The organism is Thermomonas sp., from assembly GCF_029945965.1.
GTDB lineage: Bacteria > Pseudomonadota > Gammaproteobacteria > Xanthomonadales > Xanthomonadaceae > Thermomonas.
In genome coordinates this window covers 867,623-925,293 of sequence record NZ_JAQSDO010000015.1, presented here as the reverse complement: position 1 = coordinate 925,293, position 57,671 = coordinate 867,623, and the positions used below count along the sequence as shown (strand labels likewise).

Genomic DNA, 57,671 nt, shown 5'->3' with positions numbered 1-57,671 from the left:
GAGGTGGCGTCCCGCGAGTGGGACGAGGACGCGCTGTTCGAGTTGGTGAAACGCGCTTGGCCGTATGCCGCGCTCAGCCGCAAGGACTACGACGACGTGCTGCGGATGCTGGCCGAAGGCTTCACCACCCGCCGAGGTCCGCGTTCGGCGTACCTGCATCGTGATGCCGTGCATCGCAAGCTGCGCGGACGCAAGGGTGCACGGCTGACCGCCACACTTTCCGGCGGCACGATTCCCGACACCGCTGATTACCAGGTCGTGCTGGAACCGCAGGCCATCACCATTGGCACGATCAACGAAGACTTCGCGATCGAGTCGATTGCCGGCGACATCTTCCAGCTCGGCAATGCCAGCTATCGGATCCTGCGCGTGGAAGCAGGGCGGGTGCGGGTCGAGGACGCGCAGGGCATGCCGCCGAGTATCCCGTTCTGGCTGGGCGAGGCACCCGGCCGCAGCATCGAGCTGTCGGCCAGCGTGTCGCGGTTGCGCGAAATCCTGCAGGCACAGCTGGAGCAGGGCGGCGAGACCGGCGCGAAACATTGGTTGCTCGCCGAGCTTGCACTGGGCGAATCTGCCGCCGCGCAGATCGCCGAATACGTGGCCGCGCAGTTCGCCGGTTTCGGCATGCTACCCAGCCAGTCCAAGATCGCGCTGGAACGCTTCTTCGACGAATCCGGCGGCACCCAGCTGGTGATCCATTCACCGTATGGCAGCCGCATCAACAAGGCGTGGGGGCTGGCGCTGCGCAAGCGCTTCTGCCGCAAGTTCAATTTCGAACTGCAGGCTGCGGCGACCGAGGACGCGATCATCCTGTCGCTGTCGACCAGCCATTCGTTCCCGTTGATCGAGGTGATGAGCTATCTGCATTCGAACAGTGCCGAACAGGTGTTGGTGCAGGCGTTGCTGGATGCGCCTCTGTTCCCGGCGCGCTTCCGCTGGAACGCGACCACCGCGCTGGCGTTGCCGCGCTTCATTGGCGGCAAGAAAGTCGCGCCGCAACTACAGCGGATGAAGTCCGAAGACCTGATGGCCACCGTGTTCCCCGACCAGGTCGCGTGTCTTGAAAATATCGTCGGTGAGCGCGAGGTACCTGACCATCCGCTGGTCGCGCAGACCATGCACGACTGCCTGCGCGAGGCGATGGACGTCGATGGTTGGCTGGCGTTGTTGCATGGGTTGGAAAACGGAGATGTCGAAGTCGTCGCGCGCGACCTCACCGGGCCGTCGCCGTTTACCGCGGAAATCCTGAGCGCGCGGCCGTATTCGTTCCTTGACGATGCGCCGCTGGAAGAACGTCGCACCCGTGCAGTGCAGGCTCGTGGCTTTGGCGGAGTGGAGCAGGCCGAGGATCTCGGCAGGCTGGATCCAGGTGCGATCGAGGCCGCGCGCGAGGACGCCTGGCCGCAAGCCGGCAATGTCGACGAGATGCATGAAGCGCTAATGGGTGTGGGTGTTTTCACCCAGGGCGAGGCTGAGGCTTCGGGCTGGAGTGACCTCTTGCAGATGCTGGCGAAAGACCAGCGCACGACCATGCTTCGGGTTGATGGAAATGATTTGTGGGTTACCGCCGAGCGCCTGCCGCAGTTGCAGGCTGTGCATCCCGATGCGTCGATGCAGCCGGTGATCGATGTGCCTGCGACCTACGCACAATCCTGGACGCGCGAGGACGCGTTGCGCGAACTGGTACGTGCACGGCTCGGTGCGATGGGGCCGGTAGTTGCGGTAGCCATCGCTGGCGCACTGGCCACGCCAGTGGCCGATGTCGAATTCGCCCTGCTTGCGCTCGAGCAGGAAGGCTATGTGATGCGTGGGCGTTTCAGTCCGGGCGCGCCGCAGGACGAGTGGTGCGAGCGCCACCTGCTGGCGCGCATCCATCGCAATACCCTTGGCAAGCTGCGTCGCGAGATCGAGCCGGTCGAAGTGCGCGATTACGTGCGCTTCCTCTGCGATTGGCAGCGAGTTTCGCCAAGCACGCGAGGCAGCGGACCGGATGCATTCGCGAGCGTGCTGACGCAACTGGAAGGCTTCGAGGCCGCTGCCGGCAGTTGGGAATCCGAAGTGCTGCCGGCGCGGATCAAGGACTATTCGATCGCCTGGTTGGATGACCTGTGCACGGCCGGCCGCATCGCCTGGACCCGCTTGCGCGCGGGTAGTGCATCGGGTGGCGGCAATAGCGGTGGCACATTGGTGCGCGCGGCACCGATCGTGCTGCTGCCGCGTCGTGAACTCGCGCGATGGACGCGGCTGGCGACAGGCAGTCGCGAGGACGACGCCACGGTGTCGTCGCGTGCGCAAATAGTTATCAGCTGCCTGCTTGAACACGGCGCGCTGTTCTTCGATGAGCTGACCGATGCAACCGGTTTGTTGCATAGCGAACTGGAAGATGCACTTGCCGAACTGGTCGCGCGTGGCCGCGTGAGTTGCGACAGCTATTCCGGCTTGCGTGCATTGCTGGTGCCGGCATCGAAACGCGCGTCGAGCTTCGGTCGACGCGGGCGCCGTGCATCACTGATGGGGATTGCCGATGCCGGGCGCTGGAGTACGGCCAGACGCATCGAAAGTGATGGCAAGACCGATCCGGAGATGCTGGAACATGTCGCATGTGTGCTGCTGCGCCGCTACGGCGTGGTCTGTTGGCGGTTGCTGGAACGCGAGGCGCCGTGGTTGCCGCCGTGGCGTGAGTTGCTGCACGTATACCAACGACTGGAAGCGCGTGGCGAATTGCGCGGCGGACGTTTCATCGCCGGCGTGGTCGGCGCGCAGTTCGCACTGCCGGAAGCGGTGGCGACGCTGCGTGCGGTGCGCAAGCGCGCACATGACGGCGTGATGATCGCGATATCTTCCAGCGATCCCTTGAACCTGCTCGGCGGAATCATCGCCGGCGAAAAAGTACCGCGACAGCCAGGCGCACGCCTGTTGTTGCGCGATGGTGTGCCGATTGCCTCGTTCGTGGCGGGCGAGATGCGCCCGCTGGTGGAACTATCGCCTGCGGACGAACAGGCGGCGCGCGGCGTGCTGGTGCGCGAGATATTGTCGCGTGATCCGACTTCACGAATTTCTTCTGGCGTAACGTCCGACCCGCTTGGCTTGCACACCTGTAGCCGCACATGAAAACGCCGCCTGTTGGCGGCGTTTTCATGTGAACCAAGTGAATGTTTACTTGGTCGTCAGTCCACGTTTTTCCAGGAGTGGTCCGATCTTGGCTTCATAGCCGGAGAAGTTCGGGAACAGCTTGCCCGGCTCGATCTCGCCGCCAGGCGCCAATACGAACTCGCGCATCCGGTCGCCGTTCTCGCGCTTCAGGCCACCGTGCTTGCTGATCCATTCGGAGGTGTTGGCAGCCAGCACTTCCGACCAGATGTAGGCGTAGTAGCCCGCCGCATAACCGCCCATGATGTGGCTGAAGTACGGCGTACGGTAGCGGGGCGGCACGGCTGCATAGTCGAAGCCGTCGGCCAGCAGTGCGTCGTGTTCGAACTTCATCACGCCGGAAGCTGCCGGGATCTTGTCGGCAGGTGCCTGGTGCAGGCGCTGGTCCAGCATCGCGGCTTCAAGGTACTCGGTGGTGGCGAAGCCCTGGTTGAACTTGGAAGCGGCGATCACCTTGTCCAGCAGGGCTTTCGGCATGGCTTCACCGGTCTGGTAGTGCTTGGCGTAATGCGCCAGCACTTCAGGCCAGTCAGCCCACATCTCGTTGACCTGCGACGGGTATTCGACGAAGTCGCGTGGCACATTCATCGAGTAGTACGGATAGCGCACGTCCTGGAAGAAGCCATGCAGTGCGTGGCCGAATTCGTGGAACGCCGTGGTGACTTCATCCCAGGTCATCAGCGTGGGCTTGCCGGCGGCGGGCTTGGGGATGTTGAGGTGGTTGGCGACCACCGGCTGGTCACCGGTCAGCGCGGATTCCGACACATAGGTATTCATCCATGCACCACCGCGCTTGGACGAACGCGCGTAGGGATCGAAGATGAAGATCGCCAGCGGCTTGCCGTCCTTGTCGATGACGTCGTAGATCCATGTGTCCGGGTGGTACTTCGGCAGGTCGGTGCGTTCCTTGAAGGTGACGCCATACAGCTTGTTGGCGGCATAGAACACGCCGTTTTCCAGCACGTTCTTCATCTCGAAGTAGGGCTTGAGCTGCGATTCATCGAAGCTGTACTTCTCCTGCCGGACTTTCTCGGAATAGAAGGACCAGTCCCACGGGGCCAGTGCGAACGTGGGTTGTCCCTTAGCCTTCTGGCTGGCATTGATCATCGACTGCAGGTCCGCGCCCTCGCGGCGCGCATTTTTAACCGCGGCCGGTGCCAGCTGCCGCAGCATCTTGTTGACGTTGTCCTGGTTGGCGGCGGTCTCGTCGGCGAGCACATAGTTGGCGTAGGTGTCATAGCCAAGCAGCTTGGCCCGCTCGGCGCGCAGCTTCAGGACTTGCGAGACGATGCCGGTGTTGTCCCACTTGCCGCCGCGGCTGCCACGCACCACTGAGGCATCGTGCAGGCGTTGGCGCAGCGCGCGGTCTTCCAGCTGGGTTTCCGCAGGCTGCCCTGTCGTGTTGAGCAGGGTGATGACGTACTTGCCTGCAAGCCCGCGTGTCTTGGCGGCCTCGGCGGCGGCGCCGATCTGTTCGTCGCTCATGCCCTTGAGTTGTTCGCGGCTGTCGACCACGACTGCCGAATCATTGACCTCGGCCAACACGTTCTGGTCGAACTGCGTACCCAGGGTGGACAGCTGCGTATTGATCTCGCGGATGCGGGTCTTCTGCGCATCATCCAGGGCGGCGCCGGCGCGCACGAAGTCCTGGTAACGCTTTTCCAGCAAGCGCTGGTCAATCGGATCCAGTCCCAGCGTCGTGCGGGCGTCGTACAGCGCCTTGATGCGCGCGAACAGCACGGGATTCAGGCTGATCGCATCGCGGTGTGCGGAGAACTTCGGCGAGTACTCGCGCTCGATCGCGTCGCGCATATCGTTCTTGTAGGTGCCTTGCAGGTTGAAGAACACGTTGCTCGCGCGGTCGAGCACCAAGCCGGTTTTCTCCATCGCAACAATCGTGTTCTGGAAAGTCGCCGGCGCGGGATTGTTGGCGATCGCATCCATCTCGTGGAGCTGTTCTGCCATGCCTGCGTCGAAGGCCGGAGTGAAGTCCGCGTCCTTGATCTTGTCGAACTGAGGGTAGTGCATCGGCAGCGGGCTGGGCGCTGCAAACGGGTTGGATGCAAAACTGTCCGCGGGCATTGGAGCCTCCATCTTGGATGAGTTGCTGGCGGGCGCAGTTGCGCAGCCGGCCATGGCGGTGGAGATGGCGAGCGCGAGCGCGCAGGTGATCGGATACTTCATCTGGATCCTCGTCAAGTCAGGATGGTCAACTTACAAGCGTAGCGCAGACAGACGGCATGGGCGCGTGACGAACGGCAGGGCGGCGATGCGCTGCCCGGCATCGAAACGGTGTCGGCGGCTGGCGATCCGCGCGACAATGATCGATACCTCGCACTGCAAGGATGCCCAATGGCCACGACTGCCTACGATTTCGATGCCGCCGCGCTGGATGGCACCCCGCAGCCGCTGTCCGACTATCGCGGCGATGTGATGCTGATCGTCAATGTGGCCAGCAAATGCGGGTTCACCCCGCAATACACCGGCCTTGAGGCGCTGTGGCGCGAATACGGCCAGAAGGGCTTGGTGGTACTCGGTTTCCCCTGCGATCAGTTCGGCCACCAGGAACCTGGCAATGCCGACGAGATCCGCAATTTCTGCTCGCTGACCTACGACGTGAGCTTCCCGATGTTCGCCAAGGTCGAGGTCAATGGCGGCAACGCGCACCCGTTGTGGAAGTGGCTGAAGGACGAGAAGGGTGGCCTGCTCGGCTTCGATGGAATCAAGTGGAACTTCACCAAATTCCTTGTTGGCCGCGATGGCAAGGTCATCAAGCGCTATGCGCCAACCGACAAGCCGGCGTCGCTGGCTGCCGACATCGAGGCCGCACTGGCGGCATGAACGCGCCTGCGTCGTTCCGGATCGACTACCAGCGCCACGGCAGCCTGCTGCGCGCGCATGTGACCGGCATCAATGGCACCCTGGAAACCACGCTGGCGTACTGGATGGCAATGGCCGAGGAAGTCCGCCGCGATCTGCCGCGCAACCTGCTGGTGGTGGACGACATGGAAGGCGATCCGCCGCCACCAGAGCAACTGGCTGAGTTTGTGCAGGCCATGGTCGGGCTGGGATTTGAAGGCGTGCGCGTGGCTTATGTCGAGGCGCATGCCCTGCAGATTCCTGAAGTCGAACATGGCGAGATCCTCGCCCGCGAACAGGGCTTCGATGCGCGGGTATTGGGCAATGAAACCGATGCGGCGCTGTGGCTGCGTCATGGCATGAGCTGAGCATTTCAGCAAACCCACCAGGATTGCCAACCGCATTGCGCGTTCAATGAGGGAAAATGTACGGATGTCGCCACCGAAACCTGCATCGCCCAACGCCTGGGAACGCTACCAGCCATATCGCCGCGTCACCGAGATCGGCTACTGGGTGATCGGCTGCCTGATCGGTGCGATGAGCAATGCAGCCACCGTATTGATGGATATCCGCCGTTCGGGCCTGCACTTCGATGCATGGGAACCCATGGTCTGGGAGTGGAGCAGCGCTCTTGTGACCTTGGCATTGGTGCCGGTGGTGGTTTGGTACAGCCGCAGGGTGCCGCTGCATCTGGACAACTGGCGTCGCGCGCTGCCGCTGCACCTGTTGGGCAGCGTGGGCTGGTCGATCCTGCATGTGGCCGGGATGGTGGCGTTGCGCAAGCTGGCCTATGCGATGCAGGGCACGCATTACGATTTCGGCAACTGGCCGCGCGAGTTCGGTTACGAATACCTCAAGGATATCCGCAGCTACGCGGCCATGGTTGCCACTATCGAGGTCTATCGTTGGTTCCTGCGCAGGTTGCAAGGCGAGGCCAGCGTGTTGTCAGCGGCCGACGACCTGCCTGCTGCGGAGCGCCCACAACGCCCGGAGCGATTCCTGGTGCGCAAACTGGGCAAGGAATTCCTGGTCAATGCCAATGAAGTCGAGTGGCTGCAGGCCTCCGGCAATTACATGAACCTGCATGTGCGCGGGCGTGCCTATCCGTTGCGCTCAACCATGGCCGTGATCGAAACCCAGCTTGATCCGGCGAAATTCGTGCGCGTGCATCGCAGCCATATCGTCAACCTGGACTGCGTGGCCGAGATCCAGCCGCTGGATACCGGCGATGCCCGCATCGTCATGCGCGATGGCAGCCAGATCCCCTGCAGCCGCCGCCACCGCGATGCACTACGTCCCGCGGCTGCCTGACCGCCACTCGACCTACTTTTCGACGAAGGCACGCTCGAACACGTATTCGCCGGCTGTTCCAATGCGCGGTGCCGGGCTGAATCCGCGCGCGTCAAGGATGGCGCGGAAATCGGCCAGCATCTGCGGACTGCCGCAAATCATCGCGCGGTCGCGGGTGGCATCCAGTGGTTCCAGCCCGAGCACTTCGTTGATATGGCCGCTGTCCAGCTGCTGGGTGATGCGGCCGCGGTGGTTGCGCCCGGCATGCCGGAAGTCTTCGCGCGAGACCGTCGGGTAGTACATCAGCTTGTCGCGGATCACCTCGCCCAGCAGGCCGTGGTGGGGTAGCTCGCGTTCGATGTAATCGCGATAGGCCAGGTCGCCCACGCCACGCACGCCGTGGCAGAGGATCACCTTGTCGAAGCGCTCGTAGGTTTCCGGATCCTTGATTACCGCCAGCCACGGCGCCAGCCCGGTTCCGGTACCCAGCAGGTACAGGTTGCGGCCCGGATGCAGGTCGGAGATCAGCAGGGTCCCGGTCGGCTTGCGGCCAATCAGGATCGTGTCGCCCGGCTGGATATGCTGCAGGCGCGAGGTCAGTGGGCCATTCGCGACCTTGATACTGAAGAATTCGAGCTGCTCTTCCCAGTTTGCACTGGCGATCGAATACGCGCGCATGAGCGGCTTGCGCGAACCGTCTTCCTGCTCGACCTCCAGCCCGATCATCACGAACTGGCCGTTGTCGAAGCGGAAACCGTCATCGCGGGTGGTGGTGAAACTGAAGTACGAGTCCGTCCAGTGACGGACGTCGAGCACCGTTTCGGTGCCGAAGGGGGAGGCCATGCGCTGTGGGGGCGTCTAAGGTGGGCGGGTCAGCCGCTTATTTTACGACACCCGGCGCTTCAAGCCGAAGCAGCTGGCCATTTTCGGCATCGGTCAGCACATAAACGCTGCCATGCGCGCCAACCCGGACATCGCGAATCCGCTCGCCCAAGTCAGTCAGCAGGCGCTCTTCGCTCACGATGCGGTCGCCATCCAGTTGCAAGCGGATCAGGTTTCGGTCGGCCAATGCGCCAATGAACAGACTGTTGTTCCAGGAGTTGCCTGGATGGTCGACCAGGAACGCCATGCCGCTGATCCCCGGCGATTTTTGCCAGAAGTGATACGGCGATTCCATGCCGGGTTTGGACATACCAATGGTCTGTGCATATGGCCGGTTGGTCGCGTAGTCCATGCCATTGCTGATGATCGGCCATCCGTAATTCTTGCCGGCCGCTGGAAGGTTGACCTCGTCGCCACCGCGCGGTCCGTGTTCGCCTTCCCACAATGTGCCGGTGCGTGGATCAATGGCCAGCGACTGCATGTTGCGATGCCCGTAGCTCCAGATCGCCTTGCGCACACCGGGGCTGGCGGCAAACGGATTGTCGCTTGGCTGAGTGCCATCGACGTTCAAGCGGATCAGTTTTCCCTGCAGCACTTCGAGATCCTGCGCGAGGTCTTTCTGGTTGCGCTCGCCCTGGCTGATGAACACGTGGCCATTGTGATCAAACGCAATGCGTGAGCCGAAGTGGTTGGGACTCTCGAGCTTGGGCAACTGCCGGTAGATGACGTGCACATCCGTCAGGCTATCGGTGCCGAGCGTTGCCATAGCCACTGCGGTGCCAGCAGTGCCGCCCTCCCCGGGTTCGGCGAAGCTGAGCCAGATGCGCTGGTTGTGGGCGAAATCGGGATCCAGCACGACATCCAGCAATCCGCCCTGGCCTTGCGCGAAGACCTCGGGCACGCCGCTGATCGGCGCCGAGAGTTTGCCTTCGGCGCTTACCCGGCGCAGTCGGCCTGGCCGCTCGGTGACCAGGAAGCTGCCGTCTGCAAGCAGCGCAACCGACCACGGATGCTCCAGACCGCTGGCAATGACCTGCACCTGGCTATCTGTGGATGTCGTGGGCACTGCGGCAACTGCTGGCGTGTCCGTTGCCGGTGAAGCGGATTGCGCACACGCATTCAATGCAAACGTGCTGCCGATACAGAGAATCCAAGCAAGCATGACTCGCATTTCTCGTACTCCTTCAGTCGTTTCTTTCAGCGATAACCAGAGGCCTGCAATTCGAACAGTTCCGCGTAGCGGCCGCCTTGCGCCAGCAGTTGTTCGTGGGTACCGCTGGACTCTACCTTGCCATCGGCGAGCACCAGGATGCGGTCGGCCATGCGCACGCTGGAAAAGCGATGGCTGATCAGCACCGCAGTGCGGTTGTCGGATAGTTCCTTGAAGCGTTCGAACACTTCGAATTCGCTGCGCGCATCCAGCGCCGCAGTCGGTTCGTCCAGGATCATCACCTGCGCATCGCGCATGTAGGCCCGCGCAATCGCGATTTTCTGCCACTGCCCGCCGGACAGGTCCACGCCATCCTTGAAGCGGCGGCCGATGATCTGGTCATAGTCCTTCGGCAACTCGGCGATCACTTCATCGGCCATGCCCCGGCGCGCGGCCTGTTCGATGCGCTCGCGGTCGTACATCGCATCGATCTGGCCGACACCGATGTTCTCCGCTGCGGTCAGGTGGTAACGCACGAAGTCCTGGAAGATCACCCCTATGTTGGCACGCAGGTCCTCCATGTCGTAGTCGCGCAGATCACGGCCATCCAGCAGGATGCGGCCTTCGTCGGGGTCGTACAGGCGCGCCAGCAGCTTGACCAGGGTGGTCTTGCCGGCGCCGTTCTCACCGACCAATGCGAGCACTTCGCCGGCATGCAATTCGAAATCCACGCCACGCAGCGCCCAGCGTTCGGCGCCTTCGTATTTGAAACCGACGTTGTCGAACACGAAGCCGCTGCGGATCGGCTTCGGCACCGGAATTGCATCCGGCTTGCTGCGGATGTCCGGCTTGATCTGGAAAAACGAATACAGGTCATCGAGATACAACGCTTGGCTCGCGACTTGCGAAAACCCGCTCAACAGGCTTTCCAGCAACTGGCGCAGGCGACGGAAACTGCCGGCCAGGAAGGTCAGGTCGCCGATGCTGAAATCGCCGCGCACCGTGCGCCAGGCGATATAGGCATAGGCGATGTAATAGCCCAGCGTGCCCAGCGCCGCCAGCAACGTGCCCCATAACGCGCGTTTTCCGGCGAGTACCTTGTTGCCCGCGTAGAACTTGTCGGACAGGAAGCGAAAACGCTCGATGAAGAAGCGATTGAGGTTGAAGATCTTGACTTCTTTCGCGGTGTCCACGCTGGCGCCCATTTGACGCAAGTACTCGAGCTGTCGGCGCTCTGGCGTCCATTGAAAGTTGAGCGCGTAATTCAGCGCATTGAAGTGCGACTCGCCGATGAAGGCCGGGATCAGTGCCACTGCCAGCAGCAGCATCAGCCACGGCGCATACGCCAGCAGCCCGACGGCAAAACTGATGACCGTGATGACGTCCTGGGCCTGCCCGAACAATTGGCTGAGCAGGTTCATCCGCCCCATGGTCTGCCTGCGCGCGCGATCCAGCTTGTCCTGCAGCTCCGCATCCTCGAAATCCTCGAGGTCAAGCGTGGCTGCGTGCTCCATCAGGCGGATGCTGGTTGCATTGGTGAAGCGCTCGGACAGCAACGTGTCGACGTAACCGACTAGCCTGCCAAGCAGGTCGGCAAGGATCGCCAGGCCGAATTCCAGGCCCAGCAGCGTAAGCAGGTGATCAAGTTGCCCGGCCTGCCACGCGGCGCTCAGTTCATGTTCGACGCCAAGCCCGAGCAGGCGCACGGCTTCGTCGATGATGAGCTTGCCGATGTACAGCGTGGCGATCGGCAGAAATGCGCGGATCAGCCGGATGCCGATCGAGGCCAGCGTCATCGGCTTGCTGGTGCCCCAGATCTCGCGCAGGAACGGCGGGATGTTGCGCATCGCGCTGAAGCGCTGGCGCATGTTCATCTGGTAAGCGGGCAGGGGTGGCGACATCTGCCAATTGTGCGCGAATATCGGGAGTGATTATCGTGCGCCACTGACGTGAACAGTCATCGTGACTAACAACAGGTTGTCGCTGTGACGCAATGTAGAGGCCGCATTACGCAACCGGCGGCAGGTCGTGGCCGATTGCGTGGACGACGCGGGCGCTCAGCGCTTGAGCGTGTATTCCGCCAGCTTGGCATCCAGGGTTTCGACAGGAATGCCCAGGTCCTGGCCAATCTGTTTCATCAAGTCGTATTCGGCCGGGTTCAGGCGCCCATCGGATACCACGAGGCGCACCAGCACATTGTGCAAGCGCTCGGCTTCGGACGAGCCAGCTTTATGCACGTCAGTGAAACGCAGTAGTTCGGCATTGATGTGGATGTCCTTGCGCATGCCGCGATCAAAGGACTCCATCGCGATGCGCCGGGCAGCCAGCGAGAGGTCGATTTCGTCCATCAGGGTGTTGGCAAGATTGGATTCATGGCTGCTCACCAGCCTGTCTGCCTTGGCCAGATAGCCCATCATGCCGAAGAACACTTCGATCACCATCTGTTTTTCGGGATCTGGCTTGCCCAGGCCCAACAGGTCGGTCAGCAGCAGGCGGATATCGAGTAGTGCGCCACCAAAGCCATCAAATCGCGTGGATGCATCGTTGCCACTCATGAGCGACTTCCCCTGTTTTAGTCGATCTAATTGGTTGAACTGATTGGTTGAGTGCCCATCCTGCGCTACCGGAGGCCTGCTGAAAAGACCATGGCGCTATTATTGGCCTCCCCCGAGCCCAGTCAGTCCAATCCGTGACAGCCATCAAGCAGGAAGATCTGATCCAATCGGTCGCAGACGCCCTCCAGTACATCAGCTATTACCACCCGGTCGATTACATCCGCAGCCTGTCCGCCGCCTACGAGCGCGAACAGTCGCCCGCGGCCAAGGACGCGATCGCGCAAATCCTGATCAATTCGCGGATGTGCGCCGAAGGCCACCGCCCGATCTGTCAGGACACCGGCATCGTCACCGTGTTCCTTGAAATCGGCATGAGCGTGCGCTGGGACGATGCCACGATGGGCGTGGAAGACATGGTCCACGAAGGCGTGCGCCGCGCCTACAACCACCCGGACAACAAGCTGCGTGCAAGCATTCTGACCGATCCGGCCGGCAAGCGCATCAACACCGGGGACAACACGCCAGGCGTGGTCAATATGAAGGTCGCGCCCGGCAATACGGTCGAGGTGATCGTGGCGGCGAAGGGCGGCGGCAGCGAGGCCAAGTCCAAGTTCGCGATGCTCAATCCGTCCGATTCCATCGTCGACTGGGTGTTGAAGACGGTGCCGACCATGGGCGCCGGCTGGTGTCCGCCGGGCATGCTCGGCATCGGCATCGGCGGCACCGCAGAGAAGGCGATGCTACTGGCCAAGGAATCGCTGATGGAGCCCATCGACATCACCGACCTGCAAGCGCGTGGTGCATCGAACCGCGCGGAGGAACTGCGGCTGGAATTGTTCGACAAGGTCAATGCGCTGGGCATCGGCGCGCAGGGCCTGGGCGGGCTGACCACGGTGCTCGACATCAAGGTCAAGGACTATCCGACCCATGCCGCCAACCTGCCGGTGGCGATGATCCCGAATTGCGCGGCGACTCGCCATGCTCATTTCACCCTCGATGGCAGCGGCCCGGTGATGCTGGAGCCGCCGTCGCTCGAGGACTGGCCAAAGCTCACTTACGATGCATCGAAAGGGCGCCGCGTCGACCTGGACACGCTGACCAAAGAAGATCTTTCCAGTTGGAAACCGGGCGAGACTTTGCTGCTCAACGGCAAGCTACTGACCGGGCGTGACGCCGCGCACAAACGCATTGTCGGCATGCTCGGCAAGGGTGAGGCGTTGCCGGTCGACCTGCGCGGACGTTTCATCTACTACGTTGGACCGGTCGATCCGGTGCGCGACGAAGTCGTTGGCCCGGCCGGCCCGACCACCGCGACGCGCATGGACAAGTTCACCGAGCAGTTGCTTGAACAGACCGGCCTGCTGGGCATGGTCGGCAAGGCCGAGCGAGGCCCGGTCGCGATTGATGCGATCCGCAGGCACGGCTCCGCCTATCTGATGGCAGTCGGCGGCGCGGCTTACCTGGTGTCCAAGGCGATCAAGGCAGCGAAAGTTGTCGGCTTTGCCGATCTCGGCATGGAGGCCATCTACGAATTCACCGTGCAGGACATGCCGGTGACCGTTGCAGTCGATTCGCTGGGCACGTCGGTGCATGAAACCGGCCCACGCGAGTGGAAGGCCAGGATCGCGAATACGACGGGCAGTATTCCGTTGGTGCTGGCATGAGCAATACATGGGTCGTGCCGGGCCCGGGATTCCGCATCTGTTACGACCAGCACCCGGATTACCTGCGTGCGTATGTGTTCGACGGCACCGATTCGCTGGAGGTGTCGCTGGCGATGTGGCAGATCCTGGCCGCTGAGTGCGAAGCCACCAAAAGCAAGCGCTTGATGGTGCTGGAGGATTTGCGTTCAACCGTCGATCAGGCCGGAATCGAGGTGGTGATCGATGCTATTTCCGAGATGAACTTGGCCGATATGCGGGTTGCCTTCGTCGAGCTGCGCGAGGACATTCAAGGCGCCGAATTCGGTGAAATCCTGTGCCTGGAACGCGGCATCAAGGCACGTGTGTTCAGCCATGAAGTCGAAGCCCGACATTGGCTGATTTTTGGTGATTGACTGGCGCGGTTGATCGGGGCAATAGAACCGCGGCAATTGATTCAGGGCGGTGGTTCGTTGCCGGTCGTGGCATGCTTGAGCAGGTCGCTGCTGCTTTCTTCGCTTCGGGCCTGCCCCAGTTGCGCATCCAGCGCGTGGTCGACCGAGGTGTCGCGTTCGGTTTCGGTTTCATGCACATGCCGCGTGGCATTCTCGTCGCTGTGTTCCAGCCGCACATGTTGTACCTGTACCGCCGGTGCCATGCCGGCGGCCTGCAATGACTTGAATACGCGGCGCAATGCCTCGCTACGGGTCCTGGCCAGGTCATTGTGGGACTGGTCTATCCAGCCGACGAACTGCAGTCGAGCGCCACCGCTGGGAATTTCCAGGATCAGTGCGGCGGGGGCAGGCTCGGCAAGCACGCCTTCCATCGAGGCAAGCGCAGAAATTCCGGTATCCATCGCGCCATGCAGCGAAGCGCCGGCATTGAGATCCAGTTCGAATTCGAAGCGCCGCTTGGGATTGCGGCTGAAGTTGAGCAGCACGGATTTGAACACCAGCGCGTTCGGCAACATCAGGTGGTTGCCCTCGATCGTCATCAGTACGGTGGCGCGCGAGGTAAGCGCAACGACCTTGCCCTCGTGCCCTTCGACCCGCACGGTATCGCCGGGTGAAAAAGGTTTGCGCAGGCTCAGCAGGATACCGGCGACATAGTTTTCGGCGATGTCCTTGAACGCAAAGCCGAGCACCAGCCCGATCACACCTGCCGATCCTAGTACGGCGCCGACCAGCGAGGTTGCACCCAGCAGGTCCAGTGCCACCAGCACGCCGGCAAGCACGATCAATGTCTTGACGATGCCGCGCAGTAGACCGTCCAGATAGGGATTGCGCTGGCTCAGCCGGTTCAGGATGAGCAGGTGGCGGCTGATCAGGCCACCCAGCCATAGCGAGGCCAGCACGATGGCGAGGGCGACCAGCAACAACGGCGCGCTCGCCGCCAACGCAACCAGTTTGGTCTGCACCTGGTAGAGGGCGGTGGCGAAGCGGTCGGACAAGTCGCCGCTCGGCAAGGCTGGGAGTGCGACCGGTTTCAGGGAGGTCATGAAAAGGAGGAGTGCAGGCATTCAGAGTTGCGACCTGATCGGCAGCACGAATTTCTCGACCAGCTTCTCGGTCAATGGCCGTTTTTTCCACATCGTGTAGCTGAATTCCACGGTCGGCTTTAGGTCGCTTTCGAACACGTCGGTCATCCGCTCGGCGAACTCATGGCCATAGATGTTCAGGCTTGCTTCGTCGTTGAGCCGGAACGAGCGCACGTCGAAGTTGGTCGAGCCCACCGATGTCATGGCGCCGTCGACGATCAATAATTTGTTATGCATCATCGTCGGCTGATATTCGTAAATCTTTACCCCAGCGAGCAGCAACTCGCCCCAATTGGCCTTCGACGCGAACCGCACTGTCTCGGAATCGATGTGTTCGCCCGGGACGATCACGCGCACGCGCACGCCGCGATGGCGCGCAGCCACGAGTGCCTTGATTACAAGTTCATCGGGCACGAAATAAGCGGCTTCCAGGTCGATCGTGCGCTGCGCGGCGGCGATCGACATCAGGTACATCAGGTGCATGCTTTCGCTACCGCCGGCGGGCGAGGCCACGAACATGTGTGCATCCATGTCGCCAACCGGATGCAAAGGCGGGAAATATTCTTCGCCATTGAGAACCACACCGGTGGTTTTGATCCAATTGTCGTTGAAGGCGGCCTGGATCTGCGCGACGACAGGTCCTTCGATACGGAAATGCATGTCGCGCCAATGCTCGGGATCCTGCGCATTGCCTTCCCACTGGTCGGCGATGCCGACCCCGCCGGTGAAGCCGATCTGCCCATCCACCACCAGTAGCTTGCGATGGGTGCGATTGTTGAGGCGACCAATGTTGTACCAGCGCAGTGGACGGTATTGCTGCACATCAACGCCCGCATCGCGCATCCGCGCAAGCATGGAATCCTTCATCTTGATGCTGCCAGCCCAGTCCACCATCAGCTTGACCTTGACACCGGCGCGCGCGCGCTCGCACAGCGCATCGGCGAATCGTTGGCCGATGTCGCCCGACCAGTAGATATAAGTTTCAAGCGTGATGCTGGTGCGCGCGGCACGGATCGCTTCCAGCATCGCGGGAAAAATCTCTCCACCGTTCTCAAGGTCGGTGACGCGATTGCCAGGAAGGATGCCGGGGCCGAGCAGTACGCCCATTTCACGGCGGAACTGGGGATCGGACACCGGGTAGCGATGCTCGATCTTGCGCTCGAGCTGCTTCTCGGGGGTCTTGAAATTCATCGCCAGCGCAGCTGCCAGCAAGGTCAGCAAAACAGTGACAACAATCGTCCAGCTCATGCGGCGGCGGCTCCAGCGGATGGGCATTCGGTCTCGATCCGATTCGATCCTGCACTACAGGCAGGACGTTGTTGGCAGGATGCCAGATGGCCATTCAGCATGGCGTGAATGGCCATGCCTTCGCGTATGTCTTTTGCGACCTCAAAGCCACCATGCGAGCGCGAACAGGCCTAGCATCGCGAATGCCAGCCCCAGCTTGAGCACCACGCCGAACAGGATTCCGAGCCAGGTACCGAAGCCGATCTTTGCGGCATCGCCCAGATCAGAACCGCCAAGTCTGCGCCGGTGCAACAGTTCGCCCACCAGCGCGCCCACGAAAGGGCCGAGCAGCAGGCCGAGCGGCCCGAAGAACAAGCCGGGGAACGTGCCCAACATCGCACCGATAATCGCTTTGCGGCTCGCCCCGACGCGCTTGGCGCCGAGTGCTGTCGCCCAGAAGTCCACAACCAGCGACACCAGCGTCAACACGCCCAGCACCACCAGCATCGGAATGCCGACCTGCTCGAAACCACCTGCCCAGGCCGCGAGCAGCATGCCAGCGAACACCAACGGCAATCCGGGCAGGGCGGGCAAGACCGTGCCGATCAGCCCGATCAGAATCAGGGCGGCGGCAATCAGGTAAAACAGCGCGGATGAATCCATGCGGGCTCGTGGGTGGGTGTGGGGTTGCGAGACTCATTCTGAGTCAATTCCAGTGAGCCAAACAAAACGGCCCGCGATGCGGGCCGTTGAAATAGGAAGTTGCTTTAGCTGGCCTTACTGCGCATAGGCGCGACCGTTGCTGATGCGTACCCGCGAACCTTCGCGAATACCGCTCAAATCCGCCTGGTTGACCGAAATCATGCGGCCATCGTTCATCCGCACGTGGACAACGTAGCCGCTATCGAAACGGTTCTTGGCGATTGCATTGCCTGCGACTGCGCCCGCGGCAGCGCCTGCCACGGTCGAGATGTTCTGGTTGCCAGAGCTGCCGCCGGTATGCGCCGAAACCTCATGGCCTACGACCGCACCGAGAATTCCGCCGATCACCGCGCCTTTCGTGCCGTTGCCTGCACCTTCAATCTTGGTCACGGTGCCGCAGTCGTAGCAGTTGCCGTAATTGCCAGAGTTGCCGGAGTTGTAATTGCCACCCGAGGAATAGCCCTGGCCGGTACTCGCGCAGCCGGCGGCAAACGAGAGCCCGATGGCGAGGGTCGCGGCACCGAGGATGTGCATGGGATTGCTGCGGATCTTGGTCGGGACGTTCATCGGGTGGCTCCATGCGGTTTTAGGGAAGGAAGGCCGGGCGACGCAGCCGCGACTCGTATCGACCCTAGCCCGCCCAGCATGAACGCTGAGCGATGATGCATGAGAACCGTAACAACCGGTTACGGTCGATTCACCGATGTCCACACGGTGTAAAAAGCAACGGCCCGCGATGCGGGCCGTTGCAGTTGAAGCTTGATCAAACCGAAGAAATCAGTTCTTGAAATCCTGATGGCAGCCCTTGCACGACTGGCCGATCTCCTTCATCGCCGCACCCACGCCTTCACAGGTCAATGGCGGATTGGCGATGATCTTGTCCATCGTCGCGCGCATGTCGGAACTCGCCGTGCCGAAACGCTTGTCCTCGCGCAGGTCAGGGAACGCGACATCGATATCGGTGGCCGTCATCCTCAGCGCTTGCAGGTGCGGCAGGATGTCGGTGGCGTTGCAGCGGTTCTGCTTTACGTCGGCACTGAGCTGCTTCATATGCCAGTCCTGCACCTGCATCAGCGAAGTGGGGAAATGATCCTTGCGTGCTTCCAGCGTACGCAGCAGCATCACCGTGGCGATGGCGCCAAGCGCCAGGCCCAGTACAAGCATGAACAGGTAACGGCCGGCATTGGAGGGGCGACGGTTGGGATCTGGCGATGACATGGTGGCTCCGTGATCGTAGGCAGGGCGATTATGAGGAACGATAGCATGCCGTGCAGCGCCGGAATGGACGGCTAAAATCGGCAAATGGAAAAAACATGGACAGATCGATTCGCCGGCGTTGACCGCCTGTATGGGCAGGGCGCGCTGACGCGCCTGTCCGCCTGCCACGTCGCGGTGATCGGCATTGGCGGGGTTGGTTCATGGGCGGTGGAGGCACTCGCCCGCAGCGGCATCGGCAAACTGACCCTGGTCGATGCCGATGACCTGTGCGTATCCAATACCAACCGCCAATTGCCGGCACTGGAAGGTCATTACGGCCAGGCCAAGGTTGAGGCCATGGGCGAGCGTTGTCGCGCGATCAATCCCGAGATCACGTTGGACCTGCAGGCAAGGTTCCTGACCCCTGGCAACCTGGACGAGGTGCTGGGTGGCGGCTTCGACCTGGTTTTGGACGCCTGCGACAGCTTCCGCAGCAAGGTCGAGGCGATTGCATATTGCCGCCGGCGCAAGCAGCCGATCATCACGGTCGGCTCCGCAGGCGGGCGCAGCGATGTCACCCAGATCCGGGTACGCGACTTGTCACGCACTGAGCACGACGCGATGCTGTCCCTGATCCGCAGGAAGCTGCGCGGCGAGTTCAACTTCCCGAAAAACCACGACCGCTACTTCGGCGTGCCGGCGGTGTATTCGCTGGAGAACGTGCGCTATCCGCAAGCCGATGGCAGCGTCTGCGGCGTCCGCCCGAAACTGGATAAAGACGCTGCGCTCAAGCTGGATTGCGGCGCGGGATTGGGCGCGGCCACCCATGTCACCGGCGCATTCGCCTTCGCGGCAGTCGGCAAGGCGCTGGAGATGTTGTTGAAGCCGAAGCCGTAATGCATGTAGGAGCGCCCGTTCGGGCGTGATCCATATTGCACAAATTCCATATCGCGCCCGAACGGGCGCTCCTACGGGACAGTGGATGGCAATCCAAACAGCCGCTCCGCATTAAATGTCGTCACGGCGGCGAGTTTTTCTCTGGCCATCCCGCGCAACCCGGCAACCACATCCAGCGCTTCGACCAGATGAGCGGGCTCGTTGCGCTGGCCGCGATGGCTGGCGCCGGGTTGGTCCGGCGCATCGGTTTCCAACAAGAGCTGGTCCAGAGGAACCGTTGCTACCACGCTACGTAGCTTGTTGGCGCGTTCGTACGTCACTGGTCCGCCGATCCCAAGCAGGAACCCGAGCCCGTGCAGTTGCGCTGCCTGTTGCTGGCTGCCGGGGAAGCTATGGATCACGCCACGCAGGCCGCCGATCCGGCGGATCGATGCGATCACCGCATCCACCGCACGGCGTGCGTGGATGATCACCGGGAGCTCGAACTCGCGCGCCAGCCGCAACTGGGTATCGAAATAAAGCTGCTGCGCGTCAACATCGAGTCCTTCGATGAAGAAATCCAGGCCGCATTCGCCGACGGCCACTGGCCGCTCGCGTTCGATCCACAGCCTCAGTTCGTCGAGATTTTCCTTCCGATGCGCTTCGAGGTACATCGGATGCAGTCCGTAAGCCGGATACAGACCGGGGAATTGCATACAGACCTGTTTCAGCCTGGGCCAGCCGGCCGCATCGATGGCCGGAACGACTTGCCGGGTGACACCTGCCGCCATGGCGCGCGCATGCACTTCGGCGCGATCATCGTCGAACCCGGCGACATCGAAATGGCAATGGCTGTCAACGAGTTGCACGAGATGGCCGCATGTCAGTGTCCACTGGACTCGCTGTCGATCGGTGGCTTGTCTGATGCAACCGGCTCCTTGCGCTTCTTCCAGTTGGCCAGCAACAAAGTGCCAAGACCGAGCAGGATCTCGTCAGCGAATGGAATGAAATCGGGAATGACGACATCCAGCGCAAACAAGGCCGCCGTCAATACGAACAGGCGCGGATAGCTCAGGCGCCCGAAGAAACGCAGGAGTGGAGCGAGCAGTGGATTGAGCATGACGGTATCAAAGGTAGGCGTGGCTCGAAAAACTAGCATGCACGCAGCCTGCACATACGTGAACGTCGCCCTTTGAATTCGTGCGAACTCCCGAACGATTCAGTTTTATCGTGTTGTGATCGGCCCAGCAGGGGAAACGCCCGATGCAGGAGCACGACATGAAAAACAATACATTGGCCATCGCACTCGGAGCATTGCTGGTGGGTGGCGTAGCCACTGCGGGCTACATCAATAGTCGTGATCACGCGCAATCCAACGACACTGCGTTGTCTTCAACTTCCGTTGAACGGATGCCAATGGATGGTGCGGTGCCAGCATCTGGTCGGGTCGAGTACGCCCAGGTCGTCGATGTGAAGCCGGTCACTGAGCGTGAACCGCTGTATGCCACTGTGATCGGCACCGAACCCGTGCGCGTGTCCAACACCACCTCCACCCCGCAGCAGGTCTGTGAGGACGTGGTGGTCAGCGAGCGCTTGCCCGAACGCGACGGCAACGTCGGCGGTACGGTGGCTGGCGCCATCATCGGCGGCTTGGTCGGTAACCAGGTCGGTGGCGGCAACGGCAAGAAGGCCGCGACCGTCGGCGGTGCTGTTGCAGGCGGCTTCATCGGCAATCGTGTCGATCGCAATCATGTGGGCGGCCAGGTGGTGAACCGCACCGACCGCCGCTGCCGCACGGTGAATTCATCGTCGACGTCCTCGCAGACCGTGGCCTGGAACGTGACCTATCGTAATCCCGATGGCACTACCGGCAGCATGCGTACCGAGTCCAAGCCGGGCAAGCGGATTGCGCTTGGCGATGGCGAGCGCACGATCGGTTATGACGTGAGCTACCGCCTGGATGGGCGCACGCATACCGTGCGCATGGACGAAAGGCCCGGCTCGCAATTACCGGTGATCGACGGGCAGGTGGTGACCCAGGTCGCAGCGGTCGAGGGCAAACCGAACGGTTGATTGCGGTCGTACCAGCCGTGGTCTGCCCAGACGGGGCCGGAGCGATCCGGCCCCGTTGCTCTATGGGGTCGTGGAATTGACCTGTGGTTTGACAGTTGGTCGTTTCGTCGGAAAGGTTCGTCAGATCGAACCATCCGACAGCGCCCGTTCGCAATTTCACGGTCTGCCCCGTGCCCGGCCAGCCCGATACAATGGGCGTCTCCCTTGGCACCTCGAGTCCGCGATGGCCCTGCATCCCTACGATCTGTACGACGTCCGCTCACTGCTGTCCGAAGAGGAGCGCGCCGTGCAGGACACCGTGGCGCGCTTCACCGACGAACGCGTGCTGCCGATCATCGGCGATGCCTTCGACCAAGGCCGCTTCCCGAAGGAACTGGTTCCCGAAATCGCCGAGCTGGGCCTGTTGGGCTCCTCGCTGCCGGAACAGTACGGCGGCGGTGGACTCAACGGCGTCTGCTACGGCCTGATCTGCCAGGAACTTGAACGCGGTGATTCCGGCATTCGCAGTTTTGTCAGCGTGCAGAGTTCGTTGTGCATGTACCCGATCTACGCCTACGGTTCCGAGGAACAGCGTCAGCGCTGGTTGCCGGACATGGCTGCGGCCAAGGTGATCGGCTGCTTCGGCCTGACCGAAGCAAGCGGTGGTTCCGACCCGGCCAGCATGAAGACCCATGCCAAGCGCGATGGTGCCGACTGGATCCTCAACGGTTCCAAGATGTGGATCACCAGCGGCAATTTGGCTGACATCGCGATTGTGTGGGCGCATACCGACGATGGCATCCAGGGCTTCGTGGTCGAAAAGGATTTCGCCGGTTTCAGCGCGCAGGAAATCCACAAGAAGATGAGCCTGCGCGCATCGGTCACCAGCGCGCTGTTCTTCGACAATGTGCGCGTGCCGGAAGCCAACCGCCTGCCGAACGTGAAAGGCCTCAAGGGGCCGCTGGGCTGCCTGACCCAGGCCCGCTACGGCATTACCTGGGGCCCGATCGGTGCTGCCATCGCCTGCCTGGACGAGGCGTTGAACTACACCAAGGAACGCATCCTGTTCGACCGTCCGGTTGCGGCCACGCAATCAGCGCAGATCAAGATGGCCGACATGGCCCGCCGGATTACCATGGCGCAGTTGCTGGCGTTGCAACTGGGTCGGCTCAAGGACGCAGGCACGATGCAGCCGGCGCAGGTATCGCTGGCCAAGTGGAACAACTGCCGGATGGCGATCGACATCGCGCGCGAATGCCGCGACCTTCTCGGCGGCGCCGGCATCACCACCGAACACGCCGCGATCCGCCACGCGCTGAACCTGGAATCGGTGATTACCTACGAAGGCACGGAAACCGTGCACCAGTTGGTGATCGGCCGCGAATTGACTGGTATCAACGCATTCTGAGTTCAAGCGCCAGTAGCCGGTTAGGGTAGGGGTCCCGACCCGCGTTGCCGATGCTATCTGGCGGCGCTTGAATCGTATTCTGAATCGACATTTGGCGGGTTGATATCCGCCTCACCAAAGGCCGCCATGTTCGCCACCGTTCCCGATCCGATCCCCGCACGCATGAAGGGGCTCAACCGCGCCGAGATCTGCGACGTCAATTTCAGCGAGTTCGTGAAGGCCTGGAACGGTGCGTCGGACTGCAAGCCTGCACCTGGCGAAGCGATCCTGGAGGGCAGTGCGCTGGATGCGCGGGGCTTTCGCGAGCTGTTCGAATCGCAACTGGTCAGCCGTCACCTGGACCTGATGGCGCGCGTGCTGCGCGTGCAAAACAAGGTCTTCTACACGATTGGTTCCAGCGGCCACGAAGGCAACGCGATGGTAGCGCGCGCGACGCGGCATACCGACCCGGCGTTCCTGCATTACCGCAGCGGCGGTTTCATGGCGGAGCGCTTCCGCAAGTTACCCGGCGCTGATGGAAAGCCACGCGATCCGGTGATGGATTCCGCGTTGAGCTTCGCTGCGTGCAAGGACGACCCGGCCTCGGGTGGCCGGCACAAGGTCTGGGGCAGCAAACCGTTGTGGGTGTTGCCGCAGACTTCGACCATTGCTTCGCACCTACCCAAGGCACTAGGCACCGCACTGGCGATCGAGCAGGCGCGCCGGATCGGGCATGCCTCGCCGATTCCCGAGGACAGCATCTCGATCTGTTCTTTCGGCGATGCCTCGTCCAACCATGCCAGCGCGCAGACCGCTTTCAATGCCGCTGCATATATCGCCTATCAGAAGCTGCCGGCGCCGGTCCTGTTCGTGTGCGAAGACAATGGCATCGGCATCTCGGTGAAGACGCCGGACGACTGGATTGCACAGAACTTCTCGATGCGCCGCGGGCTGGATTATTTCCAGGCCGATGGACTGGACTTGGCCGATGGTTACGGGCGCGTGCGCAAGGCCGTCGAACACTGCCGCATGACCCGGCGGCCGACCTTCCTGCACCTGCGCACGACCCGGATCATGGGCCACGCTGGCACCGACTTCGAGATCGAATGGCGCAACATCGACGAACTGTGCCGGGTCGAAGCGAGCGATCCGCTGCTGCGCAGCGCGATGATCGCGCTGGAATCCGGGTTGATGTCCAAAGACGAAATCCTCGCGCTGTACGAAGCCACCCGTGCGCGCTGTTTTGCCGCCGCCGAGGATGCCGACCGCCGGCCGAAACTCGAAAGGCTCGCAGATGTCATCGCGCCGCTGGCGCCGTACACGCCGGACAAGGTGCAGGCTGAAGCCACGCGCGCTGCATCGCCGGAGGCGCGGATCAAGGCATTCGGCAGCGAGGATAAACTGCCCGAGAAACTGCCGCCACGGCATCTCGCCATCCAGATCAACCAGGCCTTGCACGACCTGTTCGCCAAGTATCCGGAGACGTTGCTGTTCGGCGAAGACGTGGCCCAAAAGGGTGGCGTATATACGGTGACCAAGGGCCTGCACAAGGCGTTCGGCAACCGCCGCGTATTCAACACATTGCTGGACGAAACCATGATCCTGGGAATGGCCCAGGGTTTTGCCAATCTGGGCATGCTGCCGATCCCGGAGATCCAGTACCTGGCCTATCTGCACAACGCAATCGACCAGATCCGCGGCGAGGCGGCCAGCCTGCAGTTCTTCAGCAACGACCAGTTCCGCAACCCGATGGTCGTGCGCATCGCGGGCCTGGGTTACCAGCGCGGCTTTGGCGGGCATTTCCACAATGATAATTCGATCACCGCGCTGCGTGATATTCCCGGACTGGTGGTCGGCTGCGCTTCGCGTGGCGACGACGCGGCGATGATGCTGCGTACGCTGGCCGCTTTGGGCAAGGTCGATGGCCGGGTCAGCGTGTTCCTGGAACCGATCGCGCTGTACATGACCAAGGACCTATACGAGCCTGGCGACGGCCAGTGGCTTACCGAGTACCCGGCGCCCGACCAGGCACTGGTGCTGGGTGAGGAGCGTGTCTACAACCCGGATGCCAGTGACTGCGTGATCTTCAGCTTCGGCAACGGCATGCCGATGAGCCTGCGTGCGGCGCGCGCGATCGAGGACAAGCATGGCTGGAAAGTGCGCGTGGTCGACCTGCGCTGGCTGGTGCCGCTGAACGAGAAGGCGATCGCCAAACATGCAAGGGAATGCGCGCGCATCCTGGTGGTCGATGAAGGGCGCCACAGTGCCGGCATCGGCGAGGGCGTGATCACCGCGATTACCGAAGCCGGGCTGGGCGGCAAGCCCGGGCGACGCGTGGTCGGCGTGGATACCTACACGCCGCTGGCGGGTGCTGCGTTTCTGGTCATTCCGAAGGACGAAGACATCGTCGCCGCAGCGGATGTGTTGGCTGCTGGGAAACCTGCTGCCTACTAATATTCGTCAAGCAACGATGGCCGCCTGGATGTCGCGTGGCTGGCTGGCCGTCGTTTCGTCATGTCGATGCAATGCCACGGTTATTGCCTTGCTGGCCGGCGTGCGCGCGTGTTCGGCGAAGCTGTCCAACGGGACCAGCGCATTGGTTTCCGGGTAGTAGGCGGCCAGGCATCCGCGCGGGATGTCGTAGGCCACCAGCAGGAAGCCGCGCACCCAGCGGCGCGAGTCGTCGTTTGCAATGCTTTCGATGTCTACGCGCTGGCCGGCCTCAAGATCCAGCATGGCGATATCGTCGGCATGGATGAACAACGCGCGGCGCTCGTTGTGCACGCCGCGATAGCGGTCGTGCAGGCCGTAGATCGTGGTGTTGTACTGATCGTGCGAGCGCACCGTGGTCAGGGTGAATACGTGCCCGCGTGAATCGCCTGCTGGTATCGAATCCTGTGTCTTCAACAGGGTGTGCGCGAGGAAACGCGCCTTGCCGGTTTCAGTACGCCATTCGCGCGCGCCTGCGCTGTTGGGCAGGCGGAAGCCGCCGGGTACGTGCACGCGCTTGTTGAAGTCATGGAAATCCTCGAACACCCGCGCGATCTGGTCGCGGATACGGTCGTAATCCTCCACCAGCCAGCGCCACGGCGTGTCGCTGCGTTTGCCCAGCGTGGCCTGTGCCAGCCGCGCCACGATGTCGGGCTCGGACAGCAGTTCAGGCGAGGCCGGTTCGTTCCGGCCTGCCGATAGATGCACCATGCTCATCGAATCCTCGACCGTCACCGCTTGCGGGCCGTTGGCCTGCCGGTCGATCTCGGTGCGGCCCAGGCATGGCAGGATCAGCGCATCGCAACCATGAACGAGGTGGCTGCGGTTGAGCTTGGTCGCCACGTGCACGGTCAGCGTGCAGTTGCGAAGTGCGGCGTGGGTTGCTTCGGTATCGGGTGTGGCAGTGGCGAAGTTGCCGCCCATTGCGAAGAACACGCTGGCCTTGCCATCGCGCATCGCTTCGATCGCGCCGACGGTGTCCACGCCGTGGGCGCGCGGCGGATCGAATCCGAACACCTGCTGCAGGCGATCCAGCAAGGCAGCCGAGGGCTGCTCGTGAATGCCCATGGTGCGGTCGCCCTGCACATTGCTGTGCCCGCGCACCGGGCAGATGCCGGCACCGGGACGGCCGATGTGGCCGCGCAGCAGCATCAGGTTGACCAGCATCTGGATGGTCGCCACCGAGCGGGTGTGTTGGGTGATGCCCATGCCCCAGCACACGATGGCTCGATCAGCGCGCAGGAAGCGCTCGCCGGCATCGCGCAGGCGCGCTTCATGCATGCCGGATTCGGTTTCGATGTCGCGCCACTCTGTGGCCTCGATGCTTGTGCGCAGCGCATCGAAGCCATCGGTATGTGTGTCGATGAAACTTTCATCGAGCAGTTCCGGCTGGCCATCGGCATGCGCCTGCGCCCCGCGTTCCAGCACGTGCTTGATGATGCCGCTGATCGCAGCGAGATCGCCGCCGATGCGCAGCTGGTAATAATCCGAGGCAATCCTGGTCGATCCCCCATGCAGCATTTCCAGCGCATCCTGCGGATCGGCGAAGCACTCCAGCCCGCGTTCGCGCAACGGATTGAAGGCGAGCACGCTGGCGCCGCGCTTCACCGCCCGTCGCAGTTCACCGAGCATGCGCGGATGGTTGGTGCCGGGATTCTGCCCGAACACCAAAATCAAATCGGCCTGCTCGAAATCCGACAGCGAGACCGTACCCTTGCCGGTGCCCAGCTGCGCGCCGAGCGCGAAGCCGGACGGCTCGTGACACATGTTCGAGCAGTCCGGGAAATTGTTGGTGCCGAACTGGCGTACGAACAACTGGTACAGGAACGCGGCCTCGTTGCTGGTGCGCCCGGAGGTGTAGAAGATCGCCTCGTCCGGCGATGCCAGTGCATTGAGCTGCGCTGCTATGAAGGTGAAGGCTGTATCCCAGCTGATTACTTCGTAATGATCGGTTGCCGCGTTGTAGCGAAGCGGGTTCGTCAACCGGCCTTGATCTTCCAGCCAATGGTCGCTGTAGCGCGCCAGCTCGGTGACCGAATATTTCGCGAACATCCCGGGCCCGGCACGGCGTGCAGTGGCCTCGAACGCGACCGCCTTGGCACCGTTCTCGCAGAACTCGAAGGTCGAGGTGTGTTCGCGATCCGGCCACGCGCAGCCGGGGCAATCAAACCCGTCCGGCTGGTTGACGTTGAGCAGGGTTTTCGCGCCAATTAATGCCACGTCCTGATGCAGCAAGTGGGCGGCAACGCTGCGCAGCGCAGGCCAGCCGCCGGCGGGACCGTCGTAAGGCTTGATTTCGACTTCGTCGGTCACGGGTTTTTCGCTCATGGCGTGCTGCGCCTCAATCGCTGTGGATGCGCATAGACCACGCACTGGGCGTCGCGGGCGAAACCGACCAGTCCCAGGCCGGTGGACTGCGCCAGGGCAATCGCCAGCGTAGTCGGTGCAGAAATCGCGGCCAGCAGCGGAATGCCGACCTGTGCGGATTTCATCGCCAACTCATAGCTGGCGCGGCTGGTGGTGATCGCGAAGCCGTCGCCCGTGGGGATGTTGTTGCCGTGCAAGCCACCGATGAGCTTGTCCAGCGCGTTGTGGCGACCGACGTCCTCGCGCACCAGCAGCAACTCGCCGCGTGCATTGGCGAAGCCAGCGGCATGGGTTGCGCCGGTTTCCGCATTCAAGGGCTGTTGCCGGTGCAGGGCATCCAGCGCGCGATGCAAGGATGTCTCGTCGACACTGAGCTGGCTTGAGACCTCCACGGGCATCCGCATGACGTCCTCGATCGATGCACTGCCGCAGATCCCGCAGCCGCCATAGCCAGGCAGTGGCCGGCTGCGCTGGGCCAGCCTTGCGGCGCGCTCGGCCGGTATGCGCATGTTGACCACGAAGCCTTCGATTTCTTCCTTGATCCCGTCAAGCTGCCAGGCATCACCGGTTTCGATGATGGCCTCGCTCAGCGAGAACCCAAGCGTCAGGTCGGCGAGATCACAGGGAGTTGCCATCAACACCGCGAACGGGACGTCGTTGTAGTGCAGGGCGACCGGCACTTCGCAGGCGATGGTGTCCACAGTGGTGCGCACAGCATCGCGCGAGCGTTGTTCCACCTGGCGCCTGGCGGTACCCAGCGGTGGCTCATTGTCGCGAAGTCGTGCGTTCACGCCTGCAGGATAACGCCGTGGCGTTCAACTGGCGTCAGCAATCAGCGGGCCAATCCGCCCAGCAAGGGCCGCGCCTGCAAGGTGATGCCGGCCGCGCTCAGGCCTTCAGTTGGCGCATCCAGCGGCATCACGGCGAGCACGAGGTTTCCGCTTGCGCAGGCCACGCTGCCGATGCTGCGTGCTGCGGCGTGGACTTCACTACCGGCAGCGACCTCGAATGCTGCTTCGCTAGTCGTCTCGTACAGCGCCAGACCGCGCTTGACCTGGCCCAGGTAATGCGTGCGCGCCACGATTTCCTGGCCGGGATAACAGCCCTTCTTTACGCTGAACGCGCGCAGCCGGTCCAGCGAGAGCTGTTGTGGGGTCCATTGTTCGCGTTGTGAAGCAGGCAGACGGGGCAGGCCGTGGGCAAGATCAGCTTGCATCCAGCGCGCCGCGGCTTGCTGGTCTTCGGGCGCCGGCGTTCCACCGATCACCAAGTGGCGCGGGCCAGCTTCGATGCCCATGTCCAGTTCGATCCGGCTGTCGTCGATGACAGCGAACGCAGCGCCCACGGCATGCTGCGGCGCGCTGAATCCGGCGGACAGCGAAGTATCGACGCTTGCCAGCGCGACTTTGCTGCGAAACACATAGCGCTGCAGCAGTGGAGTGAGTTCACCTGCAGTGACATCGGGCAGTAGCAGCCACAGGGTCTGCGCTTCCAGCCGGAGCAGCGCGAACAGCGCGATCACGCGGCCCTTTGGCGTCAACCAGCCATTCCATTGCCACTGCCCATCGGCCAAGGCGCCGACATCGTTCATGAACTGGGCTTGCGCGAAGGTCACGGCATCGGGGCCTTTCAACGCAAGGATGTCATGCTCGGGCAGGGCAAAGTCAGGTGCCAGTATGTGATCGTGGTTGTGGGACATGGGCGTGGGACTTAGACTCAGGGGGTTGTGAATACGTCGATCATAGGTCAAACCGATCCCCGTCCCGAGCCTGGGCAGGCGCCGGTTCCGAACCCGGAACCCAGCGCCAGTCCAGCTGTGGACGCGATCCCAACCGCTGAAATCGGTGGCCGTGAAGGCCTCGATCCGACGCGTTACGGGGATTGGGAGAAGAATGGCCGTTGCATCGACTTCTAGAACCTGCGCGAAGCCGTGGTTTTGATGCAGGTCCTGACGCAAGTTTGAATGGAGAGAGCACCGCCCATGGCTGCCCCTGATTTTCCTGCATTGAAGCCGCGCGTTCGCGAACGTCCGTTGTCCCCGCACCTGCAGGTCTACAGCTGGCAGGTGCAAATGGTGACCTCGATCCTGCATCGCATCACTGGTGTGATCCTTGCTTTTGGTGGCCTGGCAATGGTGTATGCGCTGGTGGCGCTGGCATCCGGTCCGGAACGCTGGGAAACCTTCGCTGCCGGTGCGGGCTCGGTGTTCGGCAAAATCATCCTGTTCGGCTTCAGCTGGGCGCTGGCCTATCACCTCATCAACGGCGTGCGCCACTTGGTGCAGGATGCCGGCCACGGCTTCGAGATCCCGGACTTCATACGTAGCAGCTGGATTTCAATCATCGGCAGCGTGGTCCTTCTCGCCGTGGTTTGGGTCATCGTGCTGATGCATTGGGGGCAGCCATGAGCGATGACTGGAAGCGCCACGAAAACCTGCGCACGCCGCTGAAGCGGGCGGTGGGTCTTGGTTCCGCAAAATCCGGCACCGATCATTTCATCTGGCAGCGGATTACCGCGATCGTCCTGTTGCTGCTGGGCGCTTACCTGATCGGCCTGCTGCTGTCGCTCGGCGGCGCCAGTTACGATCTCGCCCATGCGATCGTGGGCGATACGGTGAATGCGACGATCCTGGTCGCGTTCCTGATCGCGATGTTCTGGCATGCCAAGCTTGGCCTGCAGGTGGTCATCGAGGATTACGTCCACACCCCGGCGCTGGCCGGCGTGGCACACATTGCCAACATTTTCGTCTGTGCACTCGCGGCCATCGCCAGCGTGCTTGCCGTCATCCGCATTACGCTGGGAGCCTGATTCCGTGCCCGCATACAATATCCAGGAACATACCTTCGACATGATCGTGGTAGGCGCCGGCGGCGCTGGATTACGCGCCACCTTCGGGCTGGCCCAGAAGGGCTTGCAGACTGCCTGCATCACCAAAGTCTTCCCGACCCGTTCGCATACCGTGGCCGCGCAGGGCGGCATTTCTGCCGCGCTCGGCAACATGGGCGAGGACGACTGGCGCTTCCACTACTACGACACCATCAAGGGATCGGACTGGTTGGGCGACCAGGACGCGATCGAGTACATGTGCAAGGAAGCGATCCCGGCGATCATCGAGCTTGAGCATCAGGGCGTGCCGTTCAGCCGCACCGAAGAGGGCAAGATCTACCAGCGCCCATTCGGCGGCATGACCACCCACTACGGCAAGGGCATCGCCCAGCGCACCTGCGCCGCGGCCGACCGCACCGGCCACGCGATCCTGCACACGCTGTACCAGCAGTCGCTGGCGCACGACGCGCGTTTCTTCATCGAATACTTCGCGCTCGACCTGATCATGGATGCCGATGGCGCCTGCCGTGGCGTGCTTGCGCTGGACATGGCCGAGGGCACGTTGCATCTGTTCCGCGCCCAGGGCGTGGTGCTGGCTACCGGTGGTTATGGTCGTGCGTATTTCAGCGCGACCTCGGCGCATACCTGCACCGGCGATGGTGGCGGCATGGCGCTGCGCGCCGGGCTGGGCCTGCAGGACATGGAGTTCGTGCAGTTCCACCCGACCGGCATCTACGGTGCTGGTTGCCTGATCACCGAAGGCGTGCGCGGCGAAGGCGGCATCCTGCGCAACAGCGAGGGCGAGCGCTTCATGGAGCGCTATGCGCCGAACGCAAAAGATCTCGCCTCGCGCGACGTGGTCAGCCGCGCGATGACGCTGGAAATCCGTGAAGGCCGCGGCGTCGGCGAGCACAAGGACCACCTCTTCCTGGACTTGACCCATCTCAACCCCGCCGACGTCCACGAGAAGTTGCCGGGTATTTCCGAGAGCGCGCGGATTTTCGCCGGCGTCGACGTCGAGAAGCAGCCGATCCCGGTCATTCCAACCGTCCACTACAACATGGGCGGCATCCCGACCAACTACCACGGCGAAGTGGTGCAGCTGTACAACGGCAACCCCGATGCCGTGGTGCCGGGGCTTTACGCGATCGGCGAAGCCGCCTGCGTGTCGGTGCATGGCGCGAACCGCCTCGGTTCCAATTCGCTGCTCGACCTGGTGGTGTTCGGTCGCGCCGTGGCCAACCGCTGTGCTGAAACCATCAAGCCTGGCGCGCCGCACAAGCCGCTTGCAGGCGATGCCTGCGACAAGTCGCTGGCGAACCTCGATGCGCTGCGAAACGCGCATGGCGACACCCCGACTGCGCAGATCCGCATCAACATGCAGCGCGCGATGCAGAAGGATGCGGCGGTGTTCCGCACCGGCGAAACCCTGGCCGATGGCGTCAAGGCGATCCACGAGATCAAGGCCAGCTTCGCCGACGTCAAGGTCTCCGACCGTTCGCTGGTGTGGAACTCGGACTTGATCGAGACGATGGAACTGCAGAACCTGCTGGGCCAGGCGCTGGCGACGATTGTGTCGGCCGAGAACCGCGAGGAATCACGCGGTGCACACGCGCGCGAGGACTTCCCCGATCGCGATGATGTCAACTGGCACAAGCACAGCGTGTGTTGGGTTGATGATGACGACAAGACGCGCATCGACTACCGCCCGGTGCACATGTACACGCTCACTAGCGACGTTGAAGTCGTGCCGCCGAAACAGCGCGTTTATTGATCCGGGAGCGAGAAAACATCCATGGCTGAATTCACCCTCCCGAAGAACTCGCAGATCCAGAAGGGCCAGCACTTCCCGGCCGCTGCTGGGGCCAAGCGCGTGCGCAGCTTCAAGGTCTATCGCTGGAATCCCGACGACGGCCTGAACCCGCGCGTGGATACCTACGATGTCGACCTCGCCGCGTGCGGGCCGATGGTCCTGGACGCACTGATCAAGATCAAGAACGAGATCGACCCCACGCTGACCTTCCGTCGTTCCTGCCGTGAAGGTATCTGCGGTTCGTGCGCAATGAACATCGACGGCACCAACACGCTGGCCTGCACGCGTGCGATCGAGGACTGCGGCAAGGGTAATGCCGAAGTGCCGATCTACCCATTGCCGCATATGCCGGTGGTCAAGGACCTGGTGCCCGATCTCACGCACTTTTATGCGCAGTACGCATCGATCAAGCCGTGGTTGCGCACGCAGACGCCGGCACCATCGGACCGCGAGCGCCTGCAGTCGAAGGAAGACCGCGCCAAGCTCGATGGCCTGTACGAATGCATCCTGTGCGCCTGCTGCAGCACTGCATGCCCAAGTTACTGGTGGAATGGAGAACGTTACCTGGGGCCCGCGATCCTGCTACAGGCCTATCGCTGGATCGTCGACAGTCGTGACGAAGACACCGGCGCGCGCCTGGACGACCTCGAAGACCCATTCAAGTTGTATCGCTGCCACACCATCATGAACTGCACGCGGACCTGCCCGAAGGGCCTGAATCCGGCCAAGGCGATTGCAGACATCAAGCAACTGATGCTGGCGCGCCGCGCGTAGAGGCAGATGGAAACAGAGGTGATGGACGTCGACGAAGCCGAGCTTCGCAAGCTGCGCTGGCGATGCCGACGTGGCATGCGCGAGCTTGACCAGTTGCTGGAACGTTGGCTGGAACAGCGATGGCGGCAAAGTCCTACTGCGCAGCGCGAGGTATTCCTGCGGTTGCTGGACAGCGAAGACGATAGGCTCTGGCGCTGGTTCCTAGGCCAAGAGGCTCCCGGCGATGTCAAAATCGCGGCGCTCGTCGAACAGATCCGCTCCTTGCCGCATTGAGTGGCAGCCATCGCGCTGGACCAGCGTGCTGCTGTGGTCGCTGGCATTGCTGGCACCGTTTTCGTTGCTGGTCTCTGACCTGCCACGCGGATGGGCATGGCCGCTGGCTATTGCCGCGGCGCTGCTAGGTGTTTTCGACGCAAGGCGGCATGCTCGCCTGCGGCCTTGCGTGCTGGTGATTCCCATCGGGCGTGGACAGCCAACTTGTGATGGCCAACCAATGCAGGCGTTGAAGGTCGAATGGCGCGGTTCGCTGGCATTCCTGCGCTGGCGCGAGCCAGATGGCCGCATCAGACGCCTGGTGTTCTGGCCCGACATCTTGCCGTCCACGTCGCGACGTGAACTGCGACTGGCCACGATGCGCGTGGAACCTGCACGCGAGACCGCATCGGTGGCACGATAGCGCGGCAAACCCAAGGGCTTTCGATGTTCAAACCGGTTCCCGTCGCCATCGGCCTGCGCTACGTGCGCGCCAAACGCCGCAATGGCTTCATTTCATTTATTTCCATGGCCTCGATCCTCGGTATTGCGCTCGGGGTGGTCGCACTGATCACCACATTGGCGGTGATGGGTGGCTTCCAGCGCGAGATCCGCGACCGGATGTTGCAGATGGCTGCACACGCCACCGTCAGCGGCTATGGCGAGCCGCTTGCGGATTGGCAGCACGCAGTGAAAGTCGCGATGGCTGACCCACGCGTTGCCGGCGCGGCACCCTACATCGAAAAGGAAGCGCTGATTTCCGGCGCCAACAACCAGCCGGCGATGATCCGCGGGGTGGTGCCGGCCGAAGAAGACAAGGTCTCGGTGCTGGGCAAGAAAATGGTGCAGGGCAAGCTGTCGGAGTTGCAGCCGGGCAGCTTCAACATCGTGCTCGGGCGCGAACTGGCGGTATGGCTGGGCGTGAGTACCGGCGACGATGTGATCGTCACCCTGGCCGATTTCCGCAGTACGCCGCTGGGTGGCGTGCAGACCATGAAGCGCTTCAAGGTCAGCGGCGTTTTCGAAGCCGGCTACAACGAATACGACAAAGGCCTGGCTGTCGTGAATATGCACGACCTGCAACGGGTGCTGCGGATGGGCGATGGCGTGACCGGCGTGCGCCTGAAAATGCACGACATGGACCTGGCGTTCGAGGTTGCCCGTAATCTCGCGACCAAGCTGCAGGGTCCATATCGCGTCAGCGACTGGAGCCAGGACAACGCAAACCTGTTCCGCGCATTGAAGATGGAAAAAACGGTGATGGCGATCCTGCTGTCGCTGATCATTGCGATGGGCGCATTCAACCTGGTGTCCTCGCAGGTGATGCTGGTCACCGACAAGCAGGCCGACATCGCCATCCTGCGCACGCTTGGCCTGACCCCACGCCAGGTAATGCAGGTGTTCATGGTGCAGGGCAGCCTGATCGGCATTATTGGTACTGTACTCGGCGTGATTGGCGGCATCGTGCTGACCTTGAACCTGGGCAGCATCCTGAAAGGCATCGAGAACGTGTTTGGCGTGCAATTGTTGCCGGAGGACGTCTACTACATCACTGGCCTGCCGACCGATCTGCAGGTCAGCGACGTGACCACCATTGCCTGCGTGGCGCTGGCGATGGCCTTTATCGCGACCTTGTACCCAGCCTGGCGCGCGGCGCGCACCGCACCGGCGGAGGCGCTGCGTTATGAGTGAGCAACTGCAACATCCCGCTCGCGATGGTGAAGTCGTTCGCGCCGAAGGCCTCGGCAAGACCTATGCCGAAGGCAGCCTGCACACGCAGGTATTCGACGGCCTCGACATCGCGGTGCAAGCCGGCGAAACCGTCGCAATACTTGGTGCGTCCGGTGCTGGCAAGAGCACGCTGCTACACCTGCTGGGCGGGCTGGATGTGCCAAGCGCCGGCGAGGTGTACGTCTCTGGCCTCAAGATGAGTGCGCTGTCCGACGCCGAACGCGGCCGACTTCGTAATCGTGCGCTTGGCTTCGTCTATCAGTTCCACCACCTGCTGCCGGAATTCACCGCGCTGGAAAACGTGATGATGCCGGTGCTGCTGGCCGGGAGGCCTACCGCCGAAGCCGACAAGCGCGCGCAGGACCTGCTGGAATCGGTCGGCCTGGGCCATCGCCTGCAGCACAAACCCGGTGAGCTTTCCGGTGGTGAACGCCAGCGCGCTGCGGTGGCACGAGCCTTGGTCAATAATCCGGCCTGCGTACTCGGTGACGAACCGACCGGCAATCTTGACGAAAAAACCGCAGCCATCGTGTTCGCGCAGATGCTCGAACTCAACCGCGCGCAACGCACCAGCCTGGTCCTGGTCACCCATGACCGACGGCTGGCGCGCCGTCTGGATCGGGTGCTGGAACTGCACGAAGGCAAGCTGCGCGAACTGGCCTCGCACGAAGTCTAGCAAGACATTCGGAGCGAGCCGCTTAGTAGCGAGGCGCGGAATCAGGGTTTCCTGACCCCGAAATCACGCCTGCGCTGATCGTTGGCGCGGCGGGGCGTCGGCATGCTGGCGACATGGCCATTGCATTGCCCGCAAGCACTCTGGCGTCACGCCACCTACCGTCGCTGGTCTCGCGTTTGCGAGGATGGGTGATATCGCGCAATGCATTGACCATGCCCGTGTTCGGACCGGGTTGCGCCATGGCGTTGTTGGCAGGTTGCATGGGTTGCCTGTTGATGCCGACCCTGTTGCCGTGGCCAGTCTCTACTTGCCTGCTGTTGATCGGAGTCTGGTTGACATGGCGTGGTGGACGTCTGCGTCTACTTGGCATGCTGTTCGCCGGCTTCGGCTTCACCGGCTTGCACGCCGCGCACGCACTGGACATGCAATTGCCATTGGCGCTTGAGAACAAGGTGCTGACCGTCAGTGGTCACATCGACGACCTGCCGGTGCACGAATCACGCCGCACGCGTTTCGAATTCGTGGTTGACGATGACGAGGCGCAGCCGTCTGCGCTGCGCGGAACTCGCCTGCGGGTGGGCTGGTTCGACGATGACATTCGGGCGCGCGAAGTGCTTCGTGCCGGAAGTCGTTGGCGATTGCCATTGCGGCTGCGTGCACCGCAGGGACTGCGAAATCCCGGTGGTGGCGATGGCGAGAAACAGGCGTTGGCGGCGCGGATCACGGCAACCGGGTATGTGCTGGAACCTTCATTGGCCAAGCCGCTGTCGCCACCCACCGGGATTGCGGCATGGCGGGAGCAAGGCAGCACACGCATCGCACACGCCGTGCCTTCGTCCACCTCGCGCTTCGTGCGCGCGCTGGCACTGGGCGATACCCGCGCCCTCGATGACGATGACTGGGCCAGGCTGCGTGCCGCGGGACTGACCCACCTGATCGCGATTTCCGGTTTCCATGTTGGCCTGGTTGCAGGCTTCTTTGCCTTGCTGGCTGCCGCGGTCTGGTGGCTGCTGCCCGGACTTTGCCGATGGTTGCCGCGCCCGTTCGCAGCGGGTTTCGGGGCGGTGTTTGGCGCGTTTGCCTATGCGGCGATGACTGGTTTTTCGCTGCCGACCTTGCGCACCGCGGTGATGATTGCGGTGCTGGTGCTCGCGCGATGCCTGCGCCGTCATCAACGGATGCCGGATTCGCTGGCCTTGGCCTGCGTCGCCCTATTGCTGCTGGATCCGTTGGCGGTGCTCAGCGCGGGATTCTGGCTGAGCTTCGCTGGCGTGGCTTGGCTGCTGTGGTGCCTGCCGACAGATGCCAAGGGCGGCATTGGCGTGATGTTGCGTGGGTTCCTGGGCGCGCAGGCGGTGGCCACGCTCGGGCTGTTGCCATTGTCGGTGGTGCTGTTCGGGCAAGCCTCGTTCGCTGGTCCGTTCGCCAATCTCCTGGCAGTCCCGTGGTGGAGCCTGGTGGTGATTCCGCTCGCACTTCTGGGACTACTACTCGACAGCCTGCACGCAGGCTGGGGTGATGTGCTGTGGCAACTGGCCGCATGGTGCTTCGACCTGCTGTGGCCGCTGCTACGCACGATTGCCGACAGCCCGCTGGCGATGGCCTGGTTGCCCGAGCCGCGCTGGTTCGCCTTGCCGCTGGCGCTGCTGTCAGCGTTCTGGCTGATGCTGCCGCGGGGCATGCCCGGCAAGCCGCTGGCATTGCTGCTGTGGTTGCCCTTGCTGTGGCCGTCGCGCGACCTGCCGCGCCAAGGTGAGGTGCAACTGGAGGTGATCGATGTCGGCCAGGGGCTATCCGTGTTGGTGCGTACCGCTCATCACAGCCTGCTGTACGACATGGGGCCTGCAACCAAGGATGGCTACGATGCCGGCGAGCGTGCGGTGCTGCCGTCCTTGCATGCGCTCGGCGTGCATGTGCTGGATGCCGCTGTAGTCAGCCATGGCGACAACGACCATGCCGGCGGCTGGCCCGCGGTTTCCCGCGCATTCCCGGTGCCGATCATGCTGGCGCCCGAAGGCAGCCCGACCCCCGGAACCGCCAACTGCCAAGCTGGGCAGTCGTGGCAATGGGATGGCGTGCGCTTCCGCGTGCTGCATCCGACTAAGTGGTTTCCCTACCTGGGAAATGAATCCACCTGCGTGATCAGGATCGAGACCGCGCATGGCAGCGCGTTGCTGACCGGCGACATGGGTGAGGTGATCGAACAGGCACTATTGCGGCGCGCTCGCCAGGATGTGCGCAACGATGTCGTGCTGGTGCCGCACCACGGCAGTGCCGGCTCCTCAAGTCCGGCATTCATCAAGGCCACGGGTGCGAGGTTGGCGCTGATTTCCTCGGGGGCCGGCAATCGTTTCGGCCATCCGAAACCCGTGGTGGTACGGCGTTGGTGCGATTCCGGCGCAGAAGCCGTGGACACGGCGCGTTCCGGTGCAGTGCGGGTCTGGCTGGGCGCCGATGGGCTGCAATTGCAGGAACGCCGGGTGTCCTGGCCGCGCTTGTGGGATGCCGTGCGACGGCGAAACGGGGCGGCTGGGCTATGCTATCGGCCGGATACATGACGGCCTGAAGCGCCGGAGGATTGACGCGTGCTGGAACTGGTTCGGGCTGGTGGTTGGCCAATGATCCCACTGGTGTTGTTGTCGGCAATCGCGCTGGCCATCATCGTCGAGCGCTTCTGGAGCCTGCGCCGCATTCGCGTGCTGCCGCCCGGCTTGGGCGAGGAAGTCCGGGTCTGGGTGTCGCGCGGCAAGCTGCTGGATCCGTCGCATGTGGATTCCCTGCGCTCGACCTCGCCGCTTGGCGCCTTGTTGGCCGCCGCGCTGGACGTGCGTCATCGCAGCCGCGAGGAAATTCGTGAGCGCGTCGAGGACGTCGGCCGCCACCAGGTGCATCGGATGGAGCGCTTCCTGAACACGCTGGGCACCATTGCCGCGGCGGGCCCGCTGCTGGGACTGTTCGGTACCGTGGTCGGCCTGATCCAGATGTTCCTGGGCATCCTTGACCATGGCATCGGTGACGCGAATCTATTGGCCGGCGGCATCGGCAAGGCGCTGGTATGCACGGCGGCAGGCATGATCGTGGCGATCCCGGCGCTGGCTTTCCATCGCTATTTCCGCGGTCGCATCGCCGCCTATATCGTGGACATGGAGCACGAGGCGATCCGCCTGATGGACACCCTGGACGCGCTGCCGCGGTCCAGGGGTAGCTAAGGCGCGCCGCATGCGGATCCAGGACCACCGGCAGGACGACAACCCGGACATCAACCTGATCCCGTTGATCGACGTGATGCTGGTCCTGCTGATCTTCTTCGTGATCACCACCACGTTTGATGCGCGCTCGGTGCTCAAGCTCGAACTGCCGCGTGCCGATGGCCAGCCCGCCGAAGTGCAGGCCAAGGCGTTGAGCGTGCTGATCAATGCGCAGGGTCGCTATTTCGTTGGCGATCGTGAAGTGCTGCGCACCGACCTGGAATCTCTGAAGCAATCCCTGCGCGATGTCGCCGGCGACGACCGTAATCGCCCGGTACTGCTGCGCGCCGACGCGCGCACCCAGCATCAGGCCGTTGTCACCGCACTGGATGCAATCGGCCAGCTGGGCTTCCACCGGGTGGCCATTGCAACTGCGCCGGAAGCCGGCAAGCCAGGCTCGCCAACCGGCCAGCCAGCAGGAGCGAGTGGAGCCACCACCCAGTGAGCGACACCGCGACATCGATCACATCGAGCACTTATAAGCGCCTGCGCCACTACGCACGGCCCTACTGGGGGCTGATCGCGATCGGCATGCTGGCGATGCTGCTGGAGGCCGGTGCCAGCGGCGCGATCCTGTGGCTGCTGGGGCCAATCGTGGATGACATTTTCGTCCGACATGATTTCACCTACTGGCTGCCCGCGGGCCTTGTGTTCCTGCTGATGGCGCGTGGCCTGTTCGGTCTGGTTGGCGACTACGCCATTGCACGTTCTGGCCGCAACGTCGCGCGCGACCTGCGCATGCAGATGATGGCGAAGTACTTGACTTTGCCGGGTTCGCGCTTCGATTCCGAACCGGTCCCCTCGATGTTGACCAAGCTCGGCGCCGACAGCGAACAGGTGGCGCAGGCTGCAGTGGATTCGTTGAAGGTGATGGTCAGCAACACGCTGGGAATCATCGCCACCCTGATCGTGATGCTGGCGACCAGCTGGCGGGTATCGCTGGTGCTGTTGCTGCTGGCGCCGATGATGGCGTGGATGATGGGCAAGGTCGGCAAGCGCTACCGCCGGCTCAACCATGCGATCCAGGAAGCCTCGGCGGACATGTTGCAGACCGCCGACCAAGCCTTGAATGCACAGCAGGAAGTGAAGACCTACGGCGCGCAGGCCACGGAAATGGCGCGCTATGGCGAGCAGACCAAGCGCAACGTGAACCTGTCGTTGAAAATCGAGGTCACCCGCGGCACCTTGTCGATGTACGTGCAGGTGCTGGGCGCGATCGGCATGGCAGTGATGCTGGTGGCGGCGGGTTTCGAAGCCGCACACGGCCGGCTTACTGCTGGTGGTTTCACCAAATTGATGACGGCGATGGTCAACCTGGTGCCGTCGCTACGCCAGCTGACCAGTGTGCAGAGCATGCTGCAGCGGGGCATAAGTTCGGCCGATCGTTTGTTCTCGGTGCTGGATGCACCCAGCGAGCGCGATCAAGGCACGCGGCCCTTGCAGCGCGCAGGCGGCCTGATCGAGTTTCGCGATGTTGGTGCGCGTTACGACGGCCAGGCCACGCCGGCACTGCATGGCATCAGCTTCGTCGCCCGGCCCGGCACGGTTACCGCGATCGTCGGGCGATCCGGCAGTGGCAAGTCGACCCTGATCAAACTCATCCCGCGTTTCTACGAACCCGAGAGCGGCCAAGTACTACTGGACGGTCATCCGCTGTCCGAGTATGCGCTCGCCGACCTGCGTCGGCAGATCGCCCTGGTTGGCCAGCAGGTGATGCTGTTCGATGGCAGCGTGGCTGACAACGTCGCCTACGGCGAATCGCAGGGCGCGGCGAAGGAACGCATCGAAGCAGCCGTGCGCGATGCCAATGCTGCGGAATTCGTCTCGCGCATGCCAGCGGGCATCGATGCGTCGATCGGCGCCAAGGGCGGCAAGCTGTCCGGTGGCCAACGCCAGCGCCTGGCGATTGCCCGGGCGATGCTCAAGGACGCGCCGATCCTGATCCTGGATGAGGCGACTGCGGCGCTCGACAACGAATCCGAGCGGCTGGTGCAGGATGCACTGGCACACCTGATCCCGGATCGCACGACATTGGTGATCGCGCACAGACTCTCGACCATCGAACATGCCGATCAAGTACTCGTGCTCGATGACGGCAAGCTGGTGGAGCAGGGTACGCACGCTGAATTGATGGCGGCCGGTGGCGTGTATGCGCACCTGCATGCCATGCAGTTCCGCGAGCAAGGCGCATGACCCGCAAAACGCTGCCGCAGCCGCCAGCGTGGTGGCATGACGGCAGTTCCCCGCCGATCCATGCGCGCGTGGTTTCAGTCCTGTATGGCGCAGTCACTGGCTTGCGACGCAAGCTCTACCGCAGCGGCATCAAGCGCAGCCGGCATCCGGGCGTGCCGGTGGTCGTGGTCGGAAATATCGTCGCTGGTGGCACTGGCAAGACCCCGCTGACGATTGCGATTGTCCGGCGCCTGCGCGCTGCCGGCTTTACGCCAGGTGTCGCCAGTCGCGGGCATGGCCGCATCGAAGCAAAAACGCCGCGTTGGGTCGAGCCCGGCAGTGATGCCGCACTCAGCGGCGATGAGCCCTTGCTGATCGCGCACAGCACCGGTGCCAAAGTGCGGGTGGATCGCGACCGCCTGGCGGCTGCCCAGGCGCTGGCCAAAGCAGGTTGCGATGTAATCGTCTGCGACGACGGCCTTCAGCATTACCGCCTGGCCCGAGACATCGAAATCGAAGTCGTCGATGTGCGCCGTCGCTATGGCAACGGTCGACTATTGCCCGCAGGTCCGCTGCGCGAACCGATCGAACGTGCCGCCGATTGCACGTTCCGGGTGCTCAACCTGGGGGTGTTGGACGATGCTGCAATACTTCCTGCGGCCGGCGTGGGTGAATGGCCGATGCGGCTGCAGGTGATCGAGGCCTTGCCAATCCGGGGTGGACGTTCACAGGCGCTGACGGCATTCGCGGGCCAACGTGTGCATGCGGTTGCCGGGATCGGCGATCCCGATCGATTCTTCGCGACTTTGCGCGAGCTCGGCATCGCGGTGGTACCGCACGCGTTTCCCGATCACCATGCCTATCAGGCCGAAGATCTGGATTTTGGCAGCCAGCTCCCGGTGCTGATGACCGAGAAGGATGCGGTCAAATGCGCAGGTTTCGCAGGTGCGCAATGGTATTCGGTGCCGGTGCAGGCGCGGATGCCGGAAACGTTCTGGACTGCATTGCTCGACAAGTTGGTGGGCAAAAAGGGGGCAGAGTGAATTTCCTGCCGATTCTGCGCGGCCGCCAACGATTCTGGTCAGGAAACTTCACTCTGACCCCTTTTTTAATCGGCGTGAAACTTCACCCCGACCCCTTTTTGCGGTGCCGGGCGATAATCGCGGCATGAGCACGCCCGATTTCGTCGTCGCCATTCCCGCCCGTTATGCCGCCTCACGCTTGCCCGGCAAGCCGCTGCGCCTGATCGGTAGTGAACCCTTGGTCCTGCATGTCGCCCGTCGCGCCTTGCAGGCTGGTGCGTGCGAGGTCTGGGTGGCCACCGATGACGCCCGCATCGCCGATGCATTGGCGGGCAGCGGTGTGCATGTCGCGATGACCTCGATCAAGCATGCGAGCGGCACCGACCGCTTGGCCGAATGCGCACGCATCGCTGGCTGGGACGACAACACCATCGTGGTCAACCTGCAAGGTGATGAACCCTTTGCACCGGTAGACGGCATCGCCTGCGTGGCCAATGCAGTGGCTGAAAGTGGCGCCGGCATCGCGACGCTGGCGGCATTGATCGACGACATCGACAGCTTGCTGGATCCGAATGCGGTGAAGGTCGTGGTGACAGGCAATGGCGATGCGCTGTATTTCAGCCGCGCGCCGGTGCCGTGGCCGCGCGATGCGTTTGCCCGCGATCGCACCGTGATGCCGGAGGGGCGCTGGCTTCGGCACATCGGCATCTATGGGTATCGTGTCTCCGCATTGCAGGCGTTCGCGGCATTGCCGATGGGATCACTGGAACAGACTGAATCACTGGAACAACTTCGCGCGCTGGAAGCAGGCTGGCGGATCGCGGTGCGACTTGCGCCATCGCCATTCTCGCCCGGCGTTGACACGCCAGACGACCTGGCACGTGCAGAACAGGAGTGGCAACGACGTAATGGGTAGCACTCTGAAAGCAAGACCCTTGGGGGTATTGATGGTGTGCCTCGGCAATATCTGCCGTTCGCCGATGGCCGAGGGCGTGCTGCGCGCGCGCCTGCGGGAGGCCGGACTGGAGGCGAAGGTGCATGTGGATTCGGCGGCAACCGGTCGCTCACATGTCGGTCATGCGCCGGACGAGCGCGCGATTGCATGCGCAGCCAAACATGGCGTGGACATTTCGGAACAGCGCGCACGCGCGTTGACGCTGGAGGATTTCACCACCTTCGATTTCATCCTGTGCGCGGACCGCACGATCCTGCACGACGCACGCATCCGCAAGCCACGCACCGCACATGCCGATGTCGAACTGCTGATGGAATGGAGTGGACTCGGCAAGAAGGACGTGCCGGATCCGTACTGCGGCGATCCGCGCGATTTCGCGCGGGCGTGGAAACTGGTCGATGCTGCGGCGTCGGGCGTCGTCGAACGCATCCGGCAGGGCCGGTTCTGAGCCGGCGCAAGCCCGACGACACCACGCCCGCCTTCGACGGCAAAGTGACCGCTGCGGGCCTGCTGGCCGCGCCTGGCGTGTACCGGATGTTCAATGCCAATGACGACGTGCTCTACGTCGGCAAGGCGCGTGCGTTGCGCAACCGGGTCGGCAGCTATTTCAATGCGACGCCGAAATCGACCCGGATCATGTCGATGCTGGCGCAGGTCGCCAGGATCGAGGTCACCGTCACTCGCAGTGAGGCCGATGCGCTGCTGCTGGAAAACCAGCTGATCAAATCGCTGCAGCCGCGTTACAACGTGATGCTGCGCGACGACAAGAGTTATCCGTTCGTGCTGCTGACCCAGGAAGAGTGGCCGCGGTTGGCATTCCATCGCGGCCCACGCGCCATTGCCGGTCGCTATTTCGGTCCGTATCCAAGCGCAGTGTCGGTGCGCGACACCCTCAACCTGATGCACAAGCTGTTCAAGTTGCGCAGCTGCGAGGACAGCGTGTTCCGCAACCGCAGCCGGCCTTGCCTGCAGTACCAGATCGGCCGTTGCAGCGCGCCCTGCGTGGGACTTATCGATGCACCCGTTTACGCAGAGGCGGTGCGTCGCGCAAGCCTGTTCCTGGAAGGGCGTAGCGAAGAACTTGGCGATGAACTTGCCGCCGCGATGCAGGCGGCCAGCGAGCATCTTGATTTCGAAAATGCCGCGCGCCTGCGTGATCTGATCGCCACCATCCGCAAGCTGCAGGCGCGGCAGTATGTGGATGGCCGCAATGCTGACCTCGACGTGCTGGCGGTGGCGATGCAGGGTGCGTCGGCTTGCGTGATGTTGCTGGCCTTTCGCGACGGCCGCAACCTCGGCACGCGCGCGTTCTTCCCGAAGACCAATGGCGAGGACAGCGCCGCTGAAGTACTGGCGGCATTCGTCTCGCAGTACTACGCCGAGCAACCGCCTCCGCGCGAAATCGTGCTGGATCGCGACATCCCCGACCGCGAACTGATCGAACTTGCGTTGGCCGGCCATGTCGGCCGCACTGTCGAATTGCGATGCAATGTGCGTAGTGAGCGCGCCGCGCACCTGGACCTGGTACGCCGCAATGCAGAACTCGCCCTGGCGACGGAATTGACCAGCAGCAGCGCCCAGCAGGCACGAGTGGAAGACCTGCGCGAGATGCTGGGGCTGGCCGAAACGCCGAAACGTATCGAGTGTTTCGACATCAGTCACACCATGGGCGAGGCCACCGTCGCGTCCTGCGTGGTGTTTGATGCCACCGGCGCGGTGCGCAGCCAGTATCGGCGCTACAACATCGCCGGGATCGAGCCGGGCGACGACTACGCGGCCATGCACCAGGCCTTGCAACGAAGGTTCCGGCCTGCGGCCGAGGGCGACCCGGATGCGGTGCTACCGGACGTGCTGTTGATCGATGGTGGCGCCGGGCAGGTCGCGCAGGCACAGACGGCGTTGCAGGAAAGTGGCGTTGCCGGCGTTGCGCTGGTCGGCGTGGCCAAGGGGCCTGCGCGCAAGCCTGGTGATGAAACCCTATTACTGCCGGATGGCCGTGAAATCCAGCCAGGCGCTGCTTCACCGGGCCTGCAACTGGTCCAGCAGGTGCGCGACGAAGCGCATCGTTTCGCCATCACCGGCCACCGCGGGCGTCGGCAGAAGGCACGCAGCACCAGCCGCCTGGAAGACATCGCCGGTATTGGACCGCGCCGACGCGCTAACCTGTTGCGGCATTTCGGTGGTCTGTCGGGATTGAAGGCGGCGGCAGTGGACGATATCGCCAAGGTTGATGGCATCAACCGGGCCTTGGCGGAACGGATCTGGACCAGCCTGCATGGCATGGCACGGGACACAACGGGAACACAGGAGACGTAGTGAAGCTGACGATCCCCACATGGTTGACCCTGGCGCGGATCGCATTGATCCCGGTACTGGTGATCGTCTATTACCTGGACTACCGCTGGACCAATATCGCGGCAACTGCGATCTTCGCGTTCGCCTCCATCACCGACTGGCTGGATGGCTGGATTGCGCGGCGCTGGAACCAGTATTCGACGTTCGGCGCCTTCCTGGACCCGGTGGCGGATAAATTGATGGTGTCCACCGCGCTGGTGATCACGGTGGAACACCACCACACGGTTTGGATGGCGCTATGGGCGTCGGTGATCATTGGCCGCGAAATCGCGGTGTCTGCGCTGCGCGAATGGATGGCCGAAGTGGGCCAGCGCGGCAAGGTCGCGGTAGCTGCGGTGGGCAAGATCAAGACTGTGGTGCAGATGGTCGCGCTGGGCTTCCTGCTGTACCGCGAACCCCTGTTGGGCTTGCCGGTGTTCGTGATCGGCGAATGGCTGCTGGCCATCGCTGCAATACTGACTTTGTGGTCGGGATATGAATACGCGCGGGCCGCCTGGCCATCATTGACGGCAGAAGAGCGAAAAGGGAGTTGACAGTGCCGAGCGTGGCGCTAGAATAGTCGGCTCAACGCGGGAATAGCTCAGTTGGTAGAGCACGACCTTGCCAAGGTCGGGGTCGAGGGTTCGAGTCCCTTTTCCCGCTCCAGGTTTGAACGGAAACGTTCACGCAAGCCCCGTTCGCGGGGCTTTGCTTTTTTAGTCATCCGGCCGGGTGGCAGAGTGGTTATGCAGCGGACTGCAAATCCGCGTACGCCGGTTCAATTCCGACCTCGGCCTCCAAATTGCTGGAATATGAAAATCCCGGCTCCGGTCGGGATTTTTATTTTTTGGCGTAGTTGCGTTGTGCGGTAGTTACGGCACCATGCACAAGCCGCCCGGATGGCGAAACTGGTAGACGCAAGGGACTTAAAATCCCTCACCCGCAAGGGTATGTCGGTTCGATTCCGACTCCGGGCACCAAGAACAGCGCGCTGTCAGTCGAGCAAAGGGGCCAGCGCGGGCCACACATGGTCGCGCAATGCCGGCTGCGCCGATGCAACCGGATGCAGGTTGTCGTCCTGGAACGCGGTGCGATCGCGCGCGATCGGCTCCAGCAGGAACGGCAGGCACGCGGCGTGCATCAGGTCCGCGATGCCGCAGAATCCGCGCTCGAATTCCTGCGTATAGGCTTGGCCATAGTTCGGTGGCAGACGCATGCCGATTACCAATACCTTCGCGCCGATACTCTGCGAAGCGCCGACCATGCGGGCCAGGTTGCGGCGCAGGTCGCGTAGAGGCAGGCCGCGCAAGCCATCGTTGGCGCCCAGTTCTATCACCACCACGGCGGGCTTCACGCGCACGACCTCGGCCACGATCCGCGCCGCGCCGCCGGCGCTGGTGTCGCCACTGATGCTGGCATTGACGATGTGCCAAGCTGGTTTGCGCGCCGCCAGGCGTTGCCCCGTCAGCGCGACCCAGCCCTCGTGCGCGGCAATGCCGTAGGCGGCCGAAAGCGAATCGCCCACCACCAGCACTGTGTGATTACCGGCCTGCGGTTTTGATACAGGCTGCGCGCAGGCGATGCCTGCTGCGAGCCAAAGCGAAAACAACATCGCCCATTGCAAGATCGCTCGACCGCCGCCATACCTCATCGACATGCATGCACTCCAGGACATCGAACCCAATGGCCGACATGATGGACTATAGCCACGCAATGCCAGCTGTCGCTGCAACCATTGCTGTCCACGCCACCGAAGCCCTGCGTGTGACGGCGCTGGGCAAGACTGTGCTGTTGCCGGAGGGCGGGCTGTGCATCCTGGCGGACGTGTCGTTTGCCATCGAGGCAGGCGACAGCGTGGCGATTGTCGGCGCATCCGGTTCGGGCAAGAGCACCCTGCTATCGCTGCTGGCGGGGCTGGACACACCAACGACCGGCGATGTCAGCCTGCATGGCGCATTGCTGTCGTCGCTGGACGAGGACGGCCGCGCCCGCTTGCGTGGCGAGCGGGTCGGCTTCGTGTTCCAGAGCTTCCAGTTGCTGCCATCGCTGACTGCGCTGGAAAACGTGATGTTGCCGCTGGAGCTGCGCGGCGATGACGATGCCGAAGGACCTGCACGCGAGATCCTGCAACAGGTTGGCCTTGGCGAGCGGTTGGGCCATTACCCGCGCCAGCTGTCCGGGGGCGAGCAGCAGCGGGTCGCGGTGGCGCGCGCGTTCGTCACCCAACCATCGTTGCTGTTTGCCGACGAGCCCACCGGTAATCTCGATACCCAGACCGGGCAGGCGATCATTGAACTGTTGTTCGACCTCAATGCACGCCACGGCACCACCCTGGTGCTGGTCACCCATGACGAGCATCTGGCCTCGCGCTGCAGCCGCACCTTGCGGCTCGACAGCGGGCGCCTGGTACCGGCATGAAGGTTGGAAAACTGGCATGGCGGCAGTTACGCCGAGATTTGGCGTCGGGTGACATCCGCATCCTGTTGGCTGCGCTGGTGTTGGCGGTCATCGCGGTTACCGCGGTCGGCTTCGTCACCGACCGCGCGGCGCGCGCACTGACCCAGGAAGCCAACCGTCTTCTGGGCGGCGATATCGTCTTGCGCAGCGACCAACCATTGCCGCCTGCATTGGCGGAAGCCGCTCGCGCCAATGGCCTGCGCATGAGCGAGACCCGCGACCTCACCAGCATGTTGCGCATCGGCAGTGGCAGCAGCGAGCGCCTGGAGTTGGGCGAAGTGCGTGCGCTGGGCGTCGGTTATCCGCTGCGCGGGGAGTTCCGCATCGATACCGGTGATGGTATCGAGCGTATCGCCAGTGGCATCCCGCCAGCAGGTTCGGCATGGCTCAGTCGTGCCGGCGCCGACCGCCTCGGCGCGCACATCGGCGATGTGGTGGCGCTGGGCGAATCCCGTTTCCGGATCGCGGCGCTGGTGCTGCAGGAACCTGATGCAGGTGTCGACTATTTCAGCGTGGCGCCGAAGCTCTTTGTGCCGCTGGACGCCCTCGCCGCCACCGGCTTGGTGCAGGAAGGCAGTCGCCTGCGCTACCGGCTGGCAGTAGCGGGTGATGCACCCGCGCTGTCACGATTTTCAAGTGAGGTGACAGCGGCAAATGTGCGCGGCCTGCGCGTTGAAACCGCCTCCGATGCGCGCCCGGAGATCGCTTCCGCACTTGACCGTGCGGGGCGCTTCCTGGGCTTGGCCGCATTGGTGTCGGTGATGCTGGCGGCGGTGGCAGTGGCGATGGCCGCACGCCGCCACAGTGAACGCAACTTGCAGGCCGCGGCGGTGATGCGTTGCCTCGGCGCCAGCCAACGCACGCTGGTAGCGATCCATGTCGGCGAACTGGTCTTGCTGGGTCTGCTGGCTTGCAGTATTGGAATTGCAATCGCGTTCCTGCTGCAGTGGGGCGTCGGCGCGTGGTTGGCTACGCAACTGGGCGTGGGCATACCAGCGGCCGCGTGGCAGCCGGCTGCCGAAGGTTTGGCAGTCGGCATGCTGGTGTTGCTCGCATTCGGTGCGCCGCCGGTGTTGGCGCTACGTCGCGTGCCCGCGCTGCGTGTGCTGCGCCGCGACCTGGATCCGACTGAGCCAAGCGCATGGCTGGCGGCGGTGACGGGATTGGGCGGCCTGGCCGCGTTGCTGTGGTGGAAAGCGGGATCGGCAACGTTGGGGTTTGCGATGCTGGCCGGTATCGCTGCAACACTCGCGGTGCTGGCGCTGATGGCCTGGCTGCTGATCCTGCTGTTGCGCCGCTTGCGTTCGCGTCTGCGTGGGCCATTGCGTTACGGGCTGGCCAACGTCAGTCGACGCGCAGGCACCAGCATTGCCCAGGTCTCGGCGCTGGGCCTGGGGTTGATGGCGCTGCTGCTGCTGACCTTCGTGCAACGCGACCTGCTGGATCGCTGGCAACGCACGCTGGCCGCGGATGCGCCGAACCGCTTCATCATCAACGTGCAGGCCGAGCAGCTGAAGCCGTTGGCGGAATTCATCAAGTCCAATGGACTGGTGGCACCAGAGTTGTTCCCGATGGTGCGTGCGCGCTACATCGCCCGCAACGGGCGCGAGGTGCCAAAAGGGCAATACGCGGAATCCGGTCAGCGTGCGCAGGCATTGGCCGAGCGCGAGTTCAACCTGTCCACAACCAGCACCCTGCAGCCCGACAATCGCATCACAGCAGGCGAGTTCTGGCCGGCCGACGGCCCCGCGCAGACGGAAATCTCGGTGGAGGAGGGCTTCGCCAACACGTTGGGCTGGAAACTCGGCGATCGCATCGGCTTCGACATCGCCGGGCAACGCCTCGACGCCCGCATCACCAGCCTGCGCAAGGTCGAGTGGGAGAACTTCCGGCCGAACTTTTTCGTGGTGGTGTCGCCCGGTGCGCTCAAGGGTTACCCGGCCAGCCACATCACCGCACTCCACGTGCCACCCGCCAAGTCGCGCTTTACCGCTGAGCTGGTCGCGCGTTTCCCGAATGTGTCGGTGATCGATGTCGATGCCGTACTCAAGCAGGTGCGCAGCACTGCCGATCAGGTCGCGACTGTGGTGCGGGTGGTGTTCTGGTTTTCCTTCGCTGCCGGGGTGCTGGTATTGCTGGCTGCAGTCAGTGCCAGCCAGGACGAACGCCTGCACGAAGGTGCGGTGATGCGCGTGATCGGAGGGCGCGGCCGGCAACTGCGGCTGGCGCAGGCGTCCGAGTTTGCTGCGCTTGGCCTGATTTCGGGGCTGGTGGCGGCAGTGGCGGCTTCGATCTTGTCCGGGGTGGTAGCCACGCGTGTGTTCAATCTGCCGTGGGAACCGGACTGGGTGATGGCAGCGGTCGGCGGCAGCCTGGGCATGGCCGCTGCACTGGCCGCTGGCATGTGGGCCACACGCGGGGTCCTGAACTCGCCCCCGTCGGTAATCCTGCGTGGGTCGTGATCATTCAAAGCGCGGCAAGCCACGCTCTACAAGAGCCCAACCCCGTTCTGCCATAGCCATCCCGTAGAGCGGGGCTTGCCCCGCTTGGCCGCCCAAGCCCCAGCGCGGCAAGCCACGCTCTACAAGAGCTTGCATCGGTTTCGGCACAGTTGGTTCGTAAAGCGGTCGTGGCCAGGTCCGCTCCTGCAGAAGGCGCGACGGAGTGCCGCGCCAGATTGATATGCTTCGCGCATGAGCAGATACAGCGCATACATCGCCAGCATCGTCCTGTTCCTGATCTCGTTGCTGCTGAGTAGGTGGCAGATAGAGTGGCGTTGGGGCGTTGTGATATTTGGCGCGCTGTCCGCGCTGGGTACCCTGGACATGCTCCAGCGCAAGAGCACACTACGCCGCAATTTTCCGATCCTGGCGCATCTTCGTTATGGGCTGGAAACCATTGGCCCGGAAATCCGCCAGTACTTCATCCAGTCCGACATCGTCGAGGTGCCGTTCTCGCGCCAGCAGCGCGCGTTGGTTTACCAACGTGCCAAGCGGGTCAACGACGTGCGCCCGTTTGGCAGCCTGCAGGACGTGTACGGCATCGATTACGAATGGATCAACCATTCAATCGCGCCAACCCATATCGAATCGCCGGACTTTCGGGTCACGATTGGAGGTGCCAGCAAGCAGCCGTATTCGGCCAGCGTGTTCAATATCTCGGCGATGAGTTTCGGCGCGCTGTCGGCGGCGGCAATCCGCGCGCTCAATGCCGGCGCCAAGGCCGGCGGCTTCTATCACGACACCGGCGAGGGCTCGATCTCGCCTTACCACCGTGAAGCCGGTGGCGACCTGGTCTGGGAAATTGGTTCCGGCTATTTCGGTTGTCGCAACGACGACGGCAGCTTCAATCCCGAACGCTTCACCAAGGCGGCCAATGATCCGCAGGTGAAGATGATCGAAATCAAGCTGTCGCAGGGCGCCAAGCCCGGCCATGGCGGCGTGTTGCCGGCGGCCAAGGTGAGCGCCGAGATTTCGGCGACCCGCGGCGTGCCAATGGGCCAGGACTGCGTCTCGCCTGCCGCACATACGGAGTTTTCGACGCCGCTTGGACTACTGCAGTTCGTGGCCCGCCTGCGCGAGATGTCGGGCGGCAAACCGACCGGTTTCAAGCTCGCCATCGGCCATCCATGGGAATGGTTCGCCATTGCCAAGGCGATGCAGGAGAGCGCTTCCCTGGAGCCGAGCATCCTTCCGGACTTCATCGTCGTCGATGGCGCCGAGGGTGGCACCGGCGCCGCGCCTGCCGAGTTCATCGACCACGTTGGCGTGCCGATGCAGGAAGGCTTGATGCTGGTGCACAACACCTTGGTCGGCCTGGATCTGCGTGACCGGATCAAGATTGGCGCGGCCGGCAAGATCGTCGGCGCCTTCGACATTGCGCGAACCCTGGCGATGGGTGCGGACTGGTGCAATGCCGCGCGCGGCTACATGTTCGCGTTGGGCTGCATCCAGTCGTTGAGCTGCCATACCGACCGCTGTCCGACCGGGATTGCAACCCAGGATTCGAGCCGCTGGCGCAAGCTTGACGTGCCGGACAAATCCACCCGCGTGCGCGAATTCCACGACAACACCCTGCATGTGCTGCGCGACCTGCTGTGCGCCTCGGGCCTGGAGCATCCTGACCAGTTGGGCCCGGAGCACATCCTGCGCCGGGTGTCGCCTACCGAAGTGCGTTCGATTAATGCGCTGTACCCATTCCTGCGCCGTGGCGAGCTGCTGGCCGGCATTCCCGACCACGCCGTTTTCGAAGACTTCTGGCAACACGCGCGCAGCGATAGCTTCATGCCGCCTCCGCATGTGCTGAGTCTGCGCAGCGGCAAGTGCACTTGATATCCTTCACGACCGTCTTTCAAAGGCTGATGGCTTGAAGCCAGACCTGACCCATCTCGACCGGCTGGAAGCCGAAAGCATCCACATCCTGCGCGAGGTCGCCGCCGAATTCCGCAATCCGGTGATGCTGTACTCGGTCGGCAAGGACAGCTCGGTGCTGTTGCACCTGCTGGCGAAGGCCTTTTATCCGGCACGGCCGCCGATCCCGCTGCTGCATGTGGATACCGGCTGGAAGTTCCGCGAGATGATCGCGTTTCGCGACATGCGCGCCGCCGAAACCGGCGTGCAGTTGCACGTCCACACCAACCCGGATGGCGTGGCCAGCGGCATTAATCCGATCAGCCATGGCGCCACCGTGCATACCGACGTGATGAAGACCCAAGGCCTGAAGCAGGCGCTGGACTTGCACGGGTTCGATGCGGCGATCGGCGGTGCGCGCCGCGATGAAGAAAAATCGCGGGCCAAGGAACGCATCTTCAGCTTCCGCAACGCGCAGCACCGCTGGGATCCCAAGAACCAGCGCCCCGAACTGTGGAGCCTGTACAACACCCGCATCCACAAAGGCGAATCGGTGCGCGTGTTCCCGATCAGCAACTGGACCGAACTCGATGTCTGGCTCTACATCTATCGCGAAAACATCCCGGTGCCGTCGCTGTACCTGGCTGCCGAGCGACCCGTGGTCGAGCGCGATGGCGCGCTGATCATGGTTGATGACGAGCGCCTGCCACTGCGCGATGGCGAAATCCCGATGTTGAAGAAAGTGCGCTTTCGCACCCTGGGCTGCTATCCGCTGACTGGCGCGATCGAATCGGACGCCGACACACTGGAAAAGATCATTGCCGAGATGCTGGTGGCGACGACCTCGGAGCGACAGGGCAGGGTGATCGACCAGGACCCGTCTGCGTCGATGGAAAAGAAGAAACAGGAAGGCTATTTCTGATGCGTACCGATGACGCTAGCGCGCAGGTCGCCGCCTACCTGCACCAACACGAAACCAAGAGCCTGCTGCGCTTCATCACCTGCGGCAGCGTGGATGACGGCAAGAGCACCCTGATCGGGCGCTTGCTGCACGACACCCATCTGCTGCTTGACGACCAGGTCGCGGCGCTCGAAGCCGACAGCCGCCGCCACGGTACCCAGGGCGAGGACATCGATTTCGCGCTGTTGGTCGATGGCTTGGCCGCCGAGCGCGAGCAGGGCATCACCATTGACGTGGCCTACCGTTACTTCGGTACCGACAAGCGCAAATTCATCGTTGCCGACTGCCCGGGCCACGAGCAATACACCCGCAACATGGCCACCGGCGCCTCGACCGCCGACCTTGCGATCGTGCTGGTGGATGCGCGCAAGGGGTTGCTCACCCAGACCCGCCGGCACAGTTACATCGTGTCCTTGCTGGGCATCCGTCATGTGGTGCTGGCGGTCAACAAGATGGACCTGGTGGATTACAGCCAGGCGCGCTTCGACGAAATCGTTGCCTCCTATCGCGCATTGGCTGAATCACTTGGCATCGAATACGTCACCGCGATTCCGCTGTCGGCGCTGAAGGGCGACAATATGCTGGAGCCATCAATCGCAACGCCCTGGTACAGCGGCGAAACCTTGCTTGGCCATCTGGAAACCGTGCAGGTCCAGCGCGACCACTCGGATATTGGCTTTCGCATGCCGGTGCAGTGGGTCTGTCGGCCGAACCAAGGTTTTCGGGGGTTTGCCGGCACTGTGGTGGCGGGCGAGGTTACACCGGGCACCGAGATCGTGGTGTTGCCGTCGGGCCGGCGCTCGACCGTCGCGCGGATTGTCACGGCTGATGGCGACCTCGACCACGTGCAAGCCGGACAGGCAGTTACCCTGACCCTGAGTGACGAGATCGATGCCAGCCGCGGCGACGTGATCGCGCTGGCCAGGCAGCCGCCTGAAGTCTCCGACCAGTTCGCTGCGCACCTGCTATGGCTGGGCGAGGATTCGTTGCTGCCCGGTCGGCCGTACTGGCTGAAGATCGGCACACGCACGGTCGGTGCTTCGGTTACCGAGATCAAGCACAAGATCGACGTGAATACCCAGGAATACCTGGCGGCCAAGTCAATCGATTTGAACGAGGTCGCCTATTGCAACTTGCACCTCGACCAGCCGGTGCCATTCGAGGCCTATGCCGACAACCAGGTGCTGGGCGGCTTCATCCTGATCGATCGCCAGAGCAATGCGACAGTGGCAGCCGGCACCCTGGACTTCGCCCTGCGCCGCGCCGGCAATATCCACTGGCAGCATGTCGATGTAGACCAGTCCGCGCGCAGCCGGATCAAGCACCAGCAGCCGCGCTGTCTGTGGTTCACAGGCCTGTCGGGCTCGGGCAAATCGACGATTGCCAACTTGGTCGAAAAACGTCTGCTGGCGATGGGCCATCACACCTATCTGCTGGACGGCGACAACGTACGCCACGGCCTCAACAAGGACCTGGGTTTTACCGACGAGGACCGCGTCGAGAACATCCGCCGCGTTGCCGAAGTCGCCAAGTTGATGACCGATGCCGGCCTGATTGTGCTGGTCAGCTTCATCTCGCCATTCCGCGCCGAGCGACGCATGGCGCGTGAACTGTTCAGCGAAGGCGAGTTCCTGGAGGTCTTTGTCGACACGCCATTGGCCCTGGCCGAGCAGCGCGACGTCAAGGGCTTGTACGCCAAGGCACGCCGCGGCGAGTTGCGCAATTTCACCGGCATCGACTCGCCCTACGAAGTTCCGGAAGCGCCGGAGCTGCACCTCCGCACCGTCCACGTCGAACCCGCGGAACTGGCCGAGCAGATCGTGCGCGCGCTTGGGTTGGGTTGACGCCTGGAAATGGCCAGGGCACGAAAAAGCCGGCGCAAGGCCGACTTTCGTTGATGCTGGTGGGCGGTACAAGGTTCGAACTTGTGACCCTTGCCGTGTGAAGGCAATGCTCTACCGCTGAGCTAACCGCCCGCTGGGCCGCGCATTATATGGGACATGCGCCGGAGGCGGAAGCCCTCATTGCCATCTGCCTGGATCGGTCGGTTTGTGTCGGATGTCCTTGAGGGGGTTCCGTATTCACCCCGAACGCATAGAATCGCCGTTAGTCTGGATCCTGTGGTCCGCTGATTGGCGGCCAGCACAGGAAATGACCCTGTGAATTTTGCTTCGACAGGGGGTGCAATTTCCGGTGAGGCTTCACCAAATTGCATGGCTTTGTAGCTCTGGCAGCCTGACCACTTTTGGTCGAAGCAGCCTTGCACTGCATAATGATGGAATGTCCGGAGAACTGATCCATGATGAGATGTCGTTTGAAAATTGCCATCGTGTTCGTGCTGTGTTGGCTGCTGGTGGCCTGCGCCAACGGTGGTGGACCGCGTCCCAGCGCGATCAAAGGCGACATGCCCGCTCCGGATTCAACAACCACCAGTGGTGCTTATGAAGGTGCCACAGACTATCGGGTTGGTGCCTTGGACCTGCTCGCTATCACTGTATTTGGGGTGGATGAACTCACCAAGGAGGTCCGGGTTAATTCCAAGGGACAGATCTCGCTGCCACTGATCGGTACCATGGTCGCTGGTGGGATGACAGTGCCCGCATTGGAGTCTGAACTTGCCAAGAGGTATGCGCAGGGATACCTGCAGCATCCGCAGGTCACAGTGTTCGTCAAGGACTTCGCAAGCCAGCGGATCACGATGGACGGTGCTATCAAAAAGCCTGGGATCATTGCACTGACCGGGAAGACAAGCTTGCTCCAGGCCATTGCAATGGCGGGCGGCGTGGATGAGAAGCTGGCGGATCTGGGCGGCATTGTGCTGATGCGCCAGGTCGACGGCAAACGCATGGCTGCCAGATTTGACTTGCGTGCAATTCGCCGCGGCACTGTCACGGATCCGCAGCTCTACGGTGATGACGTGATCATTGTCGAACAATCTGGCAGCAAGACCGCAATGCACCGTTTCCTTGAATCTTTGCCCCTTCTGGGCGTGTTCACCTTACTTCCATGATGACCCAAGGTAGCTCCGAATGACCGATGAAAACCTGCCTGTTTCTCGGGCGGATGACGGCAGCTCTTTTCCTGCCCCTGCTCCAGCCTTGGGAAGACAGGGACTTGCGCATCCGAGAGATCACAGATCCCTCGGCCTCGACCTGTTCGAGGACCGTCAAGAGGAGGACTCAGACCAGATCGACCTGCTGAAATACTGGCGTGTCCTGGTCAAGCGGCGTTGGCTGGTGCTCAGCGTGCTTGTGGCAACCGCCGCACTTGCGCTGTTGTCTACCTTGATGACCACGCCCATGTACCGCGCCACGGCCGTGATGCAGATGGAGCAGCAAAGTCCGCAGATCATAGCGGGCCAGAGCGGCCAGATTAATAGTGACGCCTATTCTGGCGATTTCCGTGAGACCCAGATCGAACTCCTGAAGAGTCGTTCATTAGCTGAGCGGGTGGCAGGCAAGCTCAACGTCGGTCGGGTATCGCTTGACCAATTCGATGAACCAAGCTGGATAAGTCGGGTGATCGGCTTGTTGCGCCCCAAATCGTCCAGGAGAGAACCAGTCAAGGACAGCGTACAGGCAAGCGATCCGGCGCAGGTAGCCAGCACCCTTCGTGCTTTCGCGGGAGTCGTGCAGGGCGGGCTCAGTGTCGCGCCGGTTGGTACTTCTCAATTGGTGTCGATCAGTTTCGACAGTCCTTCCCCGGAGTTCTCCTCACTGGTCGCCAACACGGTGGGAGATGAATTCATTGCGTCCTATATGGAGCGGCGCTTCGGCGCGACCTCGTATGCCAAGGACTATCTTGAGGGCCAACTGCAGACAACCAAGGCCAAGCTGGAAGAGTCCGAGCGCAAGTTGATCGAGTATGCGCACAAGGAAGGCTTGGTCATCACCGACGAAAAGGGCCAAACCCTGGCGGCGCAGAACCTCGTGCAACTGAACGGCTCGTTGATGGCAGCCAAAGAGCAGCGGATCCGTGCCCAGGCGCGGTTGAATTCCGGGGTTGTTCCGACCGAAATGCTGACGGCATCGGCCGTCTCCAACTTGCGCCAGCAGCGTGCGACGTTGATGGGGCAGTATCAGCAGAAGCTGGCGGTATTCAAGCCTGATTACCCGGAAATGCAGCAATTGAAGCAGCAAATCGACGAAGTGAACAGGCAGATCGATGCTGAAATGGGGCGTGTAGGATCCACGGTGAAAGCCGAGTACGCGGCAGCGGCGGCGCAGGAAAACGCCCTCGCAAGCCAGATCACTGCGTTGCGATCGGAGGCATTTACTGCGGAAGGCAGCAACATCGAGTACAGCATCCTGAAGCGCGACGTGGATACCAACAGGCAGCTCTATGACGGATTGCTGCAGCGATTCAAGGAAATCGGCGCTGGAAGCGATGTGCGCTCGAACAACATCAGCATGATCGACCGCGCATTGCCCGGCTACAGGTTCAAGCCCAACCTGTTCCAGAACCTGACACAGGGGCTTTTGCTGGGTGCGCTGCTCGGCATGTTGTTGGCGTTCCTGCTCGAGTTCCTCGATGACACGATCAAGACTCCGGAAGACATCGAGCAGAAGCTGCGCCTTGCAGTGCTGGGCGTGATCCCGAAGCCGGGCTTGAAGCAGCGGGTCGACGAGGCGGCAAATAATCCGCAGTCCCCATTCTCCGAGGCTTACCGCTCAGTGCGGGCTGCCCTGCAGTTTGCGACCGACCATGGCATACCAAAGACCCTGTTGGTCACCAGTGCAA

Annotated in this window: 51 protein-coding genes and 4 tRNA genes (2 of these 55 running past the window's edge); 38 read left to right on the top strand and 17 right to left on the bottom strand. The window is 62.8% G+C overall.

Going from position 1 to position 57,671, the window contains the following annotated elements:
* On the top strand, nt 1-3,111 hold the 3' portion of the coding sequence (locus PSV05_RS10505; RefSeq protein ID WP_300064869.1) for a DEAD/DEAH box helicase. 1,254 nt of this gene lie to the left of the window's left edge; only the last 3,111 of its 4,365 coding nucleotides appear in the window; the start codon falls outside the window, past its left edge; it ends in the stop codon at nt 3,109-3,111.
* Between the two features lie 45 nt (nt 3,112-3,156).
* Here PSV05_RS10505 and PSV05_RS10500 read toward each other — a convergent pair whose 3' ends face one another.
* Nucleotides 3,157-5,334 carry a M3 family metallopeptidase gene (locus tag PSV05_RS10500; protein WP_300064867.1) on the bottom strand — a complete coding sequence of 726 codons (2,178 nt, stop codon included), beginning with the start codon at nt 5,332-5,334 and terminating at the stop codon, nt 3,157-3,159.
* Nucleotides 5,335-5,502: 168 nt separating this feature from the next.
* Here PSV05_RS10500 and PSV05_RS10495 point away from each other — a divergent pair, with 168 nt between their 5' ends.
* The 3 genes from PSV05_RS10495 (at nt 5,503) to PSV05_RS10485 (ending at nt 7,320) form a co-directional block, all read left to right on the top strand.
* The gene (locus tag PSV05_RS10495) at nt 5,503-5,991 is read left to right on the top strand and encodes a glutathione peroxidase (RefSeq protein WP_300064865.1); all 489 of its coding nucleotides are present in this window, start codon (nt 5,503-5,505) and stop codon (nt 5,989-5,991) included.
* A complete protein-coding gene (locus PSV05_RS10490) occupies nt 5,988-6,377 on the top strand; it encodes a hypothetical protein (protein ID WP_300064863.1) in 390 nt (129 codons plus the stop codon). Before PSV05_RS10495 ends, PSV05_RS10490 begins: the two co-directional genes overlap by 4 nt.
* Nucleotides 6,378-6,441: 64 nt before the next feature.
* Nucleotides 6,442-7,320 carry a LytTR family DNA-binding domain-containing protein gene (locus PSV05_RS10485; RefSeq protein WP_300064861.1) on the top strand — a complete coding sequence of 293 codons (879 nt, stop codon included), beginning with the start codon at nt 6,442-6,444 and terminating at the stop codon, nt 7,318-7,320.
* A gap of 12 nt (nt 7,321-7,332) precedes the next feature.
* Here the strand turns inward: PSV05_RS10485 and PSV05_RS10480 are convergent, their stop codons facing one another.
* The 4 genes from PSV05_RS10480 to PSV05_RS10465 all read right to left on the bottom strand — a co-directional run bounded on the left by PSV05_RS10480 (nt 7,333) and on the right by PSV05_RS10465 (nt 11,886).
* Nucleotides 7,333-8,142 carry a ferredoxin--NADP reductase gene (locus tag PSV05_RS10480; protein WP_300064859.1) on the bottom strand — a complete coding sequence of 270 codons (810 nt, stop codon included), beginning with the start codon at nt 8,140-8,142 and terminating at the stop codon, nt 7,333-7,335.
* Between the two features lie 37 nt (nt 8,143-8,179).
* Nucleotides 8,180-9,247: a PQQ-dependent sugar dehydrogenase gene (locus PSV05_RS10475; protein WP_300064857.1), complete on the bottom strand. Its 1,068-nt coding sequence runs from the start codon at nt 9,245-9,247 to the stop codon at nt 8,180-8,182.
* 131 nt (nt 9,248-9,378) lie between these two features.
* Nucleotides 9,379-11,232 carry an ABC transporter ATP-binding protein gene (locus PSV05_RS10470; protein WP_300064855.1) on the bottom strand — a complete coding sequence of 618 codons (1,854 nt, stop codon included), beginning with the start codon at nt 11,230-11,232 and terminating at the stop codon, nt 9,379-9,381.
* A gap of 156 nt (nt 11,233-11,388) precedes the next feature.
* Nucleotides 11,389-11,886 carry a TerB family tellurite resistance protein gene (locus PSV05_RS10465; protein WP_300064853.1) on the bottom strand — a complete coding sequence of 166 codons (498 nt, stop codon included), beginning with the start codon at nt 11,884-11,886 and terminating at the stop codon, nt 11,389-11,391.
* A gap of 134 nt (nt 11,887-12,020) precedes the next feature.
* Between PSV05_RS10465 and PSV05_RS10460 the strand changes: the two genes are divergently transcribed.
* Nucleotides 12,021-13,550 (top strand): fumarate hydratase, encoded by a 1,530-nt coding sequence (locus PSV05_RS10460; protein WP_300064851.1) that lies wholly within the window; start codon nt 12,021-12,023, stop codon nt 13,548-13,550.
* Complete coding sequence (locus tag PSV05_RS10455) at nt 13,547-13,942, top strand: hypothetical protein (protein ID WP_300064849.1); 396 nt, start codon at nt 13,547-13,549, stop codon at nt 13,940-13,942. Before PSV05_RS10460 ends, PSV05_RS10455 begins: the two co-directional genes overlap by 4 nt.
* Before the next feature lie 41 nt (nt 13,943-13,983).
* On the opposite strand, the gene PSV05_RS10450 is transcribed toward PSV05_RS10455, so the two are convergent.
* The 5 genes from PSV05_RS10450 to PSV05_RS10430 form a co-directional block, all read right to left on the bottom strand.
* A complete protein-coding gene (locus PSV05_RS10450; protein WP_300064847.1) occupies nt 13,984-15,024 on the bottom strand; it encodes a mechanosensitive ion channel domain-containing protein in 1,041 nt (346 codons plus the stop codon).
* Nucleotides 15,025-15,045: 21 nt separating this feature from the next.
* Nucleotides 15,046-16,311: a cardiolipin synthase gene (gene cls, locus PSV05_RS10445; RefSeq protein ID WP_300064845.1), complete on the bottom strand. Its 1,266-nt coding sequence runs from the start codon at nt 16,309-16,311 to the stop codon at nt 15,046-15,048.
* Between the two features lie 141 nt (nt 16,312-16,452).
* A complete protein-coding gene (locus PSV05_RS10440) occupies nt 16,453-16,953 on the bottom strand; it encodes a DUF456 domain-containing protein (RefSeq protein WP_300064843.1) in 501 nt (166 codons plus the stop codon).
* 114 nt (nt 16,954-17,067) lie between these two features.
* On the bottom strand, nt 17,068-17,526 hold the full coding sequence (locus PSV05_RS10435; protein ID WP_300065476.1) for a glycine zipper 2TM domain-containing protein: 459 nt from the start codon (nt 17,524-17,526) through the stop codon (nt 17,068-17,070).
* 243 nt (nt 17,527-17,769) lie between these two features.
* A complete protein-coding gene (locus PSV05_RS10430) occupies nt 17,770-18,210 on the bottom strand; it encodes a hypothetical protein (RefSeq protein WP_300064841.1) in 441 nt (146 codons plus the stop codon).
* 84 nt (nt 18,211-18,294) lie between these two features.
* Here PSV05_RS10430 and PSV05_RS10425 point away from each other — a divergent pair, with 84 nt between their 5' ends.
* Entirely contained in the window at nt 18,295-19,086 is a 792-nt protein-coding gene (locus PSV05_RS10425; protein WP_300064839.1) for a tRNA threonylcarbamoyladenosine dehydratase, read from the top strand.
* A 71-nt stretch (nt 19,087-19,157) separates the two neighbouring features.
* Here PSV05_RS10425 and PSV05_RS10420 read toward each other — a convergent pair whose 3' ends face one another.
* Nucleotides 19,158-19,934, bottom strand: coding sequence for a TatD family hydrolase (locus PSV05_RS10420; RefSeq protein WP_300064838.1), 777 nt, complete (start codon nt 19,932-19,934; stop codon nt 19,158-19,160).
* A 14-nt stretch (nt 19,935-19,948) separates the two neighbouring features.
* Nucleotides 19,949-20,185 (bottom strand): DUF6116 family protein, encoded by a 237-nt coding sequence (locus PSV05_RS10415; protein ID WP_300064836.1) that lies wholly within the window; start codon nt 20,183-20,185, stop codon nt 19,949-19,951.
* Between the two features lie 158 nt (nt 20,186-20,343).
* Here PSV05_RS10415 and PSV05_RS10410 point away from each other — a divergent pair, with 158 nt between their 5' ends.
* The 3 genes from PSV05_RS10410 (at nt 20,344) to PSV05_RS10400 (ending at nt 24,958) form a co-directional block, all read left to right on the top strand.
* Nucleotides 20,344-21,138 (top strand): glycine zipper 2TM domain-containing protein, encoded by a 795-nt coding sequence (locus tag PSV05_RS10410; RefSeq protein ID WP_300064834.1) that lies wholly within the window; start codon nt 20,344-20,346, stop codon nt 21,136-21,138.
* Nucleotides 21,139-21,361: 223 nt separating this feature from the next.
* Nucleotides 21,362-22,525, top strand: coding sequence for an acyl-CoA dehydrogenase family protein (locus PSV05_RS10405; RefSeq protein ID WP_300064832.1), 1,164 nt, complete (start codon nt 21,362-21,364; stop codon nt 22,523-22,525).
* 126 nt (nt 22,526-22,651) lie between these two features.
* Complete coding sequence (locus PSV05_RS10400) at nt 22,652-24,958, top strand: thiamine pyrophosphate-dependent enzyme (protein ID WP_300064830.1); 2,307 nt, start codon at nt 22,652-22,654, stop codon at nt 24,956-24,958.
* Between the two features lie 6 nt (nt 24,959-24,964).
* Here PSV05_RS10400 and PSV05_RS10395 read toward each other — a convergent pair whose 3' ends face one another.
* Genes PSV05_RS10395 through PSV05_RS10385 form a run of 3 tightly spaced genes read right to left on the bottom strand, consistent with a single transcriptional unit; the run spans nt 24,965 to nt 29,060 of the window.
* Nucleotides 24,965-27,322, bottom strand: coding sequence for an FdhF/YdeP family oxidoreductase (locus PSV05_RS10395; protein ID WP_300064828.1), 2,358 nt, complete (start codon nt 27,320-27,322; stop codon nt 24,965-24,967).
* Nucleotides 27,319-28,152 (bottom strand): formate dehydrogenase accessory sulfurtransferase FdhD, encoded by an 834-nt coding sequence (gene fdhD / locus PSV05_RS10390; RefSeq protein ID WP_300064826.1) that lies wholly within the window; start codon nt 28,150-28,152, stop codon nt 27,319-27,321. Before fdhD ends, PSV05_RS10395 begins: the two co-directional genes overlap by 4 nt.
* 41 nt (nt 28,153-28,193) lie before the next feature.
* Nucleotides 28,194-29,060, bottom strand: a complete 867-nt coding sequence (locus PSV05_RS10385; RefSeq protein ID WP_300064824.1) for a folate-binding protein — start codon at nt 29,058-29,060, stop codon at nt 28,194-28,196.
* 27 nt (nt 29,061-29,087) lie between these two features.
* On the opposite strand from PSV05_RS10385, the gene PSV05_RS15090 reads away from it, so the two are divergent.
* The 21 genes from PSV05_RS15090 to PSV05_RS10280 all read left to right on the top strand — a co-directional run bounded on the left by PSV05_RS15090 (nt 29,088) and on the right by PSV05_RS10280 (nt 46,144).
* Nucleotides 29,088-29,276, top strand: a complete 189-nt coding sequence (locus PSV05_RS15090; RefSeq protein WP_345782254.1) for a DUF1674 domain-containing protein — start codon at nt 29,088-29,090, stop codon at nt 29,274-29,276.
* Nucleotides 29,277-29,342: 66 nt separating this feature from the next.
* Nucleotides 29,343-29,768 carry a succinate dehydrogenase, cytochrome b556 subunit gene (gene sdhC, locus PSV05_RS10375; RefSeq protein ID WP_300064823.1) on the top strand — a complete coding sequence of 142 codons (426 nt, stop codon included), beginning with the start codon at nt 29,343-29,345 and terminating at the stop codon, nt 29,766-29,768.
* A complete protein-coding gene (gene sdhD, locus PSV05_RS10370) occupies nt 29,765-30,169 on the top strand; it encodes a succinate dehydrogenase, hydrophobic membrane anchor protein (protein ID WP_300064822.1) in 405 nt (134 codons plus the stop codon). Before sdhC ends, sdhD begins: the two co-directional genes overlap by 4 nt.
* 4 nt (nt 30,170-30,173) lie before the next feature.
* Nucleotides 30,174-31,961, top strand: coding sequence for a succinate dehydrogenase flavoprotein subunit (gene sdhA, locus PSV05_RS10365; protein ID WP_300064819.1), 1,788 nt, complete (start codon nt 30,174-30,176; stop codon nt 31,959-31,961).
* 21 nt (nt 31,962-31,982) lie between these two features.
* On the top strand, nt 31,983-32,774 hold the full coding sequence (locus tag PSV05_RS10360) for a succinate dehydrogenase iron-sulfur subunit (protein WP_300064816.1): 792 nt from the start codon (nt 31,983-31,985) through the stop codon (nt 32,772-32,774).
* A 6-nt stretch (nt 32,775-32,780) separates the two neighbouring features.
* Nucleotides 32,781-33,047, top strand: a complete 267-nt coding sequence (locus PSV05_RS10355; protein ID WP_300064813.1) for a succinate dehydrogenase assembly factor 2 — start codon at nt 32,781-32,783, stop codon at nt 33,045-33,047.
* 25 nt (nt 33,048-33,072) lie between these two features.
* Nucleotides 33,073-33,450 carry a hypothetical protein gene (locus PSV05_RS10350; RefSeq protein ID WP_300064809.1) on the top strand — a complete coding sequence of 126 codons (378 nt, stop codon included), beginning with the start codon at nt 33,073-33,075 and terminating at the stop codon, nt 33,448-33,450.
* A 23-nt stretch (nt 33,451-33,473) separates the two neighbouring features.
* Nucleotides 33,474-34,718, top strand: a complete 1,245-nt coding sequence (locus tag PSV05_RS10345; protein WP_300064806.1) for a lipoprotein-releasing ABC transporter permease subunit — start codon at nt 33,474-33,476, stop codon at nt 34,716-34,718.
* Nucleotides 34,711-35,433, top strand: coding sequence for a lipoprotein-releasing ABC transporter ATP-binding protein LolD (gene lolD / locus PSV05_RS10340; RefSeq protein ID WP_300064804.1), 723 nt, complete (start codon nt 34,711-34,713; stop codon nt 35,431-35,433). The genes PSV05_RS10345 and lolD overlap by 8 nt, the downstream gene beginning before the upstream one ends.
* A gap of 113 nt (nt 35,434-35,546) precedes the next feature.
* Complete coding sequence (locus PSV05_RS10335) at nt 35,547-37,991, top strand: DNA internalization-related competence protein ComEC/Rec2 (protein WP_300064802.1); 2,445 nt, start codon at nt 35,547-35,549, stop codon at nt 37,989-37,991.
* A gap of 27 nt (nt 37,992-38,018) precedes the next feature.
* Nucleotides 38,019-38,642: a MotA/TolQ/ExbB proton channel family protein gene (locus PSV05_RS10330; RefSeq protein ID WP_300064799.1), complete on the top strand. Its 624-nt coding sequence runs from the start codon at nt 38,019-38,021 to the stop codon at nt 38,640-38,642.
* A gap of 10 nt (nt 38,643-38,652) precedes the next feature.
* Nucleotides 38,653-39,126, top strand: coding sequence for a biopolymer transporter ExbD (locus PSV05_RS10325; RefSeq protein ID WP_300064796.1), 474 nt, complete (start codon nt 38,653-38,655; stop codon nt 39,124-39,126).
* Complete coding sequence (gene msbA / locus PSV05_RS10320; RefSeq protein WP_300064793.1) at nt 39,123-40,874, top strand: lipid A export permease/ATP-binding protein MsbA; 1,752 nt, start codon at nt 39,123-39,125, stop codon at nt 40,872-40,874. The genes PSV05_RS10325 and msbA overlap by 4 nt, the downstream gene beginning before the upstream one ends.
* Complete coding sequence (gene lpxK / locus PSV05_RS10315) at nt 40,871-41,896, top strand: tetraacyldisaccharide 4'-kinase (RefSeq protein ID WP_300064790.1); 1,026 nt, start codon at nt 40,871-40,873, stop codon at nt 41,894-41,896. Before msbA ends, lpxK begins: the two co-directional genes overlap by 4 nt.
* A gap of 124 nt (nt 41,897-42,020) precedes the next feature.
* Nucleotides 42,021-42,791: a 3-deoxy-manno-octulosonate cytidylyltransferase gene (gene kdsB, locus PSV05_RS10310; RefSeq protein ID WP_300064787.1), complete on the top strand. Its 771-nt coding sequence runs from the start codon at nt 42,021-42,023 to the stop codon at nt 42,789-42,791.
* Nucleotides 42,792-42,810: 19 nt separating this feature from the next.
* Complete coding sequence (locus PSV05_RS10305) at nt 42,811-43,278, top strand: low molecular weight protein-tyrosine-phosphatase (protein WP_300065472.1); 468 nt, start codon at nt 42,811-42,813, stop codon at nt 43,276-43,278.
* Nucleotides 43,275-45,146, top strand: coding sequence for an excinuclease ABC subunit UvrC (uvrC, locus tag PSV05_RS10300; protein ID WP_300065470.1), 1,872 nt, complete (start codon nt 43,275-43,277; stop codon nt 45,144-45,146). The genes PSV05_RS10305 and uvrC overlap by 4 nt, the downstream gene beginning before the upstream one ends.
* Entirely contained in the window at nt 45,146-45,718 is a 573-nt protein-coding gene (gene pgsA / locus PSV05_RS10295; protein ID WP_300064784.1) for a CDP-diacylglycerol--glycerol-3-phosphate 3-phosphatidyltransferase, read from the top strand. Before uvrC ends, pgsA begins: the two co-directional genes overlap by 1 nt.
* 36 nt (nt 45,719-45,754) lie before the next feature.
* A tRNA-Gly gene (locus PSV05_RS10290) sits at nt 45,755-45,830 on the top strand.
* Between the two features lie 60 nt (nt 45,831-45,890).
* Nucleotides 45,891-45,964, top strand: a tRNA-Cys gene (locus tag PSV05_RS10285).
* Between the two features lie 93 nt (nt 45,965-46,057).
* A tRNA-Leu gene (locus PSV05_RS10280) sits at nt 46,058-46,144 on the top strand.
* A gap of 14 nt (nt 46,145-46,158) precedes the next feature.
* Here PSV05_RS10280 and PSV05_RS10275 read toward each other — a convergent pair.
* Nucleotides 46,159-46,821, bottom strand: coding sequence for an arylesterase (locus PSV05_RS10275; protein WP_300064781.1), 663 nt, complete (start codon nt 46,819-46,821; stop codon nt 46,159-46,161).
* A gap of 38 nt (nt 46,822-46,859) precedes the next feature.
* On the opposite strand from PSV05_RS10275, the gene PSV05_RS10270 reads away from it, so the two are divergent.
* The 5 genes from PSV05_RS10270 to cysN all read left to right on the top strand — a co-directional run bounded on the left by PSV05_RS10270 (nt 46,860) and on the right by cysN (nt 54,775).
* On the top strand, nt 46,860-47,582 hold the full coding sequence (locus PSV05_RS10270; protein WP_300065468.1) for an ABC transporter ATP-binding protein: 723 nt from the start codon (nt 46,860-46,862) through the stop codon (nt 47,580-47,582).
* Complete coding sequence (locus PSV05_RS10265; RefSeq protein WP_300064778.1) at nt 47,579-50,083, top strand: FtsX-like permease family protein; 2,505 nt, start codon at nt 47,579-47,581, stop codon at nt 50,081-50,083. Before PSV05_RS10270 ends, PSV05_RS10265 begins: the two co-directional genes overlap by 4 nt.
* Before the next feature lie 231 nt (nt 50,084-50,314).
* Nucleotides 50,315-51,952 carry an FMN-binding glutamate synthase family protein gene (locus PSV05_RS10260; RefSeq protein ID WP_300064775.1) on the top strand — a complete coding sequence of 546 codons (1,638 nt, stop codon included), beginning with the start codon at nt 50,315-50,317 and terminating at the stop codon, nt 51,950-51,952.
* Nucleotides 51,953-51,986: 34 nt separating this feature from the next.
* A complete protein-coding gene (gene cysD / locus PSV05_RS10255; RefSeq protein ID WP_300064772.1) occupies nt 51,987-52,892 on the top strand; it encodes a sulfate adenylyltransferase subunit CysD in 906 nt (301 codons plus the stop codon).
* Nucleotides 52,892-54,775, top strand: coding sequence for a sulfate adenylyltransferase subunit CysN (gene cysN, locus PSV05_RS10250; protein WP_300064769.1), 1,884 nt, complete (start codon nt 52,892-52,894; stop codon nt 54,773-54,775). Before cysD ends, cysN begins: the two co-directional genes overlap by 1 nt.
* A 57-nt stretch (nt 54,776-54,832) precedes the next feature.
* Here the strand turns inward: cysN and PSV05_RS10245 are convergent.
* Nucleotides 54,833-54,907: transfer RNA gene (locus PSV05_RS10245), tRNA-Val, on the bottom strand.
* A gap of 338 nt (nt 54,908-55,245) precedes the next feature.
* Here PSV05_RS10245 and PSV05_RS10240 point away from each other — a divergent pair.
* Both PSV05_RS10240 and PSV05_RS10235 read left to right on the top strand, forming a co-directional pair.
* Entirely contained in the window at nt 55,246-55,941 is a 696-nt protein-coding gene (locus PSV05_RS10240) for a polysaccharide biosynthesis/export family protein (protein WP_300064766.1), read from the top strand.
* An 88-nt stretch (nt 55,942-56,029) separates the two neighbouring features.
* Nucleotides 56,030-57,671, top strand: partial view of a polysaccharide biosynthesis tyrosine autokinase gene (locus tag PSV05_RS10235; protein ID WP_300064763.1) — the 5' portion only. The gene runs 587 nt beyond the window's last position; only the first 1,642 of its 2,229 coding nucleotides appear in the window; it begins with the start codon at nt 56,030-56,032; its stop codon lies off the right edge, out of view.

Excerpts from the sequence above, each read along its gene's own strand:
- PSV05_RS10500 (WP_300064867.1), bottom strand. The coding sequence starts at position 5,334 with ATGAAGTATCCGATCACCTGCGCGCTCGCGCTCGCCATCTCCACCGCC.
- PSV05_RS10495 (WP_300064865.1), top strand. The coding sequence starts at position 5,503 with ATGGCCACGACTGCCTACGATTTCGATGCCGCCGCGCTGGATGGCACC.
- PSV05_RS10490 (WP_300064863.1), top strand. The coding sequence starts at position 5,988 with ATGAACGCGCCTGCGTCGTTCCGGATCGACTACCAGCGCCACGGCAGC.
- PSV05_RS10485 (WP_300064861.1), top strand. The coding sequence starts at position 6,442 with ATGTCGCCACCGAAACCTGCATCGCCCAACGCCTGGGAACGCTACCAG.
- PSV05_RS10480 (WP_300064859.1), bottom strand. The coding sequence starts at position 8,142 with ATGGCCTCCCCCTTCGGCACCGAAACGGTGCTCGACGTCCGTCACTGG.
- PSV05_RS10470 (WP_300064855.1), bottom strand. The coding sequence starts at position 11,232 with ATGTCGCCACCCCTGCCCGCTTACCAGATGAACATGCGCCAGCGCTTC.
- PSV05_RS10465 (WP_300064853.1), bottom strand. The coding sequence starts at position 11,886 with ATGAGTGGCAACGATGCATCCACGCGATTTGATGGCTTTGGTGGCGCA.
- PSV05_RS10455 (WP_300064849.1), top strand. The coding sequence starts at position 13,547 with ATGAGCAATACATGGGTCGTGCCGGGCCCGGGATTCCGCATCTGTTAC.
- PSV05_RS10450 (WP_300064847.1), bottom strand. The coding sequence starts at position 15,024 with ATGACCTCCCTGAAACCGGTCGCACTCCCAGCCTTGCCGAGCGGCGAC.
- cls (WP_300064845.1), bottom strand. The coding sequence starts at position 16,311 with ATGAGCTGGACGATTGTTGTCACTGTTTTGCTGACCTTGCTGGCAGCT.
- PSV05_RS10440 (WP_300064843.1), bottom strand. The coding sequence starts at position 16,953 with ATGGATTCATCCGCGCTGTTTTACCTGATTGCCGCCGCCCTGATTCTG.
- PSV05_RS10435 (WP_300065476.1), bottom strand. The coding sequence starts at position 17,526 with ATGCACATCCTCGGTGCCGCGACCCTCGCCATCGGGCTCTCGTTTGCC.
- PSV05_RS10430 (WP_300064841.1), bottom strand. The coding sequence starts at position 18,210 with ATGTCATCGCCAGATCCCAACCGTCGCCCCTCCAATGCCGGCCGTTAC.
- PSV05_RS10425 (WP_300064839.1), top strand. The coding sequence starts at position 18,295 with ATGGAAAAAACATGGACAGATCGATTCGCCGGCGTTGACCGCCTGTAT.
- PSV05_RS10415 (WP_300064836.1), bottom strand. The coding sequence starts at position 20,185 with ATGCTCAATCCACTGCTCGCTCCACTCCTGCGTTTCTTCGGGCGCCTG.
- PSV05_RS10410 (WP_300064834.1), top strand. The coding sequence starts at position 20,344 with ATGAAAAACAATACATTGGCCATCGCACTCGGAGCATTGCTGGTGGGT.
- PSV05_RS10405 (WP_300064832.1), top strand. The coding sequence starts at position 21,362 with ATGGCCCTGCATCCCTACGATCTGTACGACGTCCGCTCACTGCTGTCC.
- PSV05_RS10400 (WP_300064830.1), top strand. The coding sequence starts at position 22,652 with ATGTTCGCCACCGTTCCCGATCCGATCCCCGCACGCATGAAGGGGCTC.
- PSV05_RS10395 (WP_300064828.1), bottom strand. The coding sequence starts at position 27,322 with ATGAGCGAAAAACCCGTGACCGACGAAGTCGAAATCAAGCCTTACGAC.
- PSV05_RS10385 (WP_300064824.1), bottom strand. The coding sequence starts at position 29,060 with ATGTCCCACAACCACGATCACATACTGGCACCTGACTTTGCCCTGCCC.
- sdhC (WP_300064823.1), top strand. The coding sequence starts at position 29,343 with ATGGCTGCCCCTGATTTTCCTGCATTGAAGCCGCGCGTTCGCGAACGT.
- sdhD (WP_300064822.1), top strand. The coding sequence starts at position 29,765 with ATGAGCGATGACTGGAAGCGCCACGAAAACCTGCGCACGCCGCTGAAG.
- PSV05_RS10360 (WP_300064816.1), top strand. The coding sequence starts at position 31,983 with ATGGCTGAATTCACCCTCCCGAAGAACTCGCAGATCCAGAAGGGCCAG.
- PSV05_RS10355 (WP_300064813.1), top strand. The coding sequence starts at position 32,781 with ATGGAAACAGAGGTGATGGACGTCGACGAAGCCGAGCTTCGCAAGCTG.
- PSV05_RS10345 (WP_300064806.1), top strand. The coding sequence starts at position 33,474 with ATGTTCAAACCGGTTCCCGTCGCCATCGGCCTGCGCTACGTGCGCGCC.
- lolD (WP_300064804.1), top strand. The coding sequence starts at position 34,711 with ATGAGTGAGCAACTGCAACATCCCGCTCGCGATGGTGAAGTCGTTCGC.
- PSV05_RS10335 (WP_300064802.1), top strand. The coding sequence starts at position 35,547 with ATGGCCATTGCATTGCCCGCAAGCACTCTGGCGTCACGCCACCTACCG.
- PSV05_RS10325 (WP_300064796.1), top strand. The coding sequence starts at position 38,653 with ATGCGGATCCAGGACCACCGGCAGGACGACAACCCGGACATCAACCTG.
- lpxK (WP_300064790.1), top strand. The coding sequence starts at position 40,871 with ATGACCCGCAAAACGCTGCCGCAGCCGCCAGCGTGGTGGCATGACGGC.
- kdsB (WP_300064787.1), top strand. The coding sequence starts at position 42,021 with ATGAGCACGCCCGATTTCGTCGTCGCCATTCCCGCCCGTTATGCCGCC.
- PSV05_RS10275 (WP_300064781.1), bottom strand. The coding sequence starts at position 46,821 with ATGTCGATGAGGTATGGCGGCGGTCGAGCGATCTTGCAATGGGCGATG.
- PSV05_RS10270 (WP_300065468.1), top strand. The coding sequence starts at position 46,860 with ATGGACTATAGCCACGCAATGCCAGCTGTCGCTGCAACCATTGCTGTC.
- PSV05_RS10265 (WP_300064778.1), top strand. The coding sequence starts at position 47,579 with ATGAAGGTTGGAAAACTGGCATGGCGGCAGTTACGCCGAGATTTGGCG.
- PSV05_RS10260 (WP_300064775.1), top strand. The coding sequence starts at position 50,315 with ATGAGCAGATACAGCGCATACATCGCCAGCATCGTCCTGTTCCTGATC.
- cysN (WP_300064769.1), top strand. The coding sequence starts at position 52,892 with ATGCGTACCGATGACGCTAGCGCGCAGGTCGCCGCCTACCTGCACCAA.